The 56,595-nt window shown below is 72.0% G+C and carries 50 protein-coding genes (1 of these 50 only partly in view); 26 read left to right on the top strand and 24 right to left on the bottom strand.

Annotated elements, in window-relative coordinates; genetic code table 11:
* On the bottom strand, positions 1 to 215 hold the 5' portion of the coding sequence (locus ACFY9V_RS26960) for a hypothetical protein (RefSeq protein ID WP_391050490.1). 205 nt of this gene lie to the left of the window's left edge; 215 of the gene's 420 nt are visible here — the first part of the coding sequence; its start codon is at positions 213 to 215; its stop codon lies off the left edge, out of view.
* 176 nt (positions 216 to 391) lie between these two features.
* Positions 392 to 3,070 carry an MMPL family transporter gene (locus ACFY9V_RS26955; protein WP_391163329.1) on the bottom strand — a complete coding sequence of 893 codons (2,679 nt, stop codon included), beginning with the start codon at positions 3,068 to 3,070 and terminating at the stop codon, positions 392 to 394.
* A gap of 253 nt (positions 3,071 to 3,323) precedes the next feature.
* Here ACFY9V_RS26955 and ACFY9V_RS26950 point away from each other — a divergent pair, with 253 nt between their 5' ends.
* The 3 genes from ACFY9V_RS26950 (at position 3,324) to ACFY9V_RS26940 (ending at position 7,425) form a co-directional block, all read left to right on the top strand.
* Positions 3,324 to 4,058, top strand: a complete 735-nt coding sequence (locus tag ACFY9V_RS26950; protein ID WP_391163328.1) for a response regulator — start codon at positions 3,324 to 3,326, stop codon at positions 4,056 to 4,058.
* Positions 4,055 to 5,680 carry an ATP-binding protein gene (locus ACFY9V_RS26945; RefSeq protein ID WP_391163326.1) on the top strand — a complete coding sequence of 542 codons (1,626 nt, stop codon included), beginning with the start codon at positions 4,055 to 4,057 and terminating at the stop codon, positions 5,678 to 5,680. The genes ACFY9V_RS26950 and ACFY9V_RS26945 overlap by 4 nt, the downstream gene beginning before the upstream one ends.
* Before the next feature lie 98 nt (positions 5,681 to 5,778).
* Positions 5,779 to 7,425, top strand: a complete 1,647-nt coding sequence (locus ACFY9V_RS26940; protein WP_391163324.1) for a hypothetical protein — start codon at positions 5,779 to 5,781, stop codon at positions 7,423 to 7,425.
* A gap of 35 nt (positions 7,426 to 7,460) precedes the next feature.
* Here ACFY9V_RS26940 and ACFY9V_RS26935 read toward each other — a convergent pair whose 3' ends face one another.
* Positions 7,461 to 8,843, bottom strand: a complete 1,383-nt coding sequence (locus ACFY9V_RS26935) for an MFS transporter (protein ID WP_391163322.1) — start codon at positions 8,841 to 8,843, stop codon at positions 7,461 to 7,463.
* 88 nt (positions 8,844 to 8,931) lie between these two features.
* On the opposite strand from ACFY9V_RS26935, the gene ACFY9V_RS26930 reads away from it, so the two are divergent.
* Both ACFY9V_RS26930 and ACFY9V_RS26925 read left to right on the top strand, forming a co-directional pair.
* On the top strand, positions 8,932 to 9,453 hold the full coding sequence (locus tag ACFY9V_RS26930) for a MarR family transcriptional regulator (protein WP_391163321.1): 522 nt from the start codon (positions 8,932 to 8,934) through the stop codon (positions 9,451 to 9,453).
* 51 nt (positions 9,454 to 9,504) lie between these two features.
* Positions 9,505 to 10,347: a carboxymuconolactone decarboxylase family protein gene (locus ACFY9V_RS26925; RefSeq protein WP_391163320.1), complete on the top strand. Its 843-nt coding sequence runs from the start codon at positions 9,505 to 9,507 to the stop codon at positions 10,345 to 10,347.
* 92 nt (positions 10,348 to 10,439) lie between these two features.
* On the opposite strand, the gene ACFY9V_RS26920 is transcribed toward ACFY9V_RS26925, so the two are convergent.
* The 6 genes from ACFY9V_RS26920 to ACFY9V_RS26895 form a co-directional block, all read right to left on the bottom strand.
* On the bottom strand, positions 10,440 to 11,213 hold the full coding sequence (locus ACFY9V_RS26920; protein WP_355336872.1) for a succinate dehydrogenase iron-sulfur subunit: 774 nt from the start codon (positions 11,211 to 11,213) through the stop codon (positions 10,440 to 10,442).
* The gene (sdhA, locus tag ACFY9V_RS26915) at positions 11,213 to 12,967 is read right to left on the bottom strand and encodes a succinate dehydrogenase flavoprotein subunit (RefSeq protein ID WP_355336873.1); all 1,755 of its coding nucleotides are present in this window, start codon (positions 12,965 to 12,967) and stop codon (positions 11,213 to 11,215) included. The genes ACFY9V_RS26920 and sdhA overlap by 1 nt, the downstream gene beginning before the upstream one ends.
* 85 nt (positions 12,968 to 13,052) lie before the next feature.
* On the bottom strand, positions 13,053 to 13,535 hold the full coding sequence (locus ACFY9V_RS26910; RefSeq protein ID WP_355336874.1) for a succinate dehydrogenase hydrophobic membrane anchor subunit: 483 nt from the start codon (positions 13,533 to 13,535) through the stop codon (positions 13,053 to 13,055).
* Between the two features lie 6 nt (positions 13,536 to 13,541).
* The gene (sdhC, locus tag ACFY9V_RS26905; protein WP_188279402.1) at positions 13,542 to 13,922 is read right to left on the bottom strand and encodes a succinate dehydrogenase, cytochrome b556 subunit; all 381 of its coding nucleotides are present in this window, start codon (positions 13,920 to 13,922) and stop codon (positions 13,542 to 13,544) included.
* A gap of 49 nt (positions 13,923 to 13,971) precedes the next feature.
* Positions 13,972 to 14,655 (bottom strand): 2-oxo-4-hydroxy-4-carboxy-5-ureidoimidazoline decarboxylase, encoded by a 684-nt coding sequence (locus ACFY9V_RS26900; RefSeq protein ID WP_355336875.1) that lies wholly within the window; start codon positions 14,653 to 14,655, stop codon positions 13,972 to 13,974.
* A 242-nt stretch (positions 14,656 to 14,897) separates the two neighbouring features.
* On the bottom strand, positions 14,898 to 15,698 hold the full coding sequence (locus tag ACFY9V_RS26895) for a DUF4253 domain-containing protein (RefSeq protein WP_355336876.1): 801 nt from the start codon (positions 15,696 to 15,698) through the stop codon (positions 14,898 to 14,900).
* A 185-nt stretch (positions 15,699 to 15,883) separates the two neighbouring features.
* On the opposite strand from ACFY9V_RS26895, the gene ACFY9V_RS26890 reads away from it, so the two are divergent.
* Positions 15,884 to 16,504, top strand: coding sequence for an RNA polymerase sigma factor (locus ACFY9V_RS26890; protein ID WP_317452472.1), 621 nt, complete (start codon positions 15,884 to 15,886; stop codon positions 16,502 to 16,504).
* 272 nt (positions 16,505 to 16,776) lie between these two features.
* On the opposite strand, the gene ACFY9V_RS26885 is transcribed toward ACFY9V_RS26890, so the two are convergent.
* Positions 16,777 to 17,700 (bottom strand): L,D-transpeptidase family protein, encoded by a 924-nt coding sequence (locus tag ACFY9V_RS26885; RefSeq protein WP_391163317.1) that lies wholly within the window; start codon positions 17,698 to 17,700, stop codon positions 16,777 to 16,779.
* Positions 17,701 to 17,888: 188 nt separating this feature from the next.
* Between ACFY9V_RS26885 and ACFY9V_RS26880 the strand changes: the two genes are divergently transcribed.
* Positions 17,889 to 19,469 (top strand): methylmalonyl-CoA mutase family protein, encoded by a 1,581-nt coding sequence (locus tag ACFY9V_RS26880; protein ID WP_355336879.1) that lies wholly within the window; start codon positions 17,889 to 17,891, stop codon positions 19,467 to 19,469.
* 48 nt (positions 19,470 to 19,517) lie between these two features.
* Here the strand turns inward: ACFY9V_RS26880 and ACFY9V_RS26875 are convergent, their stop codons facing one another.
* The 3 genes from ACFY9V_RS26875 to ACFY9V_RS26865 form a co-directional block, all read right to left on the bottom strand.
* Positions 19,518 to 19,682 (bottom strand): SCO1431 family membrane protein, encoded by a 165-nt coding sequence (locus ACFY9V_RS26875; RefSeq protein ID WP_355336880.1) that lies wholly within the window; start codon positions 19,680 to 19,682, stop codon positions 19,518 to 19,520.
* Positions 19,683 to 19,797: 115 nt separating this feature from the next.
* Positions 19,798 to 21,165, bottom strand: coding sequence for an alpha-2,8-polysialyltransferase family protein (locus ACFY9V_RS26870; protein ID WP_355336881.1), 1,368 nt, complete (start codon positions 21,163 to 21,165; stop codon positions 19,798 to 19,800).
* Positions 21,165 to 22,283, bottom strand: a complete 1,119-nt coding sequence (locus ACFY9V_RS26865) for a glycosyltransferase (protein WP_391050505.1) — start codon at positions 22,281 to 22,283, stop codon at positions 21,165 to 21,167. Before ACFY9V_RS26865 ends, ACFY9V_RS26870 begins: the two co-directional genes overlap by 1 nt.
* Positions 22,284 to 22,506: 223 nt before the next feature.
* Between ACFY9V_RS26865 and ACFY9V_RS26860 the strand changes: the two genes are divergently transcribed.
* The 4 genes from ACFY9V_RS26860 (at position 22,507) to ACFY9V_RS26845 (ending at position 27,545) form a co-directional block, all read left to right on the top strand.
* Entirely contained in the window at positions 22,507 to 23,805 is a 1,299-nt protein-coding gene (locus ACFY9V_RS26860; RefSeq protein ID WP_391163316.1) for a DUF6716 putative glycosyltransferase, read from the top strand.
* Positions 23,806 to 23,950: 145 nt separating this feature from the next.
* Entirely contained in the window at positions 23,951 to 25,261 is a 1,311-nt protein-coding gene (locus tag ACFY9V_RS26855; protein ID WP_391163315.1) for a cytidylyltransferase domain-containing protein, read from the top strand.
* 88 nt (positions 25,262 to 25,349) lie between these two features.
* Complete coding sequence (locus ACFY9V_RS26850; protein ID WP_355336885.1) at positions 25,350 to 26,291, top strand: N-acetylneuraminate synthase family protein; 942 nt, start codon at positions 25,350 to 25,352, stop codon at positions 26,289 to 26,291.
* Between the two features lie 102 nt (positions 26,292 to 26,393).
* Entirely contained in the window at positions 26,394 to 27,545 is a 1,152-nt protein-coding gene (locus tag ACFY9V_RS26845) for a hypothetical protein (protein WP_391163314.1), read from the top strand.
* Between the two features lie 99 nt (positions 27,546 to 27,644).
* Here ACFY9V_RS26845 and ACFY9V_RS26840 read toward each other — a convergent pair whose 3' ends face one another.
* Positions 27,645 to 28,100, bottom strand: coding sequence for a helix-turn-helix domain-containing protein (locus ACFY9V_RS26840; RefSeq protein ID WP_355336887.1), 456 nt, complete (start codon positions 28,098 to 28,100; stop codon positions 27,645 to 27,647).
* 194 nt (positions 28,101 to 28,294) lie between these two features.
* On the opposite strand from ACFY9V_RS26840, the gene ACFY9V_RS26835 reads away from it, so the two are divergent.
* The 10 genes from ACFY9V_RS26835 to ACFY9V_RS26790 all read left to right on the top strand — a co-directional run bounded on the left by ACFY9V_RS26835 (position 28,295) and on the right by ACFY9V_RS26790 (position 41,182).
* A complete protein-coding gene (locus ACFY9V_RS26835) occupies positions 28,295 to 29,464 on the top strand; it encodes an MFS transporter (RefSeq protein ID WP_391163550.1) in 1,170 nt (389 codons plus the stop codon).
* A gap of 301 nt (positions 29,465 to 29,765) precedes the next feature.
* Positions 29,766 to 31,226, top strand: a complete 1,461-nt coding sequence (locus tag ACFY9V_RS26830; protein WP_391163313.1) for a glycosyltransferase — start codon at positions 29,766 to 29,768, stop codon at positions 31,224 to 31,226.
* A 307-nt stretch (positions 31,227 to 31,533) separates the two neighbouring features.
* Positions 31,534 to 32,823 carry an amidohydrolase gene (locus ACFY9V_RS26825; protein WP_391163312.1) on the top strand — a complete coding sequence of 430 codons (1,290 nt, stop codon included), beginning with the start codon at positions 31,534 to 31,536 and terminating at the stop codon, positions 32,821 to 32,823.
* Positions 32,824 to 32,976: 153 nt separating this feature from the next.
* On the top strand, positions 32,977 to 34,005 hold the full coding sequence (locus ACFY9V_RS26820) for a BMP family ABC transporter substrate-binding protein (protein WP_355336891.1): 1,029 nt from the start codon (positions 32,977 to 32,979) through the stop codon (positions 34,003 to 34,005).
* 235 nt (positions 34,006 to 34,240) lie between these two features.
* On the top strand, positions 34,241 to 35,941 hold the full coding sequence (locus ACFY9V_RS26815) for an ATP-binding cassette domain-containing protein (RefSeq protein ID WP_391163549.1): 1,701 nt from the start codon (positions 34,241 to 34,243) through the stop codon (positions 35,939 to 35,941).
* The gene (locus tag ACFY9V_RS26810; protein WP_355336892.1) at positions 35,938 to 37,122 is read left to right on the top strand and encodes an ABC transporter permease; all 1,185 of its coding nucleotides are present in this window, start codon (positions 35,938 to 35,940) and stop codon (positions 37,120 to 37,122) included. The genes ACFY9V_RS26815 and ACFY9V_RS26810 overlap by 4 nt, the downstream gene beginning before the upstream one ends.
* A complete protein-coding gene (locus ACFY9V_RS26805) occupies positions 37,119 to 38,408 on the top strand; it encodes an ABC transporter permease (protein ID WP_355336893.1) in 1,290 nt (429 codons plus the stop codon). The genes ACFY9V_RS26810 and ACFY9V_RS26805 overlap by 4 nt, the downstream gene beginning before the upstream one ends.
* Positions 38,405 to 38,830, top strand: coding sequence for a cytidine deaminase (locus ACFY9V_RS26800; RefSeq protein WP_355336894.1), 426 nt, complete (start codon positions 38,405 to 38,407; stop codon positions 38,828 to 38,830). Before ACFY9V_RS26805 ends, ACFY9V_RS26800 begins: the two co-directional genes overlap by 4 nt.
* Before the next feature lie 33 nt (positions 38,831 to 38,863).
* Entirely contained in the window at positions 38,864 to 40,141 is a 1,278-nt protein-coding gene (locus ACFY9V_RS26795; protein WP_391050524.1) for a thymidine phosphorylase, read from the top strand.
* Positions 40,142 to 40,744: 603 nt separating this feature from the next.
* Positions 40,745 to 41,182, top strand: coding sequence for a DUF4232 domain-containing protein (locus ACFY9V_RS26790; protein ID WP_391163311.1), 438 nt, complete (start codon positions 40,745 to 40,747; stop codon positions 41,180 to 41,182).
* Here the strand turns inward: ACFY9V_RS26790 and ACFY9V_RS26785 are convergent.
* Positions 41,154 to 42,425: an MFS transporter gene (locus ACFY9V_RS26785; RefSeq protein ID WP_391163310.1), complete on the bottom strand. Its 1,272-nt coding sequence runs from the start codon at positions 42,423 to 42,425 to the stop codon at positions 41,154 to 41,156. The two genes, ACFY9V_RS26790 and ACFY9V_RS26785, sit on opposite strands and share 29 nt — an antisense overlap.
* A 98-nt stretch (positions 42,426 to 42,523) precedes the next feature.
* Between ACFY9V_RS26785 and ACFY9V_RS26780 the strand changes: the two genes are divergently transcribed.
* Complete coding sequence (locus tag ACFY9V_RS26780; protein WP_391163309.1) at positions 42,524 to 43,459, top strand: LysR substrate-binding domain-containing protein; 936 nt, start codon at positions 42,524 to 42,526, stop codon at positions 43,457 to 43,459.
* Between the two features lie 290 nt (positions 43,460 to 43,749).
* Here the strand turns inward: ACFY9V_RS26780 and ACFY9V_RS26775 are convergent, their stop codons facing one another.
* Positions 43,750 to 44,535, bottom strand: a complete 786-nt coding sequence (locus ACFY9V_RS26775; RefSeq protein WP_391050530.1) for an alpha/beta hydrolase — start codon at positions 44,533 to 44,535, stop codon at positions 43,750 to 43,752.
* A gap of 100 nt (positions 44,536 to 44,635) precedes the next feature.
* Between ACFY9V_RS26775 and ACFY9V_RS26770 the strand changes: the two genes are divergently transcribed.
* Both ACFY9V_RS26770 and ACFY9V_RS26765 read left to right on the top strand, forming a co-directional pair.
* Entirely contained in the window at positions 44,636 to 45,805 is a 1,170-nt protein-coding gene (locus ACFY9V_RS26770; protein WP_391163308.1) for an adenosine deaminase, read from the top strand.
* Between the two features lie 92 nt (positions 45,806 to 45,897).
* Positions 45,898 to 46,254: an ATP-binding protein gene (locus ACFY9V_RS26765; RefSeq protein ID WP_391163306.1), complete on the top strand. Its 357-nt coding sequence runs from the start codon at positions 45,898 to 45,900 to the stop codon at positions 46,252 to 46,254.
* Between the two features lie 133 nt (positions 46,255 to 46,387).
* Here ACFY9V_RS26765 and ACFY9V_RS26760 read toward each other — a convergent pair whose 3' ends face one another.
* The 4 genes from ACFY9V_RS26760 to ACFY9V_RS26745 all read right to left on the bottom strand — a co-directional run bounded on the left by ACFY9V_RS26760 (position 46,388) and on the right by ACFY9V_RS26745 (position 50,054).
* The gene (locus ACFY9V_RS26760) at positions 46,388 to 46,876 is read right to left on the bottom strand and encodes a VanZ family protein (protein WP_355336902.1); all 489 of its coding nucleotides are present in this window, start codon (positions 46,874 to 46,876) and stop codon (positions 46,388 to 46,390) included.
* A gap of 45 nt (positions 46,877 to 46,921) precedes the next feature.
* Positions 46,922 to 47,521, bottom strand: a complete 600-nt coding sequence (locus ACFY9V_RS26755) for a hypothetical protein (RefSeq protein ID WP_355336903.1) — start codon at positions 47,519 to 47,521, stop codon at positions 46,922 to 46,924.
* A gap of 116 nt (positions 47,522 to 47,637) precedes the next feature.
* Positions 47,638 to 49,167, bottom strand: coding sequence for a HAMP domain-containing sensor histidine kinase (locus ACFY9V_RS26750; RefSeq protein ID WP_355337212.1), 1,530 nt, complete (start codon positions 49,165 to 49,167; stop codon positions 47,638 to 47,640).
* 209 nt (positions 49,168 to 49,376) lie between these two features.
* Positions 49,377 to 50,054, bottom strand: a complete 678-nt coding sequence (locus ACFY9V_RS26745; protein WP_188279231.1) for a response regulator — start codon at positions 50,052 to 50,054, stop codon at positions 49,377 to 49,379.
* Positions 50,055 to 50,338: 284 nt separating this feature from the next.
* Here ACFY9V_RS26745 and ACFY9V_RS26740 point away from each other — a divergent pair, with 284 nt between their 5' ends.
* On the top strand, positions 50,339 to 51,166 hold the full coding sequence (locus ACFY9V_RS26740) for a SigE family RNA polymerase sigma factor (RefSeq protein ID WP_391163304.1): 828 nt from the start codon (positions 50,339 to 50,341) through the stop codon (positions 51,164 to 51,166).
* Positions 51,167 to 51,385: 219 nt separating this feature from the next.
* Here ACFY9V_RS26740 and ACFY9V_RS26735 read toward each other — a convergent pair whose 3' ends face one another.
* Positions 51,386 to 52,030: an ATP-binding protein gene (locus ACFY9V_RS26735; protein WP_391163303.1), complete on the bottom strand. Its 645-nt coding sequence runs from the start codon at positions 52,028 to 52,030 to the stop codon at positions 51,386 to 51,388.
* 115 nt (positions 52,031 to 52,145) lie between these two features.
* Between ACFY9V_RS26735 and ACFY9V_RS26730 the strand changes: the two genes are divergently transcribed.
* The gene (locus ACFY9V_RS26730; RefSeq protein WP_355336906.1) at positions 52,146 to 52,526 is read left to right on the top strand and encodes a hypothetical protein; all 381 of its coding nucleotides are present in this window, start codon (positions 52,146 to 52,148) and stop codon (positions 52,524 to 52,526) included.
* A 175-nt stretch (positions 52,527 to 52,701) separates the two neighbouring features.
* Here the strand turns inward: ACFY9V_RS26730 and ACFY9V_RS26725 are convergent, their stop codons facing one another.
* The 3 genes from ACFY9V_RS26725 to deoC are packed head-to-tail and all read right to left on the bottom strand — an operon-like array spanning position 52,702 to position 56,040.
* Positions 52,702 to 53,577, bottom strand: coding sequence for an aldehyde dehydrogenase family protein (locus ACFY9V_RS26725; RefSeq protein ID WP_391163302.1), 876 nt, complete (start codon positions 53,575 to 53,577; stop codon positions 52,702 to 52,704).
* A complete protein-coding gene (locus ACFY9V_RS26720) occupies positions 53,570 to 55,090 on the bottom strand; it encodes an aldehyde dehydrogenase family protein (protein WP_391163301.1) in 1,521 nt (506 codons plus the stop codon). The genes ACFY9V_RS26725 and ACFY9V_RS26720 overlap by 8 nt, the downstream gene beginning before the upstream one ends.
* A gap of 5 nt (positions 55,091 to 55,095) precedes the next feature.
* Positions 55,096 to 56,040, bottom strand: a complete 945-nt coding sequence (deoC, locus tag ACFY9V_RS26715) for a deoxyribose-phosphate aldolase (RefSeq protein WP_355336909.1) — start codon at positions 56,038 to 56,040, stop codon at positions 55,096 to 55,098.
* Between the last annotated feature and the right edge of the window lie 555 nt (positions 56,041 to 56,595).

The raw sequence follows: 56,595 nt of genomic DNA, 5'->3' as shown, positions 1-56,595 counted from the left end.
TCGGCCGACTTCAGGTAGAGGGCGACGAAGCCGAGGTTCACCAGATAGAAGCCGACCACCAGGAGGTGGTTGACGGCGTCGGCGAGCTTCTCGTCGCCGTGCAGCACGTCGGCGAGGAAGATCCGGCCGTTGCTGCTGAGGGTACGGGCCACCCAGACGGTCAGGCCGATGCTGACGGCCAGATAGATCACATACGCGAGGACGGTCAGGTCCATAGCGGGTCCACCCCTTGTTTGAACGTGTTCAAACCTGCTGACGCGACGACTCTAGACCCGGTTTTGAACATGTTCAAGGCCGGTGCTCCGGGCATACGGAAGGGCCCGGCTCCGAAGGTTCGGAGCCGGGCCCTGACGACGGGCGCCGCCGGGGGAGCGGCGGCGCCCGGCCGCGGTCAGTCCTGCGAATAACTCAGCTCCAGATCGACGTCACCGTCCCCCTCGCCGCCGTCGTCCGGGACCCGGACGGTGGCGGGGAACGGCGGATAGCCCATGGTCAGCAGCGTGTACCGGCCGGAGTAGAGATTGCCGAAGGCGTACGAGCCGTCCTTGCCGGTCCGCGTCTCCGCCACCTCGTGGCCGTCCGCGTCGTGCAGCACGACCCGCGCGTCCTCGACCGGCTGACCGTCCGCGCGCCGCACCGTACCGGTCAGCGCACCCGTCCCCGTGAGGCGCAGATCACACTCCACCGGTCGGTCGGAGGCCAGCACGCTCGCCGTCTGCGGGTGGTGTCCCGGCGCGTTGGCGACCAGGACGTACGAGCCCGCGCGCGGCGTCGGCAACAGGAAGGCGCCCTCGTCGTCCGCCGCCGCGCGGCCCACCTGGCGGCCGTCCGCCGCGATCAGCGTCAGCTCCGAGCGCGGCACCGGCAGCCCTGCGGCGCCCGTGACCCGGCCGCGTACGGCGGGCCCGGAGACGATGTCGGTACCGGCCCCGGCGGCCATCAGCGTGCCCGTCGGCGCGCCTGCCGCGGGGTCGTCGTCCTCGGCCGGCTCCACCGCCAGGTGCGGCAGCCGCTTGTCCAGCCACGCGGGCAGCCACCAGTTGGAGGTGCCGAACATGTGCATCAGCGACGGCACCAGCACCGTCCGCAGGATGAACGCGTCCAGCGCGACCGCGCCCGCCAGGCCGATGCCGAACATCGCCAGCACCCGCTCGCCGCTGAGCACGAAGGCGCCGAAGACGCAGATCATGATGACCGCCGCCGAGTTGATCACCCGGCTGGTCTCGGCGAGCCCGACCCGTACCGCCCGCGCGTTGTCCTTGGTGTGCACCCACTCCTCGTGCATCCGGCTGACCAGGAAGACCTGGTAGTCCATCGACAGGCCGAAGAGCAGCGAGAGCATGATGACCGGCAGGAAGGCGTCGATCGGCCCTTCGCGCCCGGCCAGCGAACCGCCCCAGCCCCACTGGAAGCACGCCACCAGCACCCCGAAGGAGGCCGCCGCCGCGATCAGGTTCATCGCGGCGGCCGTCAGCGGCACCACCAGGCTGCGGAAGGCGACCAGCAGGAGCAGGAAGCCCAGCACGATGATCACGCCGATGAACAGCGGCAGCTTGTTGAACAGGACCGTCGCGAAGTCCTCGAAGATCGCCGTCTGGCCGCCGACGTACGCCCGCATCGTGCTGCCCCGCTCGGCGGCCGGGACGACGTCGTCGCGCAGGTGGTCGATCAGGTCGGAGGTCGCCTTGTCCTGCGGCGAGGTGGTCGGTACCGCCTGGATGAACGCCACCTTGTCGCCCGGCTTCATCGGCAGGGCGGCGGCGTACGCGATGCCGTCGGTGTCCTTCAACGTCGTGACCAGGCCGTTCAGCGCGGTCCTGTCCGCGCCGGTCGGCACCTCGGCGAGGATCGTCAACGGCCCGTTGAAACCGGGGCCGAAGCCGTCCGCGAGCATGTCGTACGCCTTGCGGGTGGTGGTCGTCGTCGGGTTGTTGCCCTGGTCGGAGGAGCCCAGGCGCAGGCCGAGCGCCGGGATCGCCAAGGTGGCCATCACGGCCACCGCCGCCACCGCGAGCACCCGCGGGTGCCGCTGGAGGAACGACGACCAGCGCGCCGCCGCGCCCGTCGCGACCTCCGGCTGCGGTCCCTCGGCCGCCAGCGCGCGGCGCTGCCCGCGGCTGAGCACCCGCATGCCCAGCAGGCCGAGCAGCGCGGGCAGCAGCGTCATCGCGGCGGCGACCGTGATGACGACGGTCAGCGCCGCCGCGACGGCCACACCGTCGAGGAAGGTCAGCCGCAGCGTGAACATGCCCAGCAGCGCGATGCAGACCGTGCCGCCCGCGAACAGCACGGCCCGGCCCGAGGTGTTGAGCGCGGTGACCGCCGCGTCCTCGGGGCTCTTCCCGCGCAGGATTCCCCTGCGGTGCCTGGTCACGATGAACAGCGCGTAGTCGATGCCGACGCCCAGGCCCACCAGCGTCGCGAGCTGCGGCGAGAAGTCCGCCACGTCCATGCCGTGGCTGAGGATGATGATCGCCGACGACGAGATGCCGATGCCGAACAGCGCCGTCACGATCGGCAGCAGCATCCCGAACAGCGAGCCCAGCGCCAGGAACAGCACCACGGCCGCCGCCGCGATGCCGACGCCCTCGGCGAGGCCCGGCAGCGGCTGCTCCGCCTGCGCGGGCTTGTTGCCGCCGACCTCGACCCTCAGGCCCTTGGCCGCCGCGTGGTGCGCGGTGTCGATCAGCTTCTGCGCCTGGTCGTCGGAGAGGTCACCGCCGAGCTTGGTGTACGTCACCGTCGCGTACGCCGTACGGCCGTCCTTGCTGATCTGCGCCGCGCCCGCCGGGTCGTACGGGCTGACGACCTGCCCGACGTCCTTCTGCCGGGCGATGTCCGCCAGCGCCGGGTCGAGCCGCGCCCGTACCGAAGCGTCGCGCACCGTACCGGAGTCGACGTGCCACACCACCGTGTCGGCCTCGCCGGACCGCTCGGGCACCACCTGGTCCATCAGGTCCAGGACCTTGGTGGACTCGGTGCCCTTGAGCGAGAACGCGTTGGAGTAGCCGCTGCCGAGCGCGTTGCCCACCGCGCCGACGCACAGCAGCGCCGCCAGCCAGAACGACATCACCAGCCATTTGTGCCGAAAACACCATCGAGCCACAACGGCCACGACCACATCCCCCATCAACGAGCGTTCCACGACCGACGAGTTGACCAACGGGACCCGCGCACTGACCGACGGACCCGTGGACTGACCAACGAGCCTCTTCAGCCTCCGTGGCTGTCGCGCCGACCGCCAAGCCGATCCCGCTTCTCTCAAGGAACTCCAAAGTTCCGGCCGGGACGGGGCCCCGGGGGGAGTGCGGATACTGGTGGGCATGGACGCCACCGTGCTCATCGTGGAGGACGAACCGGGGATCGCGGACATCCTGCGCATCACCCTGAAATACAACGGCTTCACGGTGCACAGTGCCGCGACCGGGCGCGAGGCGCTGGCCGCCGCGCGCGAACACCGGCCCGACCTCGTACTGCTCGACGTGATGCTGCCGGACGGCAGCGGCTGGGAGGTCTGCCGCGCGCTGCGCCAGGAACGCGCCGCCGAGACCGACGCCGACGACCTCGCCGTCATCTTCGTCACCGCGCGGGACGCCCCGCGCGACGTGGTCGCCGGGCTCGCGCTCGGCGGCGACGACTACATCACCAAGCCGTTCGGCGTCGACGAGGTGGTGGCCCGCGTGCACGCGGTGCTGCGCCGCACCCGGCGCCGCGAGGGCGCCGACGGACGCGTCCTGCGCCACGGCGACCTGGAGATGGACGAGGCCACGTACACCGTCCGCAGGTGCGGGCAGCCCGTCGAGCTGACGCCCACCGAGTACAACCTGCTGCGGCACCTGCTGCGCAACGCCGGGCGGATCGTCACCAAGGAGCAACTGCTCCAGCACGTCTGGCAGTACGACACGGCCGTCTCGTCCACGGTCGTCGAGACGTACATCTCGTATCTGCGGCGCAAGCTCGACCGGCTCGGGCCGCCGCTGATCGAGACCCGGCGGGGGATCGGATACGGGCTGCGCGCGGCGGGACCGGGCGCCGCCGCGGCCGGGGGAGCGGTGTGAAGGTGAACAAGTGCGGCCTGTGGCCCCGCCCGCACTCGCTGCGCGGGCGCTTCACGATCGCCAACGTGACCTTCCTCGCGGTCGGTCTGCTGCTCGCGGCCTGCGCGAGCATCGCCGCCACGTACATGGTGCTGGTCGGCGAGATCGACGACTCGCTGAAGGGCTCGCAGTCCTCGCTCGCCAAGACCTCGATCGACGCGGACATGGTGCGGCGGCTCTGCCAGCTCGCCGACCTCCTGCAGAGCGGGCAGGGCGGGCAGAACGGGGGCGGCGGGCCGGGGAGTTCGGCGATCGCGGTGGCGTTCCAGCAGGATCTGTTCGTCATGCTCGACCGGCGCGGCGAGCCCGCCGCCGTCTGCCAGGACGGCACCATTCCGGTCAGCTCCGAGCAGCGGCGGCTCGCCGAGGCGATCCCCGACCCGGCGGGGCTGGTCCGCAGCGGCGGCGCGAAGACCGTGAAGACCGGCTCGATGGAGTACCGGGTGGTCGCGATCCGGCTCTCCGACGGCACCATCGTGGTCAAGGGCATACGGCTCAGCGGCGTCAAGCACGCGATCGGCAATCTGCTGATCGTCGAATCGGTCGTCGGCGTGGTGCTGCTCGCGCTGCTCGCCACCGGCTCGCTGACCGCGGCCAGGCGGCGGCTGAGCCCGCTGGAGGACATGGTGGAGACCGCGTCCGCCATCGCCGGGGGCGACCTCGGGCGGCGGATCGGCACCGCGCGGCACGGCTCCAGCGAGGTCGAACAGCTCAGCGGCGCGCTCAACGCGATGCTCCAGCAGATCGAGACCGCCGTGACCGAAAGCGAGCGCGCCACCACACAGTTGCGTCGATTTCTGGCCGACGCCTCGCACGAGCTGCGCACCCCGCTGGCGTCGGTGCGCGGCTACCTCCAGCTCTACGAGAAGGGCATGCTCGACGCCGACGAGAAGGAGCGGGCGCTGAGCCGGGTCAGCTCCGAGGCGCTGCGGATGAGCCGCCTGGTCGACGAACTCCTCGCGCTGGCCAGGCTCGACGACCGGCCCGCGCTGCCGCACGGCGCCGTCGACCTGTCCCGGCTGGTCCGCGACGCCGCCGCCGACCTGGCCGCGCAGCAGCCGGAACGGCCGCTGACGCTGATGGTGCCCGACTGCCGGGGCGACGGCGGACCGCTGCCCGAAGTCCTCGGCGACGAGGCCGCGTTGCGGCAGGTCGTGGGCAATCTGCTGAGCAATGTGCGGGTGCACACCCCGGCCCGCTCCCCGGCCAGCGTCGAAGTCGCCGCGCGTGGCGAGAAACTGCTCTTGCGGATCACCGATTCGGGTCCCGGTATGAGCGAGCGGGACGCGGCCCGCGTCTTCGACCGTTTCTTCCGCGCCGACGCAGGACGCGCCCGCGACAGCGGCGGCGCGGGCCTCGGCATGGCCATCGTGCAGGCCGTCGTCCAGGCCCACCACGGCACGGTCGCGCTGGAGACGGCGCCCGGCCGCGGCCTCACGGTCTGCGTGACGCTGCCGACGGTGGGCGCGGGGACGGCGGTCGGCGAGGACCCGGCGGTCGGCGAGGACCCGGCGGCGGACGCTGCGAGGGGCCAGGAGACGGTGGTAACCGGTGCGAAGTCCACTGTCCCCGCCGCTACTTGACCAAATCTATAACAAACGGAAACCCGTACAACCCCTGTGCGACATCGGCCGTCCAACTCCCCACAACGAACCACCACTCGAAGTGACGGGGAGACACCATGCGAGGTCGCGCATTCACCGGACGGCTGCGCCCGGCGGCGCTGGCCCTTGGGGCGGCCGGGGTGTTGACGCTCGGCGGCGGAGCCGTGGCCTTCGGAGCCGACGGGCCGCCGGCGGACACCGCGCCGGCCGATTCGATCGACCTGGGCCTGCGCGCCTACGACGTGACCTTCGCGCCCACGGCGGCCGGGGCCGAACCGGTCACCCGCTCGATGGCGGTCACGATGTTCCACCACGACCCGAACGTGGCCGTGCCCGCCCAGCGACTGACCTTCTCCGCGGCAGGCATGAAGAACGTCGCCGAGGTCGTCTGGCCGCAGGGCTGTACGGTGACCGGCGCCGACGCCGTCTGCACCGTGCCCGGCGCGCCGGCCGGGCGGCTCGACCTGCCCGACGTCGCGGTGAAGATCCGGCCGCTGCCGGGCGTGGCCGCCGGGGCCAAGGGGTCGTTCAGCGTCAGCCACCGCAACACCAACGGCAAGACGCAGACCTTCAAGCCGACGGTGACGCTGGCCGACGGCCCGTCCCTGGTCGTCGGCCGGGCGGCGGCCACGACCCTCGCCCCCGGAGCGAACGGCGACGTGCCGGTCACCGTCACCAACGAGGGCAACGCCGACGTCGCCTCGGTCCAACTGGAGCTGCGGTGGCCGCACGGCCTCACCCCGGTCGAGCGCTTCTCCAACTGCGTGTACGACACCTCCCGCGACCCGCGGCAGGGCGTGGACCGTACGGTGGCGCGCTGCGCCATCGACCAGCCGCTCGCCGCCGGCGCCAGCTACGGCGTGCGCGACACCGTCTCGGTGAAGGCGAACGCGGACGCCTACGCGGAGAGCGTGGACGTCACGGCGTTCACCCCGAAGGAGGCCACCGCGCACCCCGCGGGCGAGCCGGGCACCGGGCCCGCCCTGCACCTGGTGCCGGTTCCCGGCGGGACCCCGGGGGCGGACGGCCGTAACGACACCTCGTACGGCGGCGCGGACTTCACGGTCACCAACACCGCGGACTTCGGGATCTCCGCGCCCGAGGTCACCGGTGCGAACGGCGCGCAGGTCAAGCTCACCGTGCACGTGGACAACCACGGACCCGCCTCGATCGACCCGCTCGAGTACTTCACGCCGGTCACCCGTTTCGACGTCCGCGTGCCCGACGGCACCGCACTCGTGGAGTGGCCCGTGACGTGCGCGCCGCGCGACACCGCGAAGCGGTACCTGCGCTGCGCGTCGGACACGGAGTCCGACGTCGAGCGCCCGGTCACCCTCTACAGCGGGAAGTCGTACGACTTCCCGCTCACCCTGCGCGTCACGTCCACCGGCGTGCACCAGGGCGAGGCGGCGCTGCTGACGACCGGGCCGAACCGGATCGAGCTGCCCTTCGACCACAACGCGGCGAACAACACGGTCGCGCTCGTGGTGAAGGCGTCGGCCTCGAACGCCTCGGCCACCGCCGGTTCTTCCGGTTCTTCCGGCTCCAACGGGACCACCGGATCGGCCGGGTCCTCCGGCGCGGTGTCCGGCGGCGCGGGCAACGCCTCGCTGCCCGCCACCGGCGCGGGCGCGACCCGACTGGTCGGCGGGATCGCGGTCGGCGCCGTCGCGTTCGGCGGCGCGGTGCTGTTCACCGCGCGCAACCGCCGCCGTACCGCGTAGTCCGCGGGTTCCCGACAGCTCCCCCCACGGGGTGATCAGACGGTGACCGGTGCCCGCTCCCTGGGGGCGTCGGTCACCGTCGTCGCGTGCCGCACACCGGGGACGGCCGCCGTCCCCAGGCACAGGGCGGCGACCAGCGCCGCCGCCACGTACAGCGGCACGGCGGGTCCGAAGGCGTCGCAGGCGAGCGGCGCGAGCGCGTAGCCGACCGGCATCGCGGCGAGCGAGAGCAGCCAGTCGTACGAGGTCACGCGGGCCAGCACCCCGGCGGGCACCGAGCTGAACACGTAGGACTCCCAGACCGGGTTGAAGAAGCCGAGCGCGCCGAGCGCGAGGCCGTAGGAGACGATCAAGGGCACGGCGGGGGCGTCGGCGGCGAGCAGGACCAGCGGCAGCGCGTAGCTGGTCAGGGCCAGATTGCCGGTGAGCACGGGGCGGCGCAGCCGGGCGCGGGAGGCGAGCAGCGAGCCGGTCAGCAGGCCGACGGAGCCCGCTTCGAGCATCAGCACCCACATGCCGTCGCCGCCGCGCCGGTGGTGCGCGATCAGCGGGCCGAGGGTGGCCAGGACGGCGGCGGCCCCGTTCCACACCGCGTGGGCGATCAGGCTGGTCCAGTACCAGTCGCGGGCGCGGACCTCGGTCCAGCCCTGGACGAGGTCGGCACGCATCGAGCGGCGCGGGATGGGGGTGCGGCGCACCCGGACGAGGGTGAGCAGTGCCGCACTCGCCGCGAAGGACGCGGCGTCCAGCAGGAACGCCCAGCCGGGCCCCGCGGTGAAGATCAGCAGTCCGGCGAGCGCGGGGCCACCGAGCCGGGTCGCGCTCGCGGCGGACGCCATCAGGGAGTTGGCGCCGAGCAGGCCGTCCTCCTCGACGGTGCCCGCGACCAGCGGCGCGGAGGTCGGGATGGCGAAGGCGGAGGCGGCCCCGCCGACGGTCTCGGCGACCGCGAGGACCAGGATGCTCGGGTCGCCGCCGACGAGTTCGAGGCCGACGAAGATCTGCGCGGCGCAGCGGACGAGGTCGGTGGTGAGCGCGACCTTGCGCGCGTCGAACCGGTCGGCGATCACGCCGCCGACCGGCAGCAGCAGGAGGCGCGGCACCATCGCGCAGCCCAGCACGACCGCGAGCGCGGACGCCGAGCCGGTCGCGCGGCTGATGGCGATGGCGAGCGCGGCCGGGACGACGGCGTCGCCGAGGGCGGAGAGCGTCCGGCCGAAGAAGAGCAGGCGGAACGAGCGGTGCCGGAGCGGGTGTCGGGGCTTGGGGGGCGGGGCGACGGGGTCCTGGCGGGAGCCGTCGCGGGAGGCGTCGTGCCGGTCGTCGCGGAGGTCGTCGTGCCGTTCGTCGCGGGGGTCGTCACGCGGGTCGTCGTGCCGGTCTTCGTGCCGGTCTTCGTGCGGGGGCGGGGTGGTCACGGCGAACAAGGTATTTCGGCGTCGAACATTTCGTCAACGAATATTTCGGCACCGACGTATCTCCGGTGCGTAGGCATAGGATCGGCCCATGCCCACCCCGCACGACTGGACCGACGGCCACGTCGCCCGCTGGCAGCCCGTACTGCCCGACCTCGACCCCGACGTCGAGGGCGCCGCCACCCGCGCCATGCTGTTCACCGACCACATCCGCAGGGTCAAACAGCGCTCGCTCGTCGACCACGGCCTGCACAAGCACGAGTACGAGACGCTGCACACGCTCGCCGGGCGCGGCGGCCGTACCGTTCCCTCCGAACTCGCCGCCGACCTCAAGATGGCCCCCGCCTCCATCACCGGCCGCCTCGACGGCCTGGAGCGGCGCGGGTACGTACGCCGTACGCCGTCGGCCGCCGACCGCCGCCGGGTCGACGTCGAACTCACCGAGGCGGGGCGGCAGGCGTGGCTCGGGGCGCTGGAGTTCCAGGGCCAGGAGGAGCGCCGGCTGCTGGGCGTGCTGACCCCGGCAGAACGGCGCACGCTCTCCGACCTGCTGCGGCGGGTGATGCTGGCGGCCGAGGGGAACGGGGACGGCGGTCGCGACTCCACGGGCTGAGCTGGCGTGGGACTTGCGCTGGAGTCGACTCCAACCCCTAGCGTCGTCGTCATGACCACCGCAGACGGCTCCGACCCCACCGACCGCGCCGAATCCGCTCCCGCCGACGACCGGTACGCGCGCGGCCTGGCCGCCCTCCGCACGGTCACCGGCGACGAGCGCCCGGCCCTGCTCGACTCGGTCGCGGAGATCGCCCCCGACCTGGCCCGGATGACCATCGAGTTCGGCTACGGCGACATATGGTCACGCCCCGGCCTCACCCCGCGGCAGCGGCAGCTCGCCACCGTCGCCGCGCTCGCCGCCCTCGGCAACGCCGCCCCGCAGCTCCGCTTCCACATCGCCGGGGCGCTCAACGTCGGCTGCACCCGGCGCGAGATCGTCGAGACCTTCATCCACACCACCGTCTACGCCGGTTTCCCCGCCGCGCTCAACGCCCTCGCCGCCGCCCGCGAGGTCTTCGCGGACCACCCGGCCGACGACGACCCGGTCGTCAAGGAACCGGTCGACGGCGGCCGTTACGAACGCGGCCTGGACGCCCTGCGCACCGTCGACGGCCCCGACGGCGTCCGCGTCGTGGCCACCCTCGACGACATCGCCCCCGACCTCGGCCGCTACATCGTCGAGCACGTCTTCGGCGACATCTACTGCCGCACCGGCCTCGACCTCGTCACCCGCGAACTCCTCACCATCGCCATCTGCACCGCCCTCGGCACCGCCGCCCCCCAACTCCGCATCCACATCCGCGCCTTCCTCCGCCTCGGCGGCACCCGCACCGAAGTCGTCGAAACGCTCACCCAAATGGCCGGCTACGCCGGTTTCCCCGCCGCCCTCAACGGCGTCACGGCAGCCCGCGAGATCTTCACCGAGCACGACGCGGCCGGGACCGCGGGCTAGCGCGCGCGAGGAGGACCCGCGTACGGGCACGCGAAAGGGCCCGCCCGTGGCCGGTGGTGGCCGGTCGGGGCGGGCCCTTGGGGGCGCAGGGGTCAGAAGCGGCGGGTGATCAGGGCGCGCTTGACTTCCTGGATCGCCTTCGTCACCTCGATGCCGCGCGGGCACGCGTCGGTGCAGTTGAAGGTGGTGCGGCAGCGCCAGACGCCGTCCTTGTCGTTCAGGATCTCCAGGCGCTGCTCACCCGCCTCGTCGCGGGAGTCGAAGATGAAACGGTGCGCGTTGACGATGGCCGCGGGGCCGAAGTACTGGCCGTCGTTCCAGAAGACCGGGCAGGACGACGTGCACGCGGCGCACAGGATGCACTTGGTGGTGTCGTCGAAGCGCTCACGGTCCTCGGCGGACTGAAGGCGCTCACGGGTCGGCTCGTTGCCCTTGGTGATCAGGAAGGGCATCACATCGCGGTACGCCTGGAAGAACGGGTCCATGTCGACCACGAGGTCCTTCAGCACGGTCAGGCCCTTGATCGCCTCGACCGTGATCGGCTTGTCCGGGTTGATGTCCTTGATCAGCGTCTTGCACGCCAGCCGGTTCTTGCCGTTGATCCGCATGGCGTCGGACCCGCAGATGCCGTGCGCGCACGAGCGGCGGAAGGTCAGCGAGCCGTCGATCTCCCACTTGACCTTGTGCAGCGCGTCCAGGACGCGCTCCTTCGGGTCGATGGCCAACTGGTAGTCGACCCACTCCGCGTCCGCCGCGACCTCCGGGTTGAACCGGCGGATTCGCAGCGTGATCGTGATCAGGTGTGCGTCGGTCACCTCGGCGGCGTCGAGGGCCGCCGAGTGCTTGTCGAGCGTCGGGGTGCTCATCAGTACTTACGCTCCATCGGCTGGTAGCGGGTCTGCACGACCGGCTTGTAGTCGAGGCGGATCGACTCGACGCCGGTCGCGTCCACCTCGCGGTAAGCCATCGTGTGCCGCATGAAGTTGACGTCGTCGCGGTTCGGGTAGTCCTCGCGGTAGTGACCGCCGCGCGACTCCTTGCGGGCGAGCGCGGAGACCGCCATGACCTCGGCCAGGTCGAGCAGATTGCCCAGCTCGACGGCCTCCAGCAGGTCGGTGTTGAACCGCTTGCCCTTGTCCTGGATCGCCACGTTCAGATAGCGCTCGCGCAGCTCGCCGATCTTCTCGACGGCCGTCTTGATGGTCTGCTCGGTGCGGAACACCATCACGTTGGCGTCCATGCACTCCTGCAGCTCCGTGCGGATCACCGAGACCCGCTCGGTGCCGGTGGACGCGCGCAGCCGCTCCACCTGCGCCTCGACCAGCGACGCCGGGTCGTCGGGCAGCGGCACGTAGTCGTGCGCGTGCGCGTACTCGGCGGCGGCGATGCCGGAACGGCGGCCGAAGACGTTGATGTCCAGCAGCGAGTTGGTGCCCAGCCGGTTCGCGCCGTGCACCGACACGCACGCGACCTCACCGGCCGCGTAGAGGCCCGGCACGACGGTGCTGTTGTCGCTCAGCACTTCGCCCTGCACGTTGGTCGGGATACCGCCCATCGCGTAGTGCGCGGTCGGCTGGATCGGGATCGGGTCGGTGTACGGCTCGATGCCCAGGTACGTCCGGGCGAACTCGGTGATGTCCGGCAGCTTCGCGTCGAGCTGCTCCGGCGGCAGGTGCGTGAGGTCGAGGTAGACGTGGTCGCCCTCGGGACCGCAGCCGCGGCCCTCACGGATCTCGGTGTAGATCGCGCGGGAGACGACGTCACGCGAGGCGAGGTCCTTCATGACCGGCGCGTACTTCTCCATGAAGCGCTCGCCGTCCTTGTTGCGGAGGATGCCGCCCTCACCGCGGGCGCCCTCCGTCAGCAGGATGCCCATCCGCCAGATGCCCGTCGGGTGGAACTGGAAGAACTCCATGTCCTCCAGCGGCAGCCCGCGCCGGTACACCGCGGCCTGGCCGTCACCGGTCAGGGTGTGCGCGTTCGACGTCACCTTGAAGAACTTGCCGGTGCCGCCCGACGCGTAGATCACGGCCTTCGCCTGGAAGACGTGGATCTCGCCGGTGGCCAGTTCGTACGCGACCACGCCCGCGGAGCGCTTGACGCCGTCGACCTCGACCAGGAGCTGGTCCAGGACGTAGAACTCGTTGAAGAACTCCACGCCCTCCTTGACGCAGTTCTGGTACAGCGTCTGGAGGATCATGTGGCCGGTGCGGTCCGCGGCGTAGCAGGCGCGGCGCACCGCGGCCTCGCCGTGGTTACGGGTGTGGCCGCCGAAGCGGCGCTGGTCGATCCGGCCCTCGGGCGTCCGGTTGAACGGCAGGCCCATCTTCTCCAGATCGAGGACCGCGTCGATGGCCTCCTTCGCCAGGATCTCGGCGGCGTCCTGGTCGACCAGGTAGTCACCGCCCTTGACCGTGTCGAAGGTGTGCCACTCCCAGTTGTCCTCCTCGACGTTCGCGAGGGCGGCGGCCATGCCGCCCTGGGCGGCGCCGGTGTGGGAGCGGGTCGGGTACAGCTTGGTCAGAACGGCGGTGCGGCTGCGCTTGGTGGCCTCGATGGCCGCGCGCATGCCGGCGCCGCCCGCGCCGACGATGACGGTGTCGTACTTGTGGATCTGCATGGGGGTCGCTTCCCTGTTCCAGCCCTGGCTCAGCGCTTGGCGTCAGCGGCTTCGCGGCTTGGCGGTGATGGCCGTGTCGGCCGCGTTAGCGGATGTTCGGGTCGAAGGTGAAGATCACCAGCGAACCGAGCACGATGGTGAACGCCGTCGCGGTGAACAGCAGCGTCTTCAGCCAGATGCGGGTGTTCGGCCGCTCGGCGTAGTCGTTGATGACGGTCCGCAGGCCGTTGCCGCCGTGCAGCATGGCCAGCCAGAGCATCACCAGGTCCCAGCCCTGCCAGAACGGCGAGGCCCAGCGGCCCGCGACGAACGCGAAGCCGACCTTGGTGACACCGCCGTCGAGCACGAGCTGGATCAGCAGGTGGCCGAGGACCAGGACGACCAGCACCACACCGGACAGCCGCATGAACAGCCAGCCGTACAGCTCGAAGTTGGTGCGGGAGCTGCGCGGGGTCCGCTTGGTGCGGGCGCGCGGCGGCTCGATGACCGGGGCCGGGTTGTCCGGGCTGTACGTGACGCTGGAGCCGGTCAGCTCGACCGCGTCCGCGGGAGTGATTTCGGTGGACATGTGCGGTCAGCTCCCGAACAGGACTCGTGCGGCGTGGCCGAGGACGGGGTAGATCGCGCCGACCATCAGGAGAGCCCACAGGCCGAGCACCGTCCACAGCATCTGCTTCTGGTAACGCGGGCCCTTGGTCCAGTAGTCGACCGCGATGATCCGCAGGCCGTTCAGCGCGTGGAAGAGGATCGCGGCCACGAGGCCGTACTCCAGCAGGCTGACGATGGGGGTCTTGTAGGTCGCGACGACCTTGTCGTAATCCTCGGGGGAGACCCGCACGAGGGCGGTGTCGAGGACATGGACGAACAGGAAGAAGAAGATGAGGACACCGGTGACTCGATGAGCCACCCAGGACCACATGCCTTCCCGGCCGCGGTACAGCGTTCCAGCCGGCACGGAAAAAACCCTCCGGGAGCGGGGCGAGGGGTGCCGGCTTCGGTGTCGGTCACGCCCGGCCGGGTACGGTCCACCGGCCCCGGCCATCGTAGCGACGCGATGTCGGCTCCGGACCGCGGGGTAGGCCAGGTGTGATCGATCCCGCACGGTCGGGTGAACCGGCGGGGGTCTTTCGCGGGCCGGACTCGGCCAGATGCCCACCGGTGTCCGCGAGTCGCAGCAGCCGCGCGCGGCAGATCCGGCGCAGCTGCTCGGCCGTCGCCACCGACTCCTCGTCCTCGTCGTGCCCCAGGCGCTGGCGCAGGCTCGCCAGCGTCAGGTCGAGGGCGGCGGCCGGGTCGTCGGGGTCGTCCAGGTCGGTCAGCGCGATCACGAAGGCGTGGCCGAACTTCGCCTCGTACGCCGCGTTCGCGGCCCGCAGCGCGGTGTGCACGGTCAGGCCGCCGCGGTCGGGCAGCGCGGTGGTGGCCTCGCCCGCCAGCGCCTCGGCGAGATCGCCCGACGTCAGGTCGTACGCCGCCTCGTCGGCCGCGGCGAGCAGCGCCTCGACCGTCGGATACGGCCGGTGCGCGGCCACCCGGCGGGCCCAGCGGTGACTGCCGCAGCAGGTGCGCAGCGCCGCCTCCGCGACCAGGGAGGGGGCCCGGTTGAGCAGATACAGCCCCTCGGGCGGGGTGTCGCTGGACAGCGCTGGGCTCCTGGATCGGGTGGACCGGGGGTACGGAATCGGCACGGCGGTACGACAGGTGCGGATTCGGTACGGCTTCGGCTAGGGAAGGTACGGCAGGGGGAGTGCTCCCACTTTAGGGGCAGCCGGTTCGAACATGTCCGACGGGACCTTGAACTTCACTCGTACGTGAGGCGGTGCGACCTCCGTTGACGCGCCCCCCGTTGACACGCTCCCGCTGACGCGACCTCCGTTGACGTGAGCCCCGTTGACGCGCCCCCCGTCGGCCCGCCCCGGCCCGGCGCCGCTCAGTCCCACCAGAACGACCACAGCCGCTCCCCGCGCAGCGCCTCGGCGTAGTCGGGGAACGGAAACGTCCCGTCGTTCAGATTCGACGCCCCGGTCAGCACGTGTTCGAGCGCGACGTGCCCGGCGTGCGCGGAGGCCAGCGGCGGCGAGGCCACCGACACGAAGACCGACGAGCCCTCGAAGCCGATCACCCGCGCCCCGAACCGGTCCTCCCACGTCCGCAGCAGCGCCGACAGCTCCAGCGCGGGCGCCTCGGTCTCCCAGCCCGCCAGCGCCGGGATGTCGGCGCTGCGTTCGGCGCGGACCAGCGCGATGTGCGCGATGAAACGGGTCGTGAAGTAGTGCAGCATCTGCCCGACGGCCGCGCGCGCCACCGCGTCGGGCGAAGGGCCGGGATGCGGCGGCGAGGCGGCGGCGAGCCCGGGAAAGGCGGTGAACGGCGGCCCCGGATCGGCCGCCAGCAGCGCCGCCGCGTCGTCCGGCCACACCTCGTCGATCGCCGGGTGCGGCGGAAGCAGCGACCGCGCCTCCTGGTACGTCCCCCACGACTCGCGCAGCGACGCCTCCGCGTCCACCGCGTCGATCTCGGCCGCGCGGTGCCCGAAGCCGTTCGCGCACGGCCACGCCATCAGCACCGGCCGCCAGCCGGTCTCCTCCTGCTGCGCCTGGTAGCGGGCCCACAACCGGCCCGGTGCGACCACGGGTTCGTCGCTCAGCCACAGTCCCGGCGCGGAGCCGGGGACCAGCCGTCCCGGCGGCAGTCCGCCCGGGAGCCCGTCGAGGAGGCGGTCCAATGACATCGGAGGACTCCTCAACGACCGTTCATGAGGGGACTGCGTGGGGGAAGTTGACGACGGCCGGGGGCCGCCTCCCCCCACAGGAGCGTCCCCGGCCGCCGTCTTGTACGGCGTATCCCCGTTCAAAAGTGTCACCGCTCCCATGGTTCAAAAGTGTCAGCGCTCCCACATGAGGCAGGATGGGGCGAGTGTTCGAGGGGGTGGGGCCAGAGGTGGACCTGGAGACCGCGGTAGCCGGGGCGCAGCGCGGGGACGAAGCCGCGTTCCGCGTCGTGTACCGCGCTGTGCAACCGCAGTTGCTGCAATACGTCCGCAGCCTGGTCGGACCGGTGGACGCCGAGGACGTCGCCTCCGAGACCTGGTTGCAGATCGCCCGCGACCTCCCCAACTTCCGCGGCGCGGGCGACTCGGTGCGCGGCTGGGCGGCGCGCATAGCCCGCAACCGCGCGCTCGACCACATCCGTGCCCGCGCCCGGCGGCCCGTCTCCGGCGCGGGGGTCGACGAACTCGTCCAGCTCCCCGACCGCGCCGACACCGCGGGCGAGGCGCTGGACGCCGTCGCCACCGACCGCGCCCTGGCCGCGATAGCCGCCCTGCCGCGCGAGCAGGCCGAGGCCGTCCTGCTCCGCGTCGTCATGGGCCTGGACTCCACCAGCGCCGCCCGCGTCCTCGGCAAGCGCGCCGGGTCCGTCCGGATGGCCACCCACCGCGGCCTGCGCCGCCTGGCCGAACTCCTCGAACACGACGACGACCCGCGCGCCGACGCCGACCACGTCGGTGTGACCTTCTCGACCTCCAAGGCCCTGTGACGCGACCCGCGGGGCCCGGTACGGTGCCGCGCGGGGCGCTTCCGGGACCCGCGGCCCCGGCCGCCGACCCCTCCGACGAATCATGGGACGGCCGGGGCGGGTGCGGCCAGGTGACACTTCCGCGTGCCGGTGCGCTGTAGGAAGTGGACCGACTGGTCATCGGTCCTGCGGACCCCGGTTCTCCCCGTATCGGGGTCCGTGCAAAGGGCGCGGCCGGGCGCATTCCCCCTGCCCGGCCGCGCCCGTCACCACACGGATCGACGCTGCCCGCGTCACCAGTAGACGACGACCTTGTCACCCACCTTGACCTGGTCGAACAGCGCGGAGACCGCCGCCTTGTCCCGTACGTTCACACAGCCGTGCGAGGCGCCCGCGTAGCCGCGGGCCGCGAAGTCCGAGGAGTAGTGCACGGCCTGGCCGCCGCTGAAGAACATCGCGTACGGCATCGCCGTGTTGTAGAGCGTCGAGACGTGGTCGCGGCTCTTGAAGGTGACGTGGAAGAGCCCCTCGCGCGTCGGGGTGTACTGCGACCCGAAGCGGACGTCCATGGTGGCCCTGACCTTGCCGTCGACCACCCACGACAGCGTGCGGGTGGTCTTGCTCACACACATGGCGCGGCCGGTCATGCAGCGCGGGTCGAGCTTGCCCGCGGGCTTGGGCGGCGCGACCGGGTACAGCTCCTTGTGGGTCGGGGCGTGGGTCAGCGAGCGCAGCTTCGTCCAGGTGTCCTGGGTGACGCGGCCGGTGATGGCCAGGCCGTGCCGCTCCTGGAAGTCGCTCACCGAGTGCTGGGTGACGGTGCCGTAGTAGCCGGTGGGGGACTGGCTGAAGAGGTGGAGCTGGGCGAGCCTGGCCTGGAGTTCGCGGACCTTGGCGCTGGTCGAGCCGGTGGCGATCACGGCGGGGACGACGGGCGGCGCGGTCGTGGCCGGAGCCGTCGGCGAGGCCGGTGCGGTCGTGGTGGGCGCGGCCGACGTCGTCGGGGGCGCGGTGGTGGCCGGCGGCTCCGACGACGGCTGCGCGGTCGTCGCGGTCGGCGACGGCGCGGCCGAGGTGGCCGGCGGCCTGTCCTTGCCCGAGGCCCCGGTGTCCTGCGGTCCGCAGGCCGCCAGCACGGCCGTCGAGAGCGCCGCCGTCACGACCGCCGCGGCCACCGCCAGCGGCGATCTGCTGCCCGTCCCCGTCATCGTCCTCATCCCCTGCGTCCCCCCGCTCGTACTTCCTGTTCTTCCCTAGACATCGATTCCCGGCCGTGCGGTTGCGCGAACCGCGGGGAAGACTGTGAGGAAGGTCCCAGGCCGCCGCGGTGCACCGCACGCAGGGCCGCCGCTACAGTCCGTTACGCCAGCCACACAGCCATTCAGCAGCACACGGAGGCGTGAAGATGACACGCGAGTCGGAGTCGGGACTGCCGATCGAGCCCGTTTACGGGCCGGGTGTGTTGGAGGGCTGGGATCCCGCGGCCGAGCTGGGGGAGCCGGGCGCGTTCCCGTTCACCCGCGGTGTGTACCCGTCGATGTACACCGGCCGTCCCTGGACGATGCGGCAGTACGCGGGCTTCGGCACGGCGGCGGAGTCCAACACCCGCTACAAGGGCCTGATCGCCAACGGCACGATGGGCCTGTCGGTCGCCTTCGACCTGCCCACCCAGATGGGCCACGACTCCGACGCGGTGATCGCGCACGGTGAGGTCGGCAAGGTCGGCGTGGCGATCGACTCGGTCGAGGACATGAAGGTCCTCTTCGACGGCATCCCGCTGGACCGCGTGTCGACGTCGATGACGATCAACGCGCCCGCCGCGCTCCTGCTGCTGATGTACCAGCTCGTCGCCGAGGAACAGGGCATCGAGGCGTCCGCGCTGACCGGCACGGTGCAGAACGACGTGCTGAAGGAGTACATCGCGCGGGGCACGTACATCTTCCCGCCCAAGCCGTCCCTGCGGCTGATCGCGGACATCTTCGGATACTGCCGGACCGAGATCCCGAAGTGGAACACCATCTCGATCTCCGGCTATCACATGGCGGAGGCCGGTGCCTCGCCCGCGCAGGAGATCGCGTTCACCCTCGCCGACGGCATCGAGTACGTGCGCACCGCCGTCGCCGCCGGGATGGACGTGGACGATTTCGCGCCCCGCCTGTCGTTCTTCTTCGTCGCCCGCACCACGATCCTGGAAGAGGTCGCGAAATTCCGGGCCGCGCGGCGCATCTGGGCGCGGGTGATGCGCGAGGAGTTCGGGGCGAAGAACCCGAAGTCGCTGATGCTGCGCTTCCACACCCAGACCGCCGGTGTGCAGCTCACCGCGCAGCAGCCCGAGGTCAATCTCGTACGGGTGGCCGTCCAGGGCCTGGCGGCGGTGCTGGGCGGCACGCAGTCGCTGCACACCAACTCCTTCGACGAGGCCATCGCGCTGCCCACCGACAAGTCCGCCCGGCTCGCGCTGCGCACCCAGCAGGTGCTGGCGTACGAGACGGACGTGACCGCGACCGTCGACCCCTTCGCCGGGTCGTACGTGGTGGAGAAGCTGACCGACGACGTCGAGGCCGCCGCGCTGGCGCTGATGGCGAAGGTCGAGGACCTCGGCGGCGCGGTCGCGGCGATCGAGAACGGCTTCCAGAAGTCGGAGATCGAGCGCAGCGCGTACCGGATCGCGCTCCAGACGGACTCCGGCGAGCGCGTGGTGGTCGGCGTGAACCGCTACCAGCTCGACGAGGAGGAGCCGTACGAGCCGCTGCGCGTCGACCCGGCCATCGAGGCCCAGCAGGCCGCCCGGCTGGCGGCCCTGCGCGCGGGCCGCGACCAGGACGCCGTGGACGCGGCGCTGGCGGCCCTCCAGAAGGCCGCGCAGGGCACCGACAACGTCCTCTACCCGATGAAGGAGGCGCTGCGGGCCCGCGCCACCGTCGGGGAGGTCTGCAACGCGCTGCGGGAGATCTGGGGCACGTACGTCCCCACGGACGCCTTCTGATCCGCGCCCGGGCCCGCCGACACCGTCACGCGGGCCTCCGGAGCGCCGTCAGAGCAGGTGGATCTGCGTGATCAGCATCGCCACCAGCACGGTGAGCGTCCAGCCCAGCACCTGCTCCATGAGGTGCTTGCGGTCCTTGGGCCCGCCCGTGCCGGTGCCGGGCTCGGTGTGCGGGCGGGGTGCGGCGAAGTCGCTCACGGTGTCGGTCCTCATCGTGTGGGTGTACGGCCCCTCAGGCCGGTGCGGCCCCCGGAAGCCCTCCACGATGCGCCGTCCGACGCCGCCGGTAAAGGGGCGAATGCCCCACCGGCGGCGATCGTGAGGGATGTCACCCCATGGTCGCCTTCTTCAGGGCGCGCGCCCTGCGGGCCACCCTGCGGACCGTCCGATTGCGCGGCACGAACGCCAGCCGGGCCGGTACCGCGCCCGGCAGCCCGAGCGAGGTCAGCCGCCGCCGCTTGAAGTACGGCCAGGTCGCCGCGCTCAGATGACCCGTCAGATACGCCTCCGCCCCGGCCCGCAGCTTCGGGTACGCCTTCGGCTGCATGCAGAAGCCCACCGCGTGCAGCAGCGGCGTCAGCTCCGCCGCCACCCGCTCGGGCGACGGCGACGACCAGGACCGTACGGCCGAGGCGTCCGCCAGGTCCGGCAGCAGCGCGTGCACGATCGTCACGGGCACCCGGTTGCTGTTCTGGTACGGCGACAGGCGCTCCAGCAGCAGCTTGGTGCCGGTACGGGCCACCGGGATGCCGTACAGCGCCGACGCGGTCAGCAGCGCGGTGGAGAAGCAGCCGACGACCAGCGCGGGGCGGGCCCGTTGGTAGACCACCTCGGCCAGCACCGGCGTGTTGAGCACTGTCAGCCTCGCGCCCAGCCGCTCGGCCTCCGCGCGCAGCGGCTCCGTCCAGTGCGCGGGGGCCGTGGGGTGCGGCTTGAAGACGATCGCGCGGTGCCCGAGGGCGGCGGCGCCGCGCACCATCGACAGGTGCAGCTCCTCCTCCTCGGCCACGGAGAGGATGCCGAGCGCCGACAGGTACTGGCCCAGCAGCAGCGCCGCGCCCTCCGGCACGTCCGCCAGATGCTCCTCGGCGAGGTCGGCGGAGCCCTCCGCGACCTCGGAGAGCACCTTGGTGAAGCCCTCGGTCGGCACCACCTGCGGCTCCACGCCGTGCTCGGAGAGCAGCAGCGGACGCAGCCCCGGCACCAGGTCCAGGTGGTAGAGCCGGTCGATCCGGGTGTCGACCAGCAGCCCCAGCTTGTTGCGGGTCGGGCCGTACGACATCAGGCCGTCCGCGTACACGCTGATCGGGGCGCCGGTGAAGACCTGCACGAAGGAGAGCGCGGGCGCGACCTGGAGGGACTCGACGATCAGCTCCACCGCGTCGTCGCCCAGGCTCCACAGCATCCGCAGATGCCGTTCCCACAGCGGCACGTCGTCCGGGCGCGGGACCCAGCCGCCCGGGTGCAGCGGGGTGATCGTCTCGTTCCACGACACGATGCGGTCGAAGCGGTCGCGCAGCACCTCGAAGCCGGGTGCCTGGTCGAGCCCCGGATTGGTCTCGGGCACCGACGCGTTGTTGCTGACCACCAGGATGCGGCGGTCGGCGGGCGGGAACGACCCGGAGTCCAGGCCGGCGGCCAGCGTGGCGGCGCCGTACAGCGTGGAGGCCATGAAGAGCTGAGTGGTACGTGCCATCACGCGACCGCCGATCCGTTGTCCGTGGCGTCCGGATCGTCGTCGGCCTCGGGCTTCGCGGCGCCCGCCCCCGCTCCGGCGGCCGGGGAGGCGGAGGCCGCGGTGCGCCGTGCGGCGGGCGACAGCTCCGGGTAAGGATCGGCGTCCAGGCCGTCGGTCCTTACCGGCACCCGCCAGCGCAGGCGGCGGATCTTCACACTGCGCTCCAGGTCCATCGAGTCCAGCGCGTCGGTGAGCACGTCGTGCGGCAGCCGGTTCAGCGCGGCGGCGCTGATCGCCTTGAGCTTGCGGGCCAGCACGGGCTCGAAGCGGTCGATGTTGTCGAGGTGGTGGGCGATGATCGCGCAGTAGGTGCGGACCGCCTTGGGCAGGAACAGCTCCGCGTCCCGGTCCGCGGTGATCTCCGCGATGACCTGGTCGAAGGAGCGGACGAAGTCGAGCTGCCGGATGTCACCGATCTGGGTGAGCGAACTGGCCACGCCGCGCCGGTAGTAGACGCCCAGCAGGCCGAGCACCGCGCAGGACTTCGCCTCGCGGTGCAGCCGCCAGATCCACGGCCGGTCCTCGGCGGTGCGCAGGTGCTCGGGGAAGTGCAGCAGCCCCTCGTCCACGATCCGCCGGTGGTAGGCGCCCGCCCAGGAGTACGGGTAGTCGACCAGCGTCGGGCGGTCGGCGGGCAGGATCGTCGCGCGCGGGTCGAGCCGCTGACCGCGGCGGCCGTACGGCGCCCGGATGATGTTGCGGGTGCTGCCGGTGCACTGCACATGGTCGGTACGGATGAAGTCGACGTCCAACTCCTCCATCGCCCGCACCAGTTGCGGAAGATAGCCCGGGGCCATCCAGTCGTCGCCGTCGAGGAACGTCAGATACGTCCCCCTGGCCGCGTCGATGCCCGCGTTGCGCAGGCTCGCCACCCCGGTGTGGTCACGCCGGATGATCCGTGCGCCGGGCAGCGAGCCGACCCCCTGCTCCAGAAGCTCCGGAGTCCGGTCGGTCGACCCGTCGTCCATCAGCAGGAACTCGAAATCCGAGCGTGCATTGGCACGGAGACTGCGCAGCGCGTCGGGCACGAATTGCTGCACATTGAAAAAGGGCACGATAACGGTGAGCTTGACCACCCGCCGTACCTTAGGGCGTTTGCCTGTCCTTTTGCTTTGCGTCGAGCGTACATCTGGGTAAACGGCAGATGTCGGAGCGATGAAGCAGGCCCCGTACGGGCTCTTCTGCCGGTCGGAGAGCTCCTGGCCTATCCACGGCAGACGGCTAAGTGGCGGCTCTATGTTTACCTGCTGTTGGTCGCCAATTAGCACGATGAACTCAACGGCTTCCTAAGGTCTTGCCGTGCCAAAACGTAAGCCCGGCCCATTGCGGGTCACTGTGATCGCCGACTCGGACACCCGGTGGAAGTGGGGTGCGCTGACCGCGCGCCGGATCGACCCCGAGGCCCGACTCGACGCGCGGCTGCTGCGCGGCCGGGCCACCCCCACGCCCCGCCAACTGGCGGAACTCGGTATTCCGGCCGACTCCATGGAGGAGGCGACCGCCGCCGAGATGCTGGCCGACATCGACGAGGAGAGCTGCGACGTGGTCGTCATCTCCTGCGTCGGCGGCACCGTCCAGGCGCTCCTGCACGGCTTCGCGCGCGCCTGGGAAGGCCGCCCGCAGCGACCGCTGGTCGTCACCGGATACGTCGGCGTCGTATACGAGAAGCTCGCCGACGGTCTGCTGCTGCGCGCCGGGGCCGATGTCGTCCTCGCCAACAGCGCCGACGACGCACGGCGGTTCAGGGACGTGTACGAAGGCGTCGGCTACCGCACCACGAGCATCGTCGAGACCGCGCTGCCGTTCCTCGGCGGCGAGCCGTACCGGCCCGACGACCAGCGGCCGTTCACCGTCACCTTCGCCGTGCAGCCGTCCGCGCCCGAGGGCCGGGCCGACCGGACGCACCTGCTGCGCCGCACTGTCGACCACGCGCGGCGGCACACCGAGCGCGAGGTGCTGGTCAAGCTGCGCAGCAAGCCCGGCGAGCACACCACGCACATCGAGGAACACCCGTACCAGAAGCTGGTCGCCGCCCTCGATCCGCCGGACAACCTCCAGTTGGTCTACGGCAACATGGCCGACGTCCTGGACCGTACGGACCTGCTGGTCACGGTCAGTTCGACCGCCGCGCTCGAATCGCTGCACCGGGGCATCCCGACCGCGATCCTCACCGACCTCGGCATCCGCGAATCGCTCGGCAACCACCACTTCCTCGGCTCCGGCTGCTTCGCCTCCTGGGACGAACTGGACGACGGCCACGTGCCGCACGCCCACCCCGACTGGACCGCGGCCCACGGCGTCGCCGCCCTCGCGCCCTTCGCCGCCCTGCGCGCCCGCGTCCAGGCACTGCTCGCCGAACCCGAACTGCCGCGGATCACGCCGTACTACACGCTGCGCACCGCCCCCGGTTACCTCCCCGGTGTCCTCGCCCGCCACGGCCTCGACCCCAAGGGCGAACCCGTCGGCGGCCTCGCCCCGCGCGACCCCGGCCCCGTCCGCCGCGCGGTCCGCGACTTCGTCCGCAACTCCGCCCGCACCGCCTACCGCCAGGGCGTCCAGCGCGTCGCCCCCACCATCCGCCGCTGGGGCCAGCTGTGACGGCCCGCACGCGATTCCCGGCCGAGCGCGCGGTTCCCCGCGCCCCTGGAGCGGCCGTCCTCCGCATACGCGGCGAAAGCACAGAGCCCCTCGCGGGAGCGGGGCGCCGGGGCCGCCCGGCCCGAAAGACGACAGGAGTCACCCGATGAGCGACCGATCCACCACCCCGGCCGGAAGCGTCCTTGCCGTCATCCCCGCGCGCGGGGGGTCCAAGGGGGTGCCCGGCAAGAACCTGGCGCCGGTGGGCGGGGTGCCGCTGGTGGCGCGGGCGGTGGCGGCCTGCGTCGAGGCCGGGCGGGTGACCGCGGTCGTCGTCTCCACCGACGACCCCTCCATCGCCGAGGTCGCGCGCGCCGCGGGCGCCGAAGTCGTCCTGCGCCCGGCGGCGATCGCGGGCGACACCGCGACCAGCGAGGCCGCGGTGCTGCACGCGATGGACGCCCACGAGGCGATGAGCGGCGCGGCCACCGACGTCGTCCTGCTCGTCCAGTGCACCAGCCCGTTCATCACCGCGGAGGAGGTCGACGGCGTCGCCGCCGCGGTGCTGGACGGCGGCGCGGACACCGCCCACACCGTCGCCCCCTTCCACGGCTTCATATGGCGCGAGGCCGGGGACGCGGCGGCGGCCGACACGTCGCACGAGTCCGTGAACGGGACCGCGGAAGCCCCATCGGGCAGGACGGCCGACGTCACCGCGCCCGCCTCCGCCGTCACCGCGCCCGCCGCCGGGGGCGCCGTCGGCGTCAACCACGACAAGTCCACCCGGCCGCGCCGCCAGGACCGGCCGCAGGACCTGCTGGAGACCGGCACCGCGTACGCGATGCGCGCCGACGGCTTCCGCGCCGCGAACCACCGCTTCTTCGGCAGGACCGCCCTGGTGCGCACCGACCCGGCCCGCGTCCTGGAGATCGACGAACCCGCCGACCTCGAACGGGCCCGCGCCCTCGCCCCGCTGCTCGACCCGCGCACGACGACCCCCGGCTGGGGCGACGTCGACGCGGTCGTCCTCGACTTCGACGGCACCCAGACCGACGACCGGGTGCTGATCGACGCCGACGGGCACGAGTCGGTCACCGTGCACCGCGGTGACGGCCTCGGCGTCGCGGCCCTGCGCCGCGCCGGAATGCCCGTCCTCATCCTGTCCACCGAGACCAACCCGGTCGTCGCCGCACGGGCCCGCAAGCTCAAGGTCCCCGTGCTGCACGGCATCGACCGCAAGGACCTCGCCCTCAAGCAGTGGTGCGAGGAGAACGGCATCGCGCCCGAGCGGGTGCTCTACGCGGGCAACGACGTCAACGACCTGCCGTGCTTCGGCCTGGTCGGCTGGCCCGTCGCCGTCGCCGGTGCCCACGACGTGGTGCGCGCCTCGGCCCGCGCCATCACCACCGCCCAGGGCGGTCACGGCGCGATCAGAGAGATCGCCGCCTGGCTGCTGGGCCCCACTCTCGCCCGCTGACAAGCAGCCGCCGGCGACCGCCGACCCCGGCCCCGCCGGCGGCACACATCCATCCCCCCGACAGTCCCAACCCGTAAGGAACACCCTCGTGACCACATCCATCCCCGCAAACCTCCGCCGCGTCGGCTCCCGCCACATCGGCAACGGACAGCCCGTCTACGTCACCGGCGAGATCGGCATCAACCACAACGGCGACCTGGAGAACGCGTTCGCACTGATCGACGCGGCCGTCGCCGCGGGCTGCGACGCGGTCAAGTTCCAGAAGCGCACCCCGGAGATCTGCACCCCGCGCGACCAGTGGGAGATCGAGCGCGACACCCCCTGGGGCCGTATGACGTACATCGACTACCGGCACCGCGTCGAGTTCGACGAGGCCGGCTACCGGTCGATCGACGAGTACTGCCGCAAGCGCGGCATCGACTGGTTCGCCTCCCCGTGGGACGTCGAGTCCGTCGCCTTCCTGGAGAAGTTCGACGTGCCCGCCCACAAGGTGGCCTCCGCCTGCCTGACCGACGACGACCTGCTGCGCGCCCTGCGCGGCACCGGCCGCACCGTGATCCTGTCCACCGGCATGTCCACGCCGAAGCAGATCCGGCACGCGGTCGAGGTGCTCGGCAGCGACAACATCGTGCTGTGCCACGCCACGTCGACGTACCCGGCCAAGCACGAAGAGCTGAACCTGCGCATGATCAACACCCTCCAGTCCGAGTACCCGAACGTGCCCGTCGGCTACTCCGGCCACGAGGTCGGCCTCCAGACCACGCTCGCCGCGGTCGCGCTCGGCGCCGTCTTCGTCGAGCGGCACATCACCCTCGACCGCGCCATGTGGGGCTCCGACCAGGCCGCCTCGGTCGAGTCGACCGGCCTGGAGCGCCTGGTGCGCGACATCCGGATCATCGAGACCTCCCTCGGCGACGGCGTCAAGAAGGTCTACGAGGGCGAGCTCGGCCCGATGAAGAAGCTGCGCCGCGTCGCGGGCGTCGTCGCCGAGTCCGAGGCCGCGGGCGTCGAGGCACCCGCCGCCGTCTGACCCCGGAAGGGCGGCGGGGATCACTGACCAGGACCGGCGGGACCGCGGGACCTTCGGGTCTCCCGGTCCCGCGCACAACCGCAGAGGAAAAGGGGAACGGCCATGACCGGTAAGCCCGCAGTCGCGGCCGGGCAGGTGCCCGCACCGGGTATCGGCGCCGTCGCGCTCGTCGAGTCACCCGTCCAGCTCCTCAACGTCCTGGAGTGGGCGCACATCCATCCGCCCACCGTCCCCGCCGCCCGCACCACCGGTGAACCGGCGGTACCCGCCGAACCGGAACCGGTCGCGCGACCGCTCACCGTCGTCGTCCTGTCCCCGGTCGACCCCACCAGCCGCGGCCAACTGCGCCGCATGGCCGAACTCGCCCGCGACGAGGGCGCGGTGGTCCGCTGGTTCGAGGCCCGCGGCAGCCGCGGCGGCCTCCTGCGTACGGCGGTCTCGCTCGCGCCGCTGCTCTTCCGGGTCAGGCACCTCGTGATCGGCGACCCGTTCTCACGCCTCGTCCAGGTGCTGCTCCCGCTGTGCCGCGCCCGTGAGCTGACCGTCGTGGACGACGGCACCGCGACCATGGAGTTCACCGAAATCCTCTCCAGAGGCGGCCGGTTGGTGCGCTGGCACCGCTCGGGGCGGCGCCGTTCGCCCGTCGACGCGGCCTTCGGGATCTTCTCCTCCGCGGCCCGCCGCCGCCTGACGCCCGGCAAGCGGCGCCATGTCGAACTCTTCAGCGCGATGCCCGCGACGCCGCCTCCGGGGATGGCGCTGCGCACCAACCGCTTCGCCTGGACCCGCAGCCGCTTCGGGCCGCCGCGCACGCTGGCGGGCACCGACCTGATCGGCACCTCCCTCGTCGAGACCGGCGTCGTCGACCCCGAGCGGTACCTCGCCGTCGTCCGCTCGCTCGCCGAACGGCACGGCGCCAAGCGGTACTTCGCGCACCGCCGCGAGGCCGTCGACAAGCTCCACCGGCTCGCCGCCGAGACCGGCCTGGAGATCGTCCGGCCCGACCTCCCGCTCGAACTCGTCGCCCGCCGCGGCCCGATCGGCCGGACCGTCCTGTCCTTCCCGTCCACGGTCGTGCACACGCTGCCGCTCGCGCTCGGCGGTACGGGAGTCCGTATCGTCGTCATCGACATCGACCAGGAGTGGCTGACGGCCGCCGCCTCGCCGCGCGCCCACACCTTCCTGACCGGCATCAACCACTCGGCCCGTGACCTGCACGGCCTGAACGCGGCCGAGTCCCCGAGCCCGGCCTGAGTCCCGGGTCCCGCCTGAGTCCCGAGCCCGGCTTGAGCCCCAGGTCCCCGGGTCCCGCCTGAGGCCCAGGGCCCCGGGTCCGGCTCAAGTCCCGCCGCCTCAGGGGACCTTGGTGACTTTGGTGACGGCGGTGTCGTCGGCGTCGAGCCGCCGCCCGTCCGCGGCGTGGACCTCCAGCGTGCGCAGGGGACGTCCCTGGCGGAGGTCGGTCAGCTCCGAGTGCGGCTCGTCGGGGGCGAAGAGATTGCGCTCGCCCCACTGCCGCAGCGCGACGACGACGGGGAACAGGTCCTTGCCCTTCGGCGTCAGTACGTACTCGCGGTAGGCGCTGCCGTCCGAGGCGGGGACGGTGTCGAGCACCCCGGCGGCGACCAGCGAGCGCAGGCGCGCGGTGAGAATGTTCTTCGCGACGCCGAGACCGCGCTGGAACTCCCCGAAGCGGCGGCTGCCGTCGAAGGCGTCCCGCACGATCAGCAGGGACCACCAGTCCCCGATGGTGTCGACCGAGCGCGCGACGGGGCAGTCGCTGTCGTCGAAGCGGGTCCGCTCCACCATCTCGCCCTCCCTCTGTGACGTGTTCCATCCTAGTTGCATCATGCTACCGGATCGGCCTATGGTCCAACTGGTAGCAAGATGAAACCAGTGAGGGAGGGCTTGGCGTGGGACGAGCGTGCGAGGTCGTGGGGGAGGCCGGTCCCGTCGATACGGCGCGGGTCGCGGGGCCCGGCGCGGCGAAACCCGGATTCACGCTGACCCGAGGCGTCACCCTGCTCTTCGCGGTCGCCTGCGGCACCTCCGTGGCCAACGTCTACTTCGCGCAGCCCCTCCTGGTCACCCTGGGCCGCGACTTCTCGATCGGTACGGCGACGGTCGGCGCGATCGTGACCCTGACCCAGGTCGGCTACGGCCTCGGCCTCTTCTTCCTCGTACCGCTCGGCGACCTGCTCGACCGCAGACGCCTCGTCGTGGCACAACTCCTGTTCCTGGCAGGGGCGTTGACGGCGGTCGGCACCGCGGGCGACGCGGCGCTCCTGCTCGTGGGGCTCGCCGCCGTGGGACTGCTCGCGGTCGTCACCCAGACGCTCGTCGCCTTCGCCGCGTCGCTGGCTCCGCCCGGCGAACGCGGGCGCGTCGTCGGCCTGGTGACCAGCGGCGTGGTCACCGGCATCCTGCTCGCCCGTACCGCCTCCGGCGTCCTGGCCGACCTCGCGGGCTGGCGCTCGGTCTACCTCACCTCCGCCGTCCTGACCTGCGCGCTCGCCCTGGCCCTGCACCGCCTGCTGCCGTCCCGTCCCGGCGTTCCGCGAACGTCCGGGGGATACGGGCGGCTGCTGCGCTCCACCGTCACGCTGTTCGCGCGGGAACGCCTGCTCCGGATACGAGCCCTGCTCGCGCTCCTGGTCTTCGCCGCCTTCAGCGTCCTGTGGAGCAGTGTCGCGCTGCCGCTCAGCGAGCCCCCGCTCTCCTTGTCCCACACCGCGATCGGCGCCTTCGGCCTGGCCGGGGCCGCCGGCGCCCTGGCAGCCACCGCGGCCGGCCGCCTCAACGACCGCGGCCTGTCCCAGCGCACCACCGGCATCGCCCTGACCCTGCTCACCGCCTCCTGGCTGCCCCTCGCCTTCACCCGCCAGTCCCTCTGGGCCCTCGCCGTCGGCGTCATCGTCCTCGACCTCGCCGTACAGGCCGTCCACGTCACCAACCAGACCCTCGTCCACGCCTTCCGCCCCGAAGCCGGCAGCCGCCTCATCGGCGGGTACATGGTCTTCTACTCCCTCGGCAGCGCCTCCGGCGCCTTCGCCGCCACCACCCTCTACGCCGCCGCGGGCTGGCCCGCCGTCTGCGCCCTCGGCGCCGCCCTGAGCCTGGCCGCCCTCCTCCTCTGGGCGGCCACGACTCCGCGCCGCCGCGAGCCGCGCTGACGCTGTGGGGCGAGCCGATCTTTTTGGGGCGCTGGGGGCACCTCCCAGCGGTAGCCGGGGGAGGAACTGCGCGGGCGGCCGAGACGTGGCTGCACGTCCCCCCCCGGCCCCAGCGGGGCGATCCGGCTGTTGTCTGACCACCGGCCGGTGGAGCCAACGGGGCGGCGGTTCAGCCTCGTTCGCCTCACGTCAAGGCTGACGTAACCAAATGATCACCCCCGTGAGGTTGGCTTCGGGAATGACGGAGGGTTTAAGGGCCCCGGCCCACGTAGCGATCCTCGCCGGAGGCGACCCCGGTGGATTGGACGGCGACTCGCGTGCCCTGAGGGTGGCGGACGCGGCGCGGGCGGCGGGCTATCGGGTCACGCTGATCGGCAGGGCACCGGCGACGGTGACGCCGAAGGGCGTGGACGTACGGAAGGTCGCCGTGCGCGGCGTACTCGGCGCGCACCGGGTGCGGCGGCCGAGACCCGGGCTGCGCTGGCCGCTGGCGTACCGGAGCGCGGCGGCGTACGACCACCGCACGGCACTGGTGACGGCCGAGCGCGCGGTGCTCGTCACCCGCACCGCGGAACTGGACGTCGTGCACCGGGCGTTGCCGCTGCTCGCGGCGGCCCGCACGGGCCACGCGCTGGCGTGGCTGCGGCACGGACTGCGGGCCGGATGGACACGGCTGCGCGCGGCGCAGTACCTGGCGGCGGTCCGCCGCCGCAAAAGCCCGACGGCCCGGCTGGACAACTTCGTCACCGAGACGCTGCGACTGCTGCTCGGCCGCCGCGCGTGGCGCCGCCTCGACCCCGGCCTGCTGGACGAGGAGGTCGCGTACGGCCCGGTGCTGGACGCCGTCCGGCCGCATCTGATCCACGCGCTCGGCCACCGGGCGCTCGGCGTCGCCACCCGCGCGGCGCTGCGGGCCGAAGGGGCGGGGCACCGTATCGAGGTCGTGTGGGACGCGCCGCCGCGCACCCCGGCCGCCTCCCGCCGCGCGGCCGTGGCGGGCGAGGCGTACGAACGGACCTTCGCGCCCGAGGCCGACGGCGTCGTCACCGTCGGCGAGGGCCTGGCAAGGGAGTTGCGCGCACGGCACCGGCTGGCGGCCACGCCCGCCGTGGTCCGCAACGCGCCGCCGCTGGCCGCCGCCTCCGTCGCCGCGCACCCCGCGGGCATCAGGGCGCGCTGCCATCTGGCGCCCGACATCCCGCTGTTGGTGCACACAGGACCCGTCACCCCGGACCGCGGCCCGGCCACCGTCGTGGAGGCGCTGCCCAAGCTGTACGACCTGCACGCCGCCTTCGTCGTGCCCGACCCCGGCCACCCGCACCTGCGCGAGCTGCGCGAGCGCGCCGCCCAACTCGGGGTCCACGGACGGCTGCACGTCCTCCCGTACGTCCCCGTCGCCGAGATCCCGCGCTTCCTCGCGTCCGCCGACATCGGCGTTCTGCCCGTCCACCAACTCCCGCACCACCAAACGGTGCTGGCCACCCGCTACTTCGAATACGCCCACGCCCGGCTGCCCGTGGTCGTCAGCGACGTCCGCGCCATGGCCGCCGCCACCCTCGAACTCGGCAACGGCGAGGTCTTCCGCGCCCGCGACACCGCCGACTTCGTCCGCGCGGTCGGCGCCGTCCTCACCAACCCGCGCCGCTACCGCAAGGCATACGACCGCACCGACATCCTCCGCCAATGGTCCTGGCAGACCGAGTCCGCCCCCCTCCTCGACCTCTACACCCGCCTCCTGGGCCCCCGCCCCTCCGACACCTGAGCGCCGGCCGAATGCCACGCCGTGGCGGCCGGAGGCCGGCGACCGTCACCGGACCGTGGCCGCGGAGGGCGGGCGGGCACACGTTGCCGTAACACGAGGGTCGTAAGGTAAGGGGTCTCACCCGTGAGGCGGGGGTCGTCGGAGACGGTCGCGTTGCCTCGCGTGGGACGGCTCGTTGAGCCAGTATGGGTGTAAGAGACCTAAAAAGTTTTCTTACCCCCGAGGGTGACTGGGTATGCGCCGATCGGGCGACTTCTTCTCCTCCCGCAGGACAAAAACTTTCCCGATCACGTAAGAGGAGCCGGTGATGGGCCCTACGCTGACTGAGGTGAACGATTCACCTACACCGCCGTCCGACGGGCTGACCGCGGCTGTGCTGTCCGGTCTCGCCGAGACCGTCGTGGACGACGCACTGCGCGCCGAGCTGATCGCCTTCCGCCGTGACCTGCACAGGAACCCCGAACTGGGGCGGCAGGAGTTCCGGACGACCGAGCAGATCAGGGCGCGGCTGGAGCGCGCGGGGCTGAGTCCGCGGGTGCTGCCCGGCGGGACCGGACTGGTGTGCGACATCGGCGACACGGACGACAGCGGCAGCGGCAGCGGCGAAGACACCGGCGCGGCACGCTCCCAGCGCCCCCGCCTCGCCCTGCGCGCCGACCTGGACGCGCTGCCGGTGCCCGACACCAAGACCGTGGAGTACCGCTCGACGGTCGAGGGCCGGGCGCACGCGTGCGGCCACGACGTGCACACCACGATCGTGCTCGGTGCCGGCCTGGTCCTCGCGGAGCTGGACAAGCGGGGCGCGCTCCCGCGCCCGGTGCGGCTGGTGTTCCAGGCGGCCGAGGAGATCATGCCCGGCGGCGCGCTGGACGCGATCAAGGCGAACGTGCTCGACGGCGTCGACCGTATCCTCGCGGTGCACTGCGACCCCAAGGTGGAGGTCGGCAGGATCGGGCTGCGCCAGGGGCCGATCACCTCGGCCGCCGACCGGCTGACCCTGACGCTGGAGGGCCCCGGCGGACACAGCGCCCGCCCGCATCTGACCACCGACCTGGTGATGGCCACCGCGAAGCTCGCCGCCGAACTGCCCGCCGTACTGGCCAGGCGCGTGGACCCCAGGTCCGGGCTGAGCATCGTGTGGGGCCGCATCCAGGCCGGGCACGCGGCCAACGTCATCCCGCAGTACGCGGAGCTGGAGGGCACCGTCCGCTGCCTGGACCTGACGGCCTGGCACGACGCACCCGACCTGGTGCACGAGGTGATCGACCAGATCACGGCGATGTACCGGGCGAAGTGCGAGATCACCTACCAGCGCGGTGTGCCGCCGGTGGTCAACGAGGCGGTCTCGGTGGAGCTGCTGCGGGACGCGATGACCGCGCGCTACGGCCTGCACGCGGTCGAGGACACCGAGCAGAGCCTGGGCGGCGAGGACTTCTCCTGGTATCTGGAGCGGGTGCCGGGCGCGCTGGCCCGGCTCGGCGTGCGGCCGGTCGGCGACACCGCCAAGCGCGATCTGCACCAGGGCGATTTCGACGTGGACGAGGGGGCGATCGCGGTCGGCGTGGAGCTTTTCACGGCGGCTGTCCTGCTGTCCTGACACCGGGTGAACCCCCCGCTACCGGTCCGTCACCTGGCTGAAATGCGTCGATCCGATAACGGGCCGTCATTCGGTCTTTACCTGACATCTACGCGCGTTAAGCTCCCGCTTAGCCAGCGCCGGACGGGGCGCTTCAGACTGAAGGGGACCCTCTTGCGCCGGGTATCCAAGATCATCGTCGCGGGTATGGTGTCCGCGACTCTGGGGCTCACTGCCACCGCGTGCGGCAGCAGCAGCTCCTCGGACAGCGGCAAGGACAAGGGCGTCGGTCTCGCCTTCGACGTCGGCGGCCGTGGCGACCACTCCTTCAACGACTCCGCGGCCCGCGGCATGGACAAGGCCGTCAAGGAGTTCAAGATCGGGTCGAAGGACCAGACCGCCAGCAACGGCGAGACGGAGTCCGACCGCGAGCAGCGCCTCGACCTCCTCGCGGGCGGCGGCTACAACCCCGTCGTGGCGGTCGGCTTCACCTACGGCGACTCGGTCACGAAGATCGCCAAGAAGTACCCCAAGGTGACCTTCGGCATCGTCGACTCGGTCGTGGACCTGCCCAACGTCGACTCCATGGTCTTCGCCACCGAGCAGAGCTCGTACCTCGCCGGTGTGGCCGCGGCCCTGAAGACCAAGACCAACAAGGTCGGCTTCATCGGCGGTGTGCACAACACCCTGATCGGCACCTTCGACGCGGGCTTCGCCCAGGGCGTCAAGGACACCAAGCCGTCGGTCCAGCTCACCCGCCAGTACCTGTACGAGACCGACACCAAGGGCTTCAACGACCCGACGTCGGCGCAGGGCAAGGCGCAGGGCATGCTCGACAGCGGCGTGGACGTGATCTACACCGCCGCCGGTCTGTCCGGTGACGGCGCGATCCAGGCGGTGGCGGGCAAGGCCGGCGCCTGGGCGATCGGCGTGGACTCCGACCAGTACGAGGACCCGGCCCTGGCCAAGTACAAGGACCACATCCTGACCTCGGCGGTCAAGAACGTCGACGTGGCCACGTACGACCTGATCAAGTCGGTGCACGAGGGCAAGGCCAAGACCGGCACCAACACGTACGACCTGGCCAACGACGGTGTGTCGCTGGCGACGTCCGGCGGTTTCATCGCCGACATCCAGTCGCAGCTCGACACGGCCAAGCAGAAGATCGTCTCGGGCGCGATCAAGGTGAGCTCGAAGCCGTGACGTAAGCCGGGGACCCGGCCACGGGTCCCCGCTGGACCGGCGGTACGACAACCGGTTCGCGAGGCTCGGCGGGGGGATGCTGCGGCGCCCCCCGCCGAGCCTCGATCACTGTGCGGAACCATGCGGGAACACCCGGAAATCCCAGGAACCGTCCTGTCGGAATCCCGTGGTCCCCAGCCTGTGGAATGAACACAACTACGCGCGTAGAGTGCCATTTCCGCGATACGTTCACGCGATACCTTCACCCCACCCGCCCTGCCGCTCCGAGCCTTTCCCCCCAGGAGAGTGCGTCATCAACGCGTCCACGAGTCCACCCGCCGCCCCGGCCCCCGGCCGGTCCGCCGCGCCGCCCGCCGTCGAACTGCGCGGCATCACCAAGCGGTTCCCCGGCGTCGTCGCCAACCACGACATCGACATCACTGTGCGCAGCGGCACCGTGCACGCCCTCGTGGGCGAGAACGGCGCCGGCAAGTCCACCCTGATGAAGATCCTCTACGGCATGCAGAAGCCCGACGAGGGCACCATCGCCATCGACGGCGAGGTGGTGACGCTCGGCGACCCCGGCGACGCCATCGCCCGCGGGATCGGCATGGTGCACCAGCACTTCATGCTCGCCGACAACCTCACCGTGCTGGAGAACACCGTCCTCGGCAGCGAGGGCCTGCACGGCATCGGCGGCAGGGCCCGCGCCCGGATCAAGGAGCTGTCCGACGCCTACGGCCTCGGCGTACGCCCCGACGTCCTGGTCGAGGACCTGGGCGTCGCCGACCGGCAGCGGGTGGAGATCCTCAAGGTCCTCTACCGCGGCGCCCGCACGCTGATCCTGGACGAGCCGACCGCCGTCCTGGTGCCGCAGGAGGTCGACGCGCTCTTCGAGAACCTGCGCGGACTGAAGGCCGAGGGCCTGACCGTCATCTTCATCTCGCACAAGCTCGGCGAGGTGCTGTCGGTCGCCGACGTCATCACCGTCATCCGGCGCGGCACCACCGTCGGCGAGGCGGACCCGGGGACCACCACGGCCAAGCAGCTCGCCGAACTGATGGTCGGCAGCGAACTGCCCTCGCCCGAGACCCGCGAGTCGACCGTCACCACCGAGCCGATGCTCACGGTGGACGGGCTGCGGCTTGGCACCGTCGACCTCGACGGCATCGAGCGCAAGGTGCTCGACGACATCTCCTTCACCATCCACAAGGGCGAGATCCTCGGCATCGCGGGCGTCGAGGGCAACGGCCAGGCCGAACTGGTCGAGGCCATCATGGGCATGCGGGAGCTGGACTCCGGCGGCCTCGTGCTCGACGGCAGCGACATCGCCCACGTGCCGACCCGCAAGCGGCGCGAGGACGGCATCGGCTACATCCCCGAGGACCGGCACCGGCACGGCCTGCTGCTGGAAGCGCCGCTGTGGGAGAACCGCATCCTCGGCCATGTCACCGAGCGCCCCAACAGCCGCGGCTTCCTGATCGACTCCGGCGCCGCCCGCCGCGACACCGAGCGGATCGTCAAGGAGTACGACGTCCGTACCCCCGGCATCGAGGTCACCGCGGCCTCGCTGTCCGGCGGCAACCAGCAGAAGCTGATCGTCGGCCGCGAGATGAGCCACCTGCCCAAGCTGCTGATCGCCGCGCACCCCACCCGGGGCGTGGACGTCGGCGCGCAGGCGCAGATCTGGGACCAGATCCGTGAGGCCCGCCGCGAGGGTCTGGCGGTGCTGCTGATCTCCGCCGACCTCGACGAGCTGATCGGCCTGTCCGACACCCTGCGCGTCATGTACCGGGGACGGCTCGTCGCCGACGCCGACCTCGCCACCATCACCCCGGAAGAGCTGGGATCCGCGATGACCGGTGCCGCCAGCGGCCATCTCGAACACGGGGCCGGGACCGACACCTCGGCCGTTTCAGAGGACCGGCCCAAGAAGCTCGGGGGAGAGGACCGATGAAGAAGTTCGACAAGGACCGGCTGGCCCTGGGCGTCGCCGCCCCCGTGCTCGCCGTCGTCGGCGCGCTGGTGGTCACCGCCCTGGTGCTGCTGGCCACCGGCAAGGAGCCGTTCCACGCGTTCGACGTGATGGTGAACTACGGCAGCAAGACCGACAGCCAGGTCTACATCCTCAACAAGGCGACCACGTACTACCTCGCGGGTCTCGCGGTGGCGGTCGGCTTCCGGATGAACCTGTTCAACATCGGTGTGGACGGCCAGTACCGGCTCGCGGCCTTCTTCGCCGCCGCCGCGGGCGGCGCGATGTCGATCCCCGGCATCATCCAGATCCCGGTCATCATCCTCACCGCCATGGTCGTCGGCGCGCTGTGGGCGGCCATCGCGGGTGTCCTCAAGGTGACCCGGGGGGTCAGCGAGGTCATCTCCACGATCATGCTGAACTCCCTCGCGGGCATCGTGATCGGCTACTTCCTGCGCGACGGACGGCTCGGCGTCACCGACAAAGCGGCGAACATGATCTCCACCAAGCCGCTGCCGTCCTCCAGCCACCTGTTCAACTTCACCACCTCCACCGACCCGGTCTTCGGCTTCATCGTCTTCGCGGTGCTGGCCGGTGTCATCTACTGGTTCGTGCTCTCGCGCACCCGCTTCGGCTTCGACCTGCGCGCGGTCGGCCGCTCGGAGTCCGCCGCCGAGGCCAGCGGCGTCAGCGTCAAGAAGATGGTCGTCACCAGCATGCTGATCTCCGGCGCGATGGCCGGACTCGTCGGCATGCCGACCCTGCTCAACCAGTCGTACGAGTACGGCACGGACTTCCCGACCGGTATCGGCTTCACCGGTATCGCGGTCGCCCTGCTCGGCCGCAACAACCCGATCGGCATCGGCATCGGCGCCCTGCTCTGGGCCTTCCTTGAGCGGGCCTCCAACGGCCTGGAGTTCGAGGGGTACGACAAGGAGATCGTCGGCGTCATCCAGGGCGTCATCGTCCTGGCCGTCGTCATCGCCTACGAACTGGTCCGCCGCTACGGCATCACCCGCCAGCAGCGCCAGGTGGGCGCGGAACTCGCCGCGGCGTCCGGTCCGGGCAACGGAACAGGCCCCGGCACCGGCAACGGTTCAGGCAACGGCACCGGCAATGGCCCCGACTCCGGCCCCGACGACAAGCAGGAGGTGACGGCGTGACTGCCACCGCTACCCAGACCCCGCCGCCGGCCGCGCCGCGCGTGACCAACGGCGGCAAGGCGCCCCGGCTCAAGCTCACCTTCCCGGTGATCCTGCTGATGATCGCCGCCGCGCTGATCGTCGTCTCCCTGGTCCGGATCATCACCGGCGCGAACGACATCACCTCCGACGGCCAGATCGCCGGAGCGCTCGCCGGCGCCGTACCGATCGGCCTGGCAGGACTCGCCGGCCTGTGGTCCGAGCGGGCCGGTGTGGTCAACATCGGCCTCGAGGGCATGATGATCCTCGGCGCCTTCTTCGGCGCGGCGGTGGGCTGGCAGACCGACCCGTGGCTCGCCGTCCTGGCCGGTGTGCTCGGCGGCGCGGCGGGCGGCCTCGTGCACGCGATCGTCACCGTCACCTTCGGCGTCGACCACATCATCGCCGGTGTCGCCATGAACATCCTCGCCACCGGCGTCACCGCGTACCTCGCCAAGCGCTGGTTCACCGTCGGCGAGGCGGCCTCCAAGGGCGGCAGCCCCAAGCAGTCCCCGCCGATGGACTCCATCAAGTCCTTCACCGTGCCCGGACTCTCGCACTGGCTGGCCACCGTCGAGAACCACCACTGGTTCCTGATCTCCGACGTGGCGGGCATCCTCGGCGGCCTGGTCACGCACATCTCGTCGCTGACCATCCTCACGCTGGTGCTCTTCGTCGCCACCTTCTTCGTACTGTGGCGCACCGCCTTCGGCCTGCGGCTGCGGTCCTGCGGCGAGAACCCGGTCGCCGCCGAATCCCTCGGCGTCAACGTGTACTTCTACAAGTACATGGCCGTCATCGTCTCCGGCGGCCTCGCCGGACTCGGCGGCGTCTTCCTCGCCATCGGCACGCACTTCTACCTCGCGGGCCAGACCGGCGGACGCGGCTACATCGGTCTCGCCGCCATGATCTTCGGCAACTGGCGCCCCGGCGGACTCGCCATGGGCGCGGGCCTGTTCGGATACGCCGACAGCCTCCAGCTCCGCAACGGCAGCTCCTCCGTGCACGCCCTGCTGCTCCTGCTCGCGCTGCTGCTGCTGGCCATGGCCGCCTGGAAGTTCTTCCGCAAGTCCTACGTGCCCGCCGCCGTCGCCCTGGGCTTCGCCGTGCTGCTGGCCGTCTGGTACGCGCTGACCGACTCCGTCCCCGACGAGGTCGTCCAGGCCACGCCGTACGTCGCCACGCTGCTCGTCATGGGCCTGTCCGCACAGCGGCTGCGCATGCCGAAGGCGGACGGGGTCCCGTACCGGAAGGGGGAGGGCGGATGACGCCTCCCGTCACCGACCCGGCCGCCGTCGACTGGGACCGCCTGCGGTCCGCCGCCCGGGAGATCATGGAGAAGGCGTACGCGCCGTACTCCGGTTTCCCGGTCGGCGCCGCGGCGCTGGCCGTCGCCGACGACGGCACGGTCCGTACGGTCGTCGGCTGCAACGTCGAGAACGCCGCGTACGGGGTCGCGCTGTGCGCCGAGTGCGGGCTGGTCTCGGCGCTGCACGCCTCGGGCGGCGGCAGACTGACCGCCTTCACCTGCTCCGACCTGCGCGGCAACCTGTTGATGCCGTGCGGGCGGTGCCGCCAACTGCTGTGGGAGAACGGCGGGCCCGGCCTGCTGGTCGACACCGCGGGCGGCATCCGGCCGATGAGTGAGATCCTGCCGGACGCGTTCGGCCCGGAAGACCTGAACCGCTGACGCGGTTGAACCGCCAGACCGCTAGGACTATTCGTGGACGTCATTTCCGTCATCCGTACCAAGCGGGACCGCCAGAGGCTGAGCGACGACCAGATCGACTGGGTCATCGACGCCTACACGCGCGGTGCCGTCGCCGACGAGCAGATGTCGGCGCTCGCCATGGCCATCCTGCTCAACGGCATGGACCGCGCCGAGATCGCCCGCTGGACCGCCGCGATGATCGACTCCGGTGAGCGGATGGACTTCTCGGCGCTCACCCGCCCCACCGCGGACAAGCACTCCACCGGCGGCGTCGGCGACAAGATCACGCTGCCGCTGGCCCCGCTGGTCGCCGCGTGCGGCGCCGCCGTCCCGCAGCTCTCCGGGCGCGGCCTCGGCCACACCGGGGGCACCCTCGACAAGCTCGAATCCATCCCCGGCTGGCGCGCCTCGATCTCCAACGAGGAGATGCTGGCCGTCCTGGACGACGTCGGCGCCGTCATCTGCGCCGCCGGGGACGGGCTCGCGCCCGCCGACAAGAAGCTGTACGCGCTGCGCGACGTGACCGGGACGGTCGAGGCCATCCCGCTGATCGCCTCCTCGATCATGTCCAAGAAGATCGCCGAGGGCACCGGGTCGCTCGTGCTCGACGTCAAGGTCGGCTCCGGCGCCTTCATGAAGTCCCTTGAGGACGCACGGGAGTTGGCGTCCACCATGGTCGGGCTCGGCACCGACCACGGCGTCCGCACGGTCGCCCTGCTCACCGACATGTCCGTACCCCTCGGGCTCACCGCGGGCAACGCGCTCGAAGTCCGCGAATCCGTCGAGGTGCTGGCCGGTGGCGGCCCCGCCGATGTCGTCGAGCTGACCCTGGCGCTCGCCCGGGAGATGCTGGCCGCCGCCGGGCTTCCCGACGCCGACCCCGCCAAGGCGCTCGCCGACGGCTCCGCCATGGACGTCTGGCGCCGCATGATCCGCGCCCAGGGCGGTGACCCTTCCGCTCCGCTCCCGGTGGCCCGCGAAACCCTCGTCGTCCCCGCGCCCGCCTCCGGCGTCCTCACCTCCCTCGACGCCTACGCCGTCGGCGTCGCCGCCTGGCGGCTCGGCGCCGGCCGCGCCCGCAAGGAGGACTCCGTCCAGGCGGGGGCCGGGGTCGAGCTGCACGCCAAACCGGGCGACTCCGTCGTAGCGGGCCAGCCCCTCCTGACCCTCCACACCGACACGCCGGAAAAGTTTCCGTACGCGGAGGAAGCCCTCGACGGCTCCTTCTCCGTTGCCCCGGAGGGTGCCTCCTTCTCCCCCCGCCCGATCATCCTCGACCGCATCGTCTAGGCCCCGGCACCGGGCCCGCTGCCTTTGCGCAGGGCCTGGCCTTTAGAGGCGCCGGGGGCGCGGTGCCTCTGCGCAGGGCCTGGTTTTTAGGGGCGCCGGGGGCGCGGTGCCTCTGCGCAGGGCCTGGCCTTTAGGGGCGCCGGGGGAGCGGTGCCTCTGCGCAGGGCTTGGTTTTTAGGGGCGCGGGGAACTGCGCGACAAGCCACGACGTGCGTGCACGTGACCACCCGCCCCAGAGGGGCAGTTCGGTTGTCTCCGGACCACCGGCCGGTGGGGGCGGGCCGCGCAGTTCCCCGCGCCCCTTAAAGGATCGGCCCACCGCCCTGGGCGAAGGGGGCGTCCGGGGCCGCGCCCCTTAAAGGATCGGCCCACCGCCCTGGGTGGAAGGGGCGTCGGGGCCGCGCCCCGTAGAAGATCGGCTCACCGCCCCGGAGGGGCTCACCGGGGATGTGTCAGGATCGGCGGATGGTGGGGATGAGGACGTGGGCGGTGGCGGCGGCGGCCGCAACGGTGTTGGCGGTGGGCGGGTGCGGGACGGACGGGGGGTCCGAGGCGGCCGTGGGGCTGCCGACGGACGCGGCACCGCCCGCGCCGGCGCCGGTGGTGACGGAACCGCCGTGTCCGGCGGGCGGCCTGGCCGTCACCGGTGAGGAACCGGACGCCGCGATGGGCCTGCGGGCGATGGCCGTCTACGTGACGAACTGCGGGAAGTCGCCGCGCACGGTGGAGGGTTACCCGCGGACGTATGTCCTGGACAAGGCGCGCGAGCGCCTGAAGGTGACGGTCCATCAGGGCTTGTCGATCACGACCGGCATCGACGACCCGGCCCCGACACGTATCGAACTGCGGCCGGGACAGCGGGCGTTGACAGTGCTGGTGTGGCGCAACACGGTGACGGACAGCACGGTGGCGGCGAGCACGGGCGAATACCTGGAGATCACGCCGGTCAAGGACGCCCCTCCCCAACGCGTCACGATGATGGTCGACTTGGGCACCACCGGAAAGCTGGACGTCACGGCGTGGCGGCGCCCGGCCGCCTGAGCGCGAGGCCCGCGACGAGCCCGACGGCGCCGACGGTCGCCAGCGCGAGCGACACCGTCGCGCCCCACCCCCCGGCGTGGAACGCGCCGGCGCCGAGCGTGCCGCCGAGGCTGTTGCCGATGTAGTACGCGGTCAGGTAGAGCGCGGACGCCTGCGCGCGGCCCGTGAGGGCCGTCCGGCTGACCGCGCCGGAGGCGGCCGAGTGGCCGGTGAAGAAACCGGCCGTGACCAGGACGAGCCCGAGCAGGATCAGCGCCAGGGACCCGGACAGGGTGAGCAGCAGCCCGGCGGCGCACAGTACGGCGGCGACGGTGAAGGCGCCGCGCAGGCCCGTACGGGCGAGGAGCGCGCCGGACGCGGCGGAGGCGGCCGTACCGACGAGGTAGACGAGGAAGATCGCGCCGACGGCGGTCTGGGAGAGGCCGAAGGGCGCGGCGGTCAGCCGGTAGCCGAGGACGGTGTAGACGGCGCCGAAGACCGCCATGAAGAGCAGGCCGATCGCGTAGAGGCCGCGCAGCAGCGGGTCGCCGAGGTGCCCGGCGACCGTGCGCCACAGCGCGGCCGGATGCACGGGTCCCGGCGTGAAGTGCCGGGCGGGCGGCACGAGCAGCCGGAAGGCGACCGCGCAGGCCAGCGCCGACAGGCCGACGGCGAAGAGCGCGGCGCGCCAGCCGAACGCCTCGGAGAGGACCCCGCCGACGACGCGCGAGCTCATGCCGCCGATGGAGTTGCCCGCCACGTACAGGCCGATCGCGGAGGGGACGGCGGCCGGGTGGACCTCCTCGGCGAGATACGCCATCGCGGTCGCGGGCAGCCCGGCGAGCGCCACGCCCTGCACGGCGCGCAGCGCGACGAGGACGGCCAGGTCGGGCGCGAAGGGCACGGCGAGGGCGAGCAGCGAGGCGGCGAAGACGGAGGCCGTCATCACCGGCGTACGGCCGTACTTCTCGCTGAGGGCGCTGACCGGCAGGAGCGCGACGGCCAGCGCGGCCGTCGTCGCCGAGACGGTGAGGCTGGCCCGCGCGGGGCTCAGCGACAGGCCGGAGGACAGGGCGGGCAGCAGCGCCTGCGTGGAGTAGAGCAGGGCGAAGGTGGCCAGTCCCGCGGCGAACAGCGCGAGGTTGGCGCGGCGGTAGCCGGGGGAGCCGGGGCGGAGCCGGTCATCGGCCGTGGTGGCGGCCTGCGTTCGGGCTCGGGCGTTCGCGCGGGTCGCGGCGACCGCCCCGGTATCGGCGGGTGACATGTCACGACCGTAGGGGCGTCCACATTTATGCGTCCAATGCACAGATCGTGCATGATTGATGCACTGGTGCATGAGCGCAGGTGGAGGGGGCATATACGGTGGCCGACACAGCCGGTACGAGGCCGGACCCGGAGTCCTGGGGCGCGCTGCTGGCACCGCGCCTCGCGCAGTTCGCGGCCGTGGCGCGGCACGAGCATGTGACGCGCGCCGCCCAGGAGTTGGGCATGCCGCAGTCGACGCTCAGCCGCGCGCTGGCCCGCCTCGAAGCCGATCTCGGTGTCGCCCTCTTCGCCCGCCACGGCCGCGCCGTCCGCCTCACCCGCGCCGGGGTCACCTTCCGCGCCGCCGCCGAGCGGGCGCTCGCCGAGGTGGAACGGTCCGCCGAGTCCGTACGCCTCGACGCCGATCCCGACAGCGGGCGGGTCGCCTTCGGGTTCCTCCACACGCTCGGGCCCGAGACCGTCCCCTCCCTCCTGCGCGCCTTCCGCGCCGAGTATCCGCGCGTCCGCTTCCAGCTCGTGCAGACGTACGGCGAGGCCATGCTGGAGCGCCTGCGGCTGGGCGAACTCGACCTGTGCCTGACCTCACCGGTGCCGGACGAGGCGGGTCTCGTCGTCCGCAAACTCGACGAGCAGCGGCTGCGGCTCGTCGTCCCCGCCGGGCACCGGCTGGCCGGCCGCAAGCGCGTGCGGCTCGCCGAGGCCGCCGCCGAGGCGTTCGTCACGCTCGAACCGGGCTACGGGCTGCGGCGCATCACCGACGCCTTGTGCGCCGAGGCCGGGTTCACCCCGAGGGTCGCCTTCGAGGGCGAGGAGGCCGAGACGCTTCGGGGGCTGGTCGCCGCCGGGCTCGGCGTCGCCGTCCTTCCCCCGCCGGCCGTGCCCCGGCCCGGCGTCGTCGAACTCGACCTCACCGGGCGACGTGCCGTCCGCGAGATCGGTCTCGCCTGGCTCGACGGCGCCCCGGCCCCGCCCCCGGTCGCCGCTTTCCGTGCTTTCCTGCTCGCCCAGACGGGCACCCTTCTGCCGGCCTGAGCCGGTCTCCTGCGGAGGGCGAAGCCCGACGTCTTTGGGGCGCGGCCCCTGTACGGTTCCTTGGCGTGGGACGCCAGCCCATGTTTTTAGGGGCGCGGGGAACTGCGCGCTCAGCCACGACGGCGGCGCGGGTAAAAAACCGCCCCAGTGGGGCAGACGCTGTGTGTTTCGCGACCACCGGCCTGTGGTGGGCTGGTCGCGCAGTTCCCCGCGCCCCTAAAAGCACGTGGCTGGCGTCCGGGCGAAAGGTGGTGCGGCCCGGTGGGGGGCGACCTCCCCGGGGGGGCGGGTCAGACGCGGAGGGACTTGCCGAAGCCGGAGGCCAGGGGCATGCGGAGGCCGAGGGGCGGCGGAGCCGCGAGGGCGTCGGCGATGGGCCGGGCGTGGGGCCGGTCGAGAAGCGAGCCGAGGACGAAATCGGAGGTGAGGGCGAAGACCTCGCTGCGGTGCTGGTGGAGGCCGTGGCCGTCGGAGTGCACCTCGAAGCGGCAGGTGTCGCGGTTGACCTTCTTGAGGCGTTCGGCGAAGCCGTAGGAGATGTCGGGCGCGGTGGACTCGTCCTCGGTGCCGTGGACGAGCAGCACGCGCCGCCCGATGAGCTGCTTGACCGGCTCGGGCTCGGCACCGCGCGGCAGCCACGGAGAGAGCGCGACGACGGAGGTCACGGCGGGGTGACCGGCGGCGTGGAGGGCGGCCCGCGCGCCCATGTCCATGCCGACGAGGCAGACGGGCACGTCACCGTAGCGCCGTACGGCCTCGCCGACCGCCCACTCGGCGTCCTCCGCCGGATGCGCGTGCCCGCCGTTCCAGCCGCGGAAGCGGTAGTGCACGACGTGCGCGGCCACCCCGTCGGCGGCCCCCTCGCGGACGAGATGGCGGGCCAGCGGCCACATGACGGCCGCCGCCACCGGGGAGCGGCGCCGGGTGCTCAGCGCGTCACCGCCGGGCAGGGCGAGCACGACGGCGCGCACCGTGGCGCCGGTATCGTGTTCGCGCTGCCTCGGCGCGGGCACCAGCCCGGACGGCACCGGGCGGCCCAGTCGTGCGCCACGCGCCGGTAATGCTTGGGAAGCCATGGCGCAACGATGGCAGACGCAGGGGTGTGCACTGTATGGCCGGGCGGAAAATTGTTGGGCGCAGCGCGATATCTACGCGCGTAGGGGCTATCGTTTGAGCATGCAGAACCCCAAACCGAGCACTCCCACCCCGGAACAGATCCGCCGCGCCCCCAAGGCGCTGCTCCACGACCACCTCGACGGCGGCCTGCGCCCCGGCACGATCGTGGACATCGCGCGCGCGACCGGTTACGACGCGCTGCCCGAGACCGATCCGGACAAGCTCGGCGCGTGGTTCCGCGAGGCCGCCGACTCCGGTTCGCTGGAGCGGTATCTGGAGACGTTCGCGCACACCTGCGCCGTGATGCAGACGCGGGACGCGCTGGTACGGGTCGCCGCCGAGTGCGCGCAGGACCTGGCGGCCGACGGCGTGGTCTACGCCGAGATCCGGTACGCGCCCGAGCAGCACCTAGAGCGCGACCTGACCCTCGAAGAGGTCGTCGAGGCGGTCAACGAGGGCTTCAGGGAAGGCGAGCGCCGGGCGCGCGAGGACGGCCACCGCATTCGCGTCGGCGCGCTGCTGACCGCGATGCGGCACGCCGCCCGCTCCCAGGAGATCGCCGAACTGGCCAACCGCTACCGGGACCTGGGCGTCGTCGGCTTCGACATCGCGGGCGCCGAGGCCGGTTACCCGCCCACCCGGCACCTGGACGCCTTCGAGTACCTGAAGCGCGAGAACAACCACTTCACGATCCACGCGGGCGAGGCGTTCGGCCTGCCGTCCATCTGGCAGGCGCTCCAGTGGTGCGGCGCCGACCGGCTCGGGCACGGCGTGCGGATCATCGACGACATCTCCTCCGACGGGCGCGGCGACCATGTCAAGCTCGGCCGCCTGGCGTCGTACGTGCGCGACAAGCGCGTGCCGCTGGAGATGTGCCCCACCTCCAACCTCCAGACCGGCGCGGCCAGCTCGTACGCCGAGCACCCGATCGGTCTGCTGCGGCGGCTGCACTTCCGGGTCACCGTCAACACCGACAACCGGCTGATGTCCGGCACCAGCATGAGTCAGGAGTTCGAGCACCTCGTGGAGGCGTTCGACTACACCCTCGATGACATGCAGTGGTTTACCGTCAATGCGATGAAATCAGCGTTCATCCCTTTCGATGAACGTCTGGCCATGATCAATGAGGTGATCAAGCCGGGGTACGCGGAGCTGAAGGCCGAGTGGCTGTTCCGGCAGTCGGCCGCCGCACCGACCCTGGCCAGCGATTCCGTGCCCGACGAGGGCTGACGGAACACCTTCACGGCGCGGCCGGCCCGAGGGGTGACGGCCGCGCCACGCCGTTTGCACGGCCGGTCAACATCTGACTACGTTCCGAAGTCATGCAGACCCGTACCCAGAAGACCCTCGCCACCACCGCGCTCGGCCTCGCCTTCGCCGCCGCCGCGGCGGGCACCGCCTCCGCTGCCTCCCTCCCGGCCCTGCCGATCACCGACCAGGCCGGTTCGCTGCTCGGCCACGCCGGTTCGCCCACCGTGCTCGACGGGACTCCGGTCGGCACCGCCGCCAAGCTCCTGCCCGGCGCCGCCGACAGCGCCAACGGCGCGCAGCAGGCGCTGACCAACGGCACCTCCGCGCTCCCCGGCAACCCGGGCAAGCTGCTGCCCTCCGGCAACCAGGTCAGCCCGGCGAACGGCCTCCTCGGCGGCCTCCCGGTCGGCGGCCTCACCGGCAAGTAGGCCGCGGACACGTCGGCGCGTCTCCACGTACGCACGTAGGCACGTCTCCACGTCGGCACGGAGCAAGCAGGCAGGCACCGGCCGGAGTACGTACCGCCTCCGCGCGTACCGCCTCGGTACGTCGGCCGACCGGTCAGACCCCCACGGGCCGCGCCCCCGCCGAGCGATCCTCGGCAGGGGGCGCGGCCCGCTTGCGTGCCTCGCGCCTGCGCAGCGCGCGCCGCGCGGGCGGCACCACCAGGAGGTGCGCCAGCGCCACGCCCGCCGTGTTGAGCAGCAGCGCGTCCACGTCGAAGAGCTGGCCCGGCACCATCGTCTGAAGGAACTCCAGGGTCAGCGACACCATCAGCGAGGCGAAGACCGTCCGCGCGAAGGACGCGAAGCCCGAGGTGCGGACCCGGCCGCCGGCCATCGGCAGCAGCACGCCCAGCGGCGCGAGCAGCCCCAGGCCCTCGGCGATCCGCCGGGCCGCCTCGCCCGCGCTCATCGCCAGGTCGGCGCGGATCGTGCCGAACGGCCGCAGATTCGGCGCGGGCACCCACGCCACGTAATGCGGACGCAGCAGCAGCCAGGCGACGAAAGCGAGGTACGCGGCGGTGAGCAGCAGCCCGGCCGCGCGCACCCTGAAACTGGAGCCTTCGTGCCGCACGCCCTCCAAGACGCGGCTTCACCCCACCGCGGTTCCCGCGCTGTCCGCGGCGTCCGGGCGGGTCCGCAGGTCGGGCGTGCAGGCGTAGCGGCGCGGCTTGCTGTCGGGGTCGTCGCCGCCGAGCACCACACCGCCGTCGCCGGTGACCGACGGGTCGTCGACGAGCGTGCAGACGATCTGCGCGAGCGCGAACGACGGCAGCTCGTCCACCGGCTGGTTCAGCCGCAGCGCGTTCTCGGGATCGCCCTTGAACGGCCCCAGGATCTCCAGGCTGCCCGGCACCTCGGTGGAGAAACCGGCCTGCGCCTCGGCCGACAGCGGGCTGCGCTGCAACTGCGCGACCAGCTCCCTGACCTGCGTCAGCCGGTCGATCCTGCCCGGCCGCAGCGTCACATTCCGCTTGACCGGCGTGGTCTGCATGCTGCACACCAGATACACCTGGCGTACGACGGTGTCCGTCTCCGGCGCCTTGCCGTCGCGCGGCACCGCGCACGACACCCGTGACGGCGCGGGCCCCGCGTCCACCGGGACCGTGGTCGACCGGATGCCGCAGCCGCCGATCAGCGGCAGCGCGGCGAGCAGGACGACGGCCAGCACCTTGTGTGGCGCATGTCTCATCCGGCCGAGGCTCATCGGGCGGCGTCTCATCGAGCGGTGGTTCATCAGGCCGTATCTCGTCGGGCCGTATCTCGTCGGGCGGTGTCTCGTCGGGCGGTATTTCGTCGGGCGGTGTCTCATCGCGCGTCACCGCCGGGCCCCTGCGACGTGCCCGTGGCGCCCGAGCCGTTCGCGCCCCCGTCGCCGTCCACGTCGTCCTCGTCCTCGTCGGTGCGCGGCCTGACCGGCAGCCGCAGCGTGAAGACCGCGCCGCCGTCCGGGGAGTTGGCCGCCGTGATGTCGCCGCCGTGGATGTGCGCGTTCTCCATCGCGATCGACAGGCCGAGACCGCTGCCCTCGGAGCGGGCGCGCGAGGCGTCGGCCTTGTAGAAGCGGTCGAAGACATGCGGGAGTACGTCCTCGGGGATGCCGGGGCCGTGGTCGGAGACCGCGATGACGACGTCGCCGTCCGCGCCCCCCTCCCTGCGCAGGCTGACCCGGACCGGGGAACCGCCGTGCTTGAGCGCGTTCCCGATCAGATTCGCCATGATCACATCCAGCCGTCGCGGGTCCAGGGTGGCCAGCAGGCCGCGCGGCGCGTCCAGTTCGACCGAGTCGACCCACGCCCTGGCGTCCATGCAGGCCATCACCATGTCCGCGACGTCGACCTCGTCGACCCGCAGCTTCGCGGTGCCCGCGTCGAAGCGGGTGACCTCCATCAACGTCTCCACCAACTCGTTCAGCCGCCGCGTCTCGCTGACCACCAGCCGTACCGCCGGGGCGATCATCGGGTCCAGCGCCTCCGCCTCGTCCTCCAGCACATCGGTGACCGCCGTGATGGCCGTCAGCGGGGTGCGCAACTCGTGCGACATGTCGGCCACGAAGCGGCGGCTGGCCGCCTCCCGCGCGCTCAACTCCTCGACGCGGCTCTCCAGCGCCTCGGCCGCGCTGTTGAACGTCCGTGACATCTCGGCGAGTTCGTCGGTGCCCGACACCTTCAGCCGGGTGTCCAGGTGGCCTTCGCCGAGCCGCTGCGCCGCCTCACCGAGCCGCCGCACCGGACGCAGGACGGTCGAGCCCGCCGCCTGGGCGAGCAGCGCGGCGCCCACCAGAGCGAGCAGGGTCGCGATCCCCAGCGACCAGGCGAGGGAGTTGAGGTCCTTGCGCTCCGCGTCCAGCGACTTGAGCATGTAGCCGGTCGCGCCGTCGTCGTTGATCCGCGCGCCCGCCACCAGATACGGGCGGCCCTGCAACGAGATGCGCATCCACCGCAGGTGGTAGCGGTTGTGGTCCTTGGCGTCCGGGGTGTTGACCGCCCGCTGCAACTGCGCGGGCACGTCGTCCAGCGTGAACACGTCCCGGTTGGAGGGCGCGGCGCACGGCGCGTTGTCCCGCGTCGTGTCGATCAGCACCACCTGGTACGTGTCGGGTCCGCCGATCCGGCCCGCCGCGGTGTTCAGCGACTCGCAGGTCGGCGAGACCGGCAGCGAGGCCGCGTTGCGCTGCAAGGAGTCACGGAAGTCGTTCAGCGCGCTGTTCTGCGCGCGGGTCAGCACCGCGTCGCGGTTGAGCCAGTACGCGATGCCGGAGACGGAGACGGCGGCCGTGAGCGCGACGGCCGCGAAGACCGCGACCAGGCGCAGCCGCAGACTCGTCCAACGCACCATGCCGGGCGACCAGTTCCAGCCCCGGTCGCGTTCCTGGCCGGTGGCGGAGCCGGTACCGGTGCCGGTGGCGGTGACGGTGCCGTCGGAACCGCCGTCGTCCGAAGGGCCGTTGTCGGTCGGGCCGCTCTCGGAGGGGTCGTCGTGCCGATCCTGCCGGTCGTGCCGATCCTGCCCGCCGTGCCCGCCGTGCCCGTCGCCGAACCGCGATGTCACTGGGGCGTGTCCAGGCGGTATCCCACGCCTCTGACCGTACGGATCAGGGTCGGTGACGACGGCACGTCCTCGATCTTGGCGCGCAGCCGCTGCACACACGCGTCGACGAGACGCGAGTCACCGAGGTAGTCGTGCTCCCACACCAGACGCAGCAACTGCTGCCGGGACAGCGCCTGTCCCGGCCTGCGGCTCAGTTCGAGCAGCAGGCGCAGCTCGGTCGGCGTGAGCTGAAGGTCCTCGCCGTCCTTCGTCACCGTCATGGCACTGCGGTCGATGACGATCGCGCCGAAGGCCGCGGAGTCGGTGCTGTCCCGCTCGCCGCGCCGCAGCACCGCCCGGATGCGGGCGTCGAGCACCCGCGGCTGCACCGGCTTGATCACGTAGTCGTCGGCCCCGGACTCCAGCCCCACCACCACGTCGATGTCGTCGCTGCGCGCGGTGAGCAGGATGATCGGGAGCTGGTCGGTACGGCGGATGCGCCGGCACACCTCGAACCCGTCGATCCCCGGCAGCATCACGTCCAGCACGATCAGGTCGGGGCGCTGCTCCTTGAGCAGCTTCAGGCCGTCCTCGCCCGTCGCAGCGGCCACCACGCGGTGACCCTGACGGGACAGGCCGAGTTCGAGGCCCGTACGGATGGCGTCGTCATCCTCGATAAGCAACAGGAAAGGCACGCCGGTCATTGTTGCCTAACGACGGCGTCCGCATGAAGTGCGGGGACCTTCCGCCCTGACATGACCCTGTCCGCGTGACCTGCTCGTGACCTGCTGACCGGCGGTGCCGCAGCCGGGCCGACCGGCCGGTCACGCGGCGCGCGGCCTCTGTGACGGGCCTGTGACACTCGGCGGACAGCGTCATGAAACTGGCCCGGCAGTCTGTTGTCACATCGGAAGAGCGCACGCCGTACCGGATGCGACGCCGAAGACCACGCATCAGGTTCCAACGACGGGGGCGGGACATGAACACACTGCACATCACCACCGACACCGCGGTTCATGCGACGCACACGCACTCGGCGCACTCCACGGGGACCTGCGCCGTCCGCACCACGGAGAAGTCCGGCGCCGCGAACGGACGGGGGTACGTCCGCGGCGCCGTACGCGGCACCTCGTACCCGACGAGCGCCCGGCACCGCCCGCCGTTCATGGCAGCGGTCGACAGCGGCGCCGAGCACCAGGCGAAGCCCGTACCGTCCGCGACCACCGCCGACCAGCCGTCCGGCACCTTCGACGGCGCCGCCGCCCGCACCCCGGCGCGGGCCGAGGCCGAAGCGGCCTTCACCGCCTACGTCCAGGAGCGCCGCGCGTCGCTCTACGCGACCGCGTACCACCTCACCGGGGACCGCTTCGCGGCCGAGGACCTGCTCCAGAGCGCCCTGTTCTCCACCTACCGGGCCTGGGACCGGATCAGCGACAAGGCGGCCGTCGGCGGCTACCTGCGGCGCACCATGACCAATCTGCACATCAGCGCCTGGCGGCGGCGCAAGCTCAGCGAGTACCCGACGGAGGAGCTGCCCGAGACGGTCGGCGACACCGACGAGATGGGCGGCACCGAACTGCGCGCCGTCCTGTGGCAGGCGCTCGCCCGGCTGCCCGAGCAGCAGCGCACCATGCTCGTGCTCCGCTACTACGAGGGCCGCACCGACCCCGAGATCGCCGACATCCTCGGGATCAGCGTCGGCACCGTCAAGAGCAGCATCTGGCGCTCCCTGCGCCGCATGCGCGACGACGAGGCCCTGAGCTTCGGCCGCGACGAGGAGGACGCCTTCGGCGAACTGGTCGCCTGAGGGCCGTCCGAGGCCCAGCTCAAGGCCAAGGATTTCCACACGCCGGTACGGGGGCCGGTCGGGGGGACACGGGGGGACACGGGGGAGCAGGGGGGAAACGGGGGGGTACCGGGGGGTACGGGGGAGCAGGGTCGGACGGCCAGGGGAATGCCGTCCGGCCCTGTCGTACGTCCGCTGCCGTACAGCTCTACGGCTTTGCGGCTTTATAGCTCTACGGCGTCACGCCTCGGCCGGGACGCGGGGCAGCGGGGGCGCGGGGGTGACGGCCGCGGCGATACGTTCCAGCGCCTCGTCACGGCCGCAGGGGTGGCAGCCGAGAGCGGTCTGACGGGCCACGATCGCGCGTTCCGCGCGCATGAGATTCCAGCCCCTGCGGACCAGGAACGGCACCGACTTCCGCGCCTCGCGCAGATCCCGTACGAAACGCCGGCGCGCCGTCGTCGTCGGGCGTCCGCGCAGGCACAGCGCGTCCGCGAGCAGCCCCAGCTCCCGGCAGCGCCCGGCGATCTCGGCGGCGAAGATGCCTTCGGCGACGAAGACGGGCGCTCCGCCGAGGTCGAGGCGGGTACGGCCGGTGACCGAACTCGTCGCGATGTCGTAGACCGGGGTGTCGGCGGCGCTGTCCGCGCAGAGCGCGGCCACGGCCGCGAGCGCCGCGTCCGCGTTCCACGAACCCGGGGCGTCCCAGTCGGTGCCCGCGCCGCTGGGCAGGGCGGGCAGCGTCGGGTCGTCGCACGCCTTGTAGAAGTCGTCGAGGGCCAGCACCGGCAGTCCGGCACGGGTGGCGAGGGACGATTTGCCGGACCCCGAGGGGCCGGTCAGCAGGATCACACGGGAGCGAAGCGACACCGGGGATGAACTCACGGAGAACAATTGTCCCGTATCCCCGGCCGGGGGACGACCCGCCGTAGGACAACTACCCTGCGCGGTCATTGCGTTACGCTGTGCCAGGAAGACTCCCGTCGACAGGAACCGGTCCATGCCCTCGCTCCGTACCGCCCTCGCCCTGACCCTCACCGCCGCCGCGGCCGCCGTCGTCGTACCGGCCGGTGTCGCCGCCGCCGATCCCCTCGCGGCGGCCCAGAGCGCCACCGACGCCCTCCCGACGTCCGACGTCACCTCCGCGCTCCCCACCCAGTACGTCACCGGCGCACTCGGCGCGGGCGTCGCCCCCGTCCGCGACCTCACGATCGATCCGTTGAGCAACACCGGTGTCGACCCGCTCGACAACGCCGTCGGCTCCCAGGTCGCCGATTTCCACCCCGTCTCCACCTCCGCCGTGACCGCTCCGATCACCAACGGGGGCTCCCTCGGCACGCTTCCCCTGGTGGGACCTGTCACGGGACTCCTCCCGCACTGAGCGGTTCCTTTGCCGGGGACGGCAGGCCGATTTTTCAGGGGCGCGGGGAACTGCGCGGCCCGCCCCCACCGGCCGGTGGTCCGGAGACCACCGATCTGCCCCTCTGGGGCGGGTGGTGACGTGCACGCACGTCGTGGCTTGTCGCGCAGTTCCTCGCGCCCCTACGGGGGACCCGTCAGGCGCCGATGGGGTGCCAGACGGTTTTGGTCTCGAGCCACGCGGTGAGGCGGGAGAGGCCGGGGTCCGTACCCCAGTCCTCCGGCGCCGGACGGCGCACCCGCTTCAGGTTGTCGGCCGCGCTCCGCTCCAACTCGGCGGCGAGGTCCGCGTCGGCGCCGGTGAGGTCGAGGCCGTTGACGTCCTGGTGGGCGCCGAGGGGCGCGGCGATCTCGGAGGTGCGGCCGGAGAGGATGTTGACGACGCCGCCCGGCACGTCGGAGGTGGCGAGGACTTCGCCGAGGGAGAGCGCGGGCAGTGGCGAGCGCTCGGAGGCGACGACCACGGCGGTGTTGCCGGTGGCGATCACCGGGGCGAGGACCGAGACGAGGCCGAGGAAGGACGAGTCCTGGGGAGCCAGGACGGCGACCACACCGGTCGGCTCGGGCGTCGAGAGGTTGAAGTAAGGACCGGCCACCTGGTTGGCGCCCCCTACCACCTGGGCGATCTTGTCGGTCCAGCCCGCGTACCAGACCCAGCGGTCGACGGCGGCGTCGACGGCGGCCCCGGCCTTCGTCTTGGAGAGCCCCTCGGCCTCCGCGACCTCGCGGACGAACTGCTCGCGCCGCCCCTCCAGCATCTCCGCGACGCGGTACAGCACCTGCCCGCGGTTGTACGCGGTCGCGCCCGACCAGCCGGACACGGCCTTGCGGGCGGCGACCACCGCGTCCCGCGCGTCCTTGCGGGACGCCTGCGGCGCGTTGGCCAGCCAGGCGCCGCCCTTGGAGTCCGTCACCTCGTACACCCGGCCGCTCTCACTGCGGGGGAACTTGCCCCCGACGTACAGCTTGTAGGTCTTGAACACGCTCAGCCGAGCGTCGCGGACGTCAGACATCGAGGTACCCCTCCAGGCCGTGCCGACCGCCCTCGCGGCCGTAACCGGACTCCTTGTAGCCGCCGAAGGGGGAGGCCGGATCGAACTTGTTGAACGTGTTCGCCCACACCACACCGGCCCGGAGCTTGTTCGCCATCGACAGGATGCGCGAGCCCTTCTCGGTCCAGATGCCCGCGGACAGGCCGTACGGGGTGTTGTTGGCCTTCTCGACCGCCTCGGCCGGGGTGCGGAAGGTCAGCACCGACAGGACCGGGCCGAAGATCTCCTCGCGGGCGATGCGGTGCGCCTGGGTGACGCCGGTGAACAGCGTCGGCGCGAACCAGTAACCGGCGTCGGGCAGTTCGCACGCCGGGGCCCAGCGCTCGGCGCCCTCCTCCTCACCGGCCTGCGCCAGCGCGGTGATCCGGGCCAACTGCTCGGCCGAGTTGATCGCGCCGATGTCGGTGTTCTTGTCCAGCGGGTCGCCGACCCGCAGCGTCGCCATCCGCCGCTTGAGCGCGTCGAGCACCTCGTCCTGCACCGACTCCTGGACCAGCAGCCGGGAGCCCGCGCAGCAGACATGGCCCTGGTTGAAGAAGATGCCGTTGACGATGCCCTCGACGGCCTGGTCGACCGGGGCGTCGTCGAAGACGATGTTCGCCGCCTTGCCGCCCAACTCCAGCGTGACCTTCTTGTCCGTGCCCGCGACCGTACGGGCGATGGCCTTGCCGACCCCGGTGGAGCCGGTGAAGGCGACCTTGTCCACGCCCTCGTGCGCGACCAGGGCCGCGCCCGCGTCCCCGTACCCCGTCAGGATGTTGACGACACCGCGCGGGAGGCCCGCCTGGCGGCAGACGTCGGCGAAGAACAGCGCGGACAGCGGGGTGGTCTCGGCGGGCTTGAGCACCACCGTGTTGCCCGCGGCCAGCGCCGGGGCGATCTTCCAGGCCAGCATCAGCAGCGGGAAGTTCCACGGGATGACCTGGCCGGCCACGCCGAGCGGGCGCGGGTCGGGGCCGTAGCCCGCGTACGCCAGCTTGTCGGCCCAGCCCGCGTAGTAGAAGAAGTGCGCGGCGACCAGCGGGAGGTCGACGTCGCGGGTCTCGCGGATCGGCTTGCCGTTGTCCAGCGACTCCAGCACCGCCAGTTCGCGGGAGCGCTCCTGGATGATGCGGGCGATCCTGAAGAGGTACTTGCCGCGCTCGGCGCCCGGCAGCGCGGACCACTTCTCGAACGCCTTGCGGGCCGCCTTCACCGCGCGGTCCACGTCCGCCTCGCCCGCGCGCGCGACCTCGGCGAGGACTTCCTCGCTGGACGGCGAGACGGACTTGAAGACGGTGCCGTCGGCGGCGGCGGTGAACTCGCCGTCGATGAACAGGCCGTAGGAAGGCGCGATGTCGACGACGGACCGCGACTCGGGCGCGGGCGCGTACGCGAATTTCTGGCCGGGTCGCTGGCCGGGATTCCGGCCGGGATTCTGGCCGGGCCGCACGCCGGGCTGGCCGGTGCTCTGGTCGGTGCTCTGGTCGGTCATGGTTTTCAGTCCACCGTCACGTAATCGGGACCGGAGTACCGGCCGGTGCTGAGCTTTTGACGCTGCATCAGCAGATCGTTGAGCAGGCTGGAGGCGCCGAAGCGGAACCAGTCGGGGGACAGCCAGTCGTCGCCGAGCGTCTCGTTGACCATCACCAGGTACTTCACGGCGTCCTTGGAGGTCCTGATGCCGCCCGCGGGCTTCACTCCGACCTGTACGCCGACGGCCGCGCGGAAGTCGCGGACCGCTTCCAGCATGAGCAGGGTGTTCGCGGGGGTCGCGTTGACCGCGACCTTGCCGGTCGAGGTCTTGATGAAGTCCGCGCCCGCCAGCATCGCCAGCCAGGAGCAGCGGCGGATGTTGTCGTACGTCGCCAGCTCGCCGTTCTCGAAGATCACCTTCAGGTGGGCGGCGCTCTCGCCGTCGGGGCGAGCGCACGCCTCCTTGACGGCGCGGATCTCCTCGAAGACATCCATGTAGCGGCCGGACAGGAACGCGCCGCGGTCGATCACCATGTCGATCTCGTCCGCGCCGGCCGCGACCGCGTCGGCGGTGTCGGCCAGTTTCACGTCGCGCGCGACCCGGCCGGCCGGGAAGGCCGTCGCCACCGAGGCGACGTGCACGCCGGAGTCCCCCAGGGCCTCTTTGGCCGTCGCCACCATGTCGGGGTACACGCAGATCGCCGCGACCTTCGGGGTCGTGCGGTCGGTCGGGTCAGGACGCACGCCCTTCGCGCACAGCGCCCGGACCTTGCCGTGCGTGTCCGCGCCCTCCAGCGTCGTCAGGTCGATCATCGAGATCGCCAGGTCGATGGCGTACGCCTTCGCCGTCGTCTTGATCGACCGTGTGCCGAGCGACGCCGCCCGTCCTTCCAGGCCCACCGCGTCCACCCCCGGCAGTCCGTGCAGGAAGCGGCGCAGGGCGCTGTCCGAAGCGGTCACATCCGACATCGTCGCCGTACGGCGCGCGGCATCGGGATCATAGGCGGGGACTACCGGCGTAGGCGGCGGCGAAGACATGGTCACCACCTCAGCATATCTACGCGCGTAGCAACCCGCCACCCCCCTCCGGGCGAGGGTTCCCCCACCCTCGACGGCCCCCGATCTCCCGGGGCTCCCCACTGAACCCCTCTCCGCCTTGGGCGGCGGGCCGATCTTTTGGGGGGCGCGGGGCTGTGTCCGACCTGCGGCTGCCGCCGCGTGGGCGCTCCGCTTAGGTCACCACTGGCCCCGGGCCCCGGTTGTTTCCCGGCCTCCGGCCGGTGGTGGGTTGCTCGCGCAGTTCCCCGCGCCCCTGGCGGGGCGGGGCCCCTTTTGCCCGGGCGGTGGGCCGGTCTTTTGAGGGGCGCGGGGGACTGCGCGGTCAGCCATGGCGCTCGCGCAGGTCACGACCGGTCCCGGCGGGGCAGTCCGGTTGTTTCCCGGCCTCCGGCCGGTGGTGGGTTGCTCGCGCAGTTCCCCGCGCCCCTGGCGGGGCGGGGCCCCTTTTGCCCGGGCGGTGGGCCG

The organism is Streptomyces sp. NPDC008317, assembly GCF_042955955.1.
Lineage (GTDB): Bacteria > Actinomycetota > Actinomycetes > Streptomycetales > Streptomycetaceae > Actinacidiphila.
Note: the sequence above shows the minus strand (reverse complement) of the source record. Positions and strands in the feature narration are given on the sequence as shown.

Coding starts and splice junctions, on each gene's coding strand:
- ACFY9V_RS26775 (WP_391050530.1), bottom strand. CDS start 44,535: ATGGCTTCCCAAGCATTACCGGCGCGTGGCGCACGACTGGGCCGCCCG.
- ACFY9V_RS26720 (WP_391163301.1), bottom strand. CDS start 55,090: ATGACCGACCAGAGCACCGACCAGAGCACCGGCCAGCCCGGCGTGCGG.
- ACFY9V_RS26725 (WP_391163302.1), bottom strand. CDS start 53,577: ATGTCTGACGTCCGCGACGCTCGGCTGAGCGTGTTCAAGACCTACAAG.
- ACFY9V_RS26810 (WP_355336892.1), top strand. CDS start 35,938: ATGAAGAAGTTCGACAAGGACCGGCTGGCCCTGGGCGTCGCCGCCCCC.
- ACFY9V_RS26870 (WP_355336881.1), bottom strand. CDS start 21,165: ATGGCACGTACCACTCAGCTCTTCATGGCCTCCACGCTGTACGGCGCC.
- ACFY9V_RS26925 (WP_391163320.1), top strand. CDS start 9,505: ATGACCACCGCAGACGGCTCCGACCCCACCGACCGCGCCGAATCCGCT.
- ACFY9V_RS26755 (WP_355336903.1), bottom strand. CDS start 47,521: ATGAGACATGCGCCACACAAGGTGCTGGCCGTCGTCCTGCTCGCCGCG.
- ACFY9V_RS26770 (WP_391163308.1), top strand. CDS start 44,636: ATGCAGAACCCCAAACCGAGCACTCCCACCCCGGAACAGATCCGCCGC.
- ACFY9V_RS26750 (WP_355337212.1), bottom strand. CDS start 49,167: ATGGTGCGTTGGACGAGTCTGCGGCTGCGCCTGGTCGCGGTCTTCGCG.
- ACFY9V_RS26910 (WP_355336874.1), bottom strand. CDS start 13,535: ATGTCCACCGAAATCACTCCCGCGGACGCGGTCGAGCTGACCGGCTCC.
- ACFY9V_RS26840 (WP_355336887.1), bottom strand. CDS start 28,100: ATGGTGGAGCGGACCCGCTTCGACGACAGCGACTGCCCCGTCGCGCGC.
- deoC (WP_355336909.1), bottom strand. CDS start 56,040: ATGTCGGATGTGACCGCTTCGGACAGCGCCCTGCGCCGCTTCCTGCAC.
- ACFY9V_RS26825 (WP_391163312.1), top strand. CDS start 31,534: ATGGGCCCTACGCTGACTGAGGTGAACGATTCACCTACACCGCCGTCC.
- ACFY9V_RS26800 (WP_355336894.1), top strand. CDS start 38,405: ATGACGCCTCCCGTCACCGACCCGGCCGCCGTCGACTGGGACCGCCTG.
- ACFY9V_RS26885 (WP_391163317.1), bottom strand. CDS start 17,700: ATGAGGACGATGACGGGGACGGGCAGCAGATCGCCGCTGGCGGTGGCC.
- ACFY9V_RS26765 (WP_391163306.1), top strand. CDS start 45,898: ATGCAGACCCGTACCCAGAAGACCCTCGCCACCACCGCGCTCGGCCTC.
- ACFY9V_RS26955 (WP_391163329.1), bottom strand. CDS start 3,070: ATGTCGTTCTGGCTGGCGGCGCTGCTGTGCGTCGGCGCGGTGGGCAAC.
- ACFY9V_RS26785 (WP_391163310.1), bottom strand. CDS start 42,425: ATGTCACCCGCCGATACCGGGGCGGTCGCCGCGACCCGCGCGAACGCC.
- ACFY9V_RS26730 (WP_355336906.1), top strand. CDS start 52,146: ATGCCCTCGCTCCGTACCGCCCTCGCCCTGACCCTCACCGCCGCCGCG.
- ACFY9V_RS26940 (WP_391163324.1), top strand. CDS start 5,779: ATGCGAGGTCGCGCATTCACCGGACGGCTGCGCCCGGCGGCGCTGGCC.
- ACFY9V_RS26920 (WP_355336872.1), bottom strand. CDS start 11,213: ATGAGCACCCCGACGCTCGACAAGCACTCGGCGGCCCTCGACGCCGCC.
- ACFY9V_RS26855 (WP_391163315.1), top strand. CDS start 23,951: ATGAGCGACCGATCCACCACCCCGGCCGGAAGCGTCCTTGCCGTCATC.
- ACFY9V_RS26895 (WP_355336876.1), bottom strand. CDS start 15,698: ATGTCATTGGACCGCCTCCTCGACGGGCTCCCGGGCGGACTGCCGCCG.
- ACFY9V_RS26930 (WP_391163321.1), top strand. CDS start 8,932: ATGCCCACCCCGCACGACTGGACCGACGGCCACGTCGCCCGCTGGCAG.
- ACFY9V_RS26845 (WP_391163314.1), top strand. CDS start 26,394: ATGACCGGTAAGCCCGCAGTCGCGGCCGGGCAGGTGCCCGCACCGGGT.
- ACFY9V_RS26875 (WP_355336880.1), bottom strand. CDS start 19,682: ATGAGGACCGACACCGTGAGCGACTTCGCCGCACCCCGCCCGCACACC.
- ACFY9V_RS26950 (WP_391163328.1), top strand. CDS start 3,324: ATGGACGCCACCGTGCTCATCGTGGAGGACGAACCGGGGATCGCGGAC.
- ACFY9V_RS26880 (WP_355336879.1), top strand. CDS start 17,889: ATGACACGCGAGTCGGAGTCGGGACTGCCGATCGAGCCCGTTTACGGG.
- ACFY9V_RS26740 (WP_391163304.1), top strand. CDS start 50,339: ATGAACACACTGCACATCACCACCGACACCGCGGTTCATGCGACGCAC.
- sdhA (WP_355336873.1), bottom strand. CDS start 12,967: ATGCAGATCCACAAGTACGACACCGTCATCGTCGGCGCGGGCGGCGCC.